The organism is Neolewinella lacunae (assembly GCF_014349155.1).
GTDB classification, from domain to species: Bacteria; Bacteroidota; Bacteroidia; order Chitinophagales; family Saprospiraceae; genus Neolewinella; species Neolewinella lacunae.
In genome coordinates this window covers 1-57,671 of record NZ_JACSIT010000100.1, presented here as the reverse complement: position 1 = coordinate 57,671, position 57,671 = coordinate 1, and the positions used below count along the sequence as shown (strand labels likewise).

Below are 57,671 nucleotides of genomic sequence, written 5' to 3'. Positions count from 1 at the left end.
CGTCAACGTGGAGATCAGTTGTATTGCGGCGGTAGGCTAGTGGGCCAACCAGTAAGTATCGTTACATTCAGTCGACCTCAGCGTGGTGCTGAACAAGCGGGCGGAAGTCGTTCATAGCCATAGCTATGGGCGGATTTCGATCGGGCCGTTCAGCGCCGCGCTGGCTAGACTTGGGTGTAACAGGACTTGCTGGTTGGCGCACCAGGCCTTAGCGTCCCTTGCGCTTTCCAAGGGCCCTGGCACCTGCGGCCGCGCCCAGCAAGTCAGTAAAGCTTCGGCACCGGCCTACTCGGCCAAAGTGATCTTGCTCACTACCGAGTTGAAGCCGGCAAAGAGACCGTAGCCCTGGCGAACGTTGGTATAAATGTTTACCGAAGGCTCGTTGATGCCGCCAAATACGGCCCCTTCGCCCTGGACGTTGCGCTGAAACTGGAAGTAGGGCTCGGAGACGGTGCGCAATTCGGCGATGAGATTGCCTGCTTTTTCGTGTTTGGGCTCGATCTGTGATTGCAGGGCGAGGGTCACTCCCCGGCTATTGGGTTTGTCTTTAACCAAAATACTGGCTTGGCCCGGCCGGCCGTTCGGGCTCAGAATCGGTCCGGGTGCCTGAACGCTTTTCGTGATGGCCTCGTAGAAGGTCGTATCGCCACTCGCATTGACCCGGAAAGGGATGATCTCCTGGCTGATGCGCAGGTCGTAGTAGTTCACCTCGTCTTCCGGATCATTGTAATCCACGTTGAGCTCGAAGTCGTACACTTTGAGGGTGCCAATGTCCCTGCTGTTGAGTTCCGAGAGGGTAAGAGAAGTGATGGGGATGGATGTAGGCACGTAACTCTCAGCGGAAACGGGCGTGAGGCTGCCGGCGCTGGCGTGCAGGGTATACCTCCGGCCAACCTGGGGTTCAAAACTGACGGTTTGGTAGTAACCGGGGGCATCTTCGGCTCCCGGCATGTAGATGAGGCTCTCCAGCAACTGCGGGCCTTCGTACAGGCGGACATCGGCATTGCGGATGTCCTGCAGCCGCACCTCACCGGTAATGGGCTGGGTAATGGAAAGGTAAACCCGCACTTTTTTCCCCGGGGAGAAAGTGGAAGACAGCACCAATTTGGGCTCAATGATTTCCACGGGGCTGTCAATGGGTTCTTCGCAGGCAGGCAGCACGAGGAGACCCACCAGCAGCAGGCAACACACGCGCGGTACAAAAAGGGGGTAAGGGGCCTTCATCTCAAGTAAAAGTAGGTAACCTTTACTTAACAACCAAATCTCTTGTTGTGCCAATGATGTAAAACGACTTTGGAGGCCCTACTCCAGGAAGTTTTCTCTGCTGCTTGCCCCGCCGAAAAAGAGATGGTAAGCCACCGTTGGCGTGATGGGCGCGATGTAAACCTGGACGAAATTCCGGTCGGCAATCAGCTCCGATTGGCGGGCGAAATAGGTCGTGTTGATGTCGTAATAAATGGGGTTATGGCGATTGTAGAGGTTGTAAATACCGAGGTCCAGCACGTGTTTTGGTCCTGGCCGGCCGGGGCGGGAAAGCTGAATGTGGGCATTTAGGTCCAGGCGATGGTTGGTGGGGAAGATGACGCCGTTTTTTTCGTTGACGAGGTTGATCGTCTCAATGGCATCCTCTTCGCCGAGGATGGCGGGGTCGGTGAGGAGAAACGATTCGAGGCTCAGGGAGTAGGCTGCACCCGAGCCCCAGCGCCAGTTGGCCGAAAGACTTACCTGGGGGCTGAGGTCGTAGATGGCGACAAACTTTACGCTGTGTTGCCGGCCGTAGCGGAAGGCGTAGGGGCGCCCCAGGTTGATGCGCTGGTCAAACTGCCGGCGGCTTTCCGCCAGCGTGTAGGTTAACCATCCTTTCAGCTTACCGCGGGTCCGGCTCAGGGTAAGTTCCATGCCTTTGGCGAAACCGCCGCCGGTGCTCAGGTTATCCAGCCAGGTGCCGTTGCGCCCTCCTTCCGAAAACGAGCTCAGGTGCTTCATATCCCGGTAATAGACGCCCAGTTCAAATTTCCAATTCGGCGGCAGTTGTTGGGTAAACTGGGTACTGATCTGGGAAGCAGTGGCGGGCGGCAGATTGCGGGTGGCCGGCACCCAGAGATCGGTCGGCAACCCAATGACGGTGCTGCTGACGAGGTGAACGGGCTGTACACTGCGGTCGTAAGTAATCCGCATGCTGCGGTTGGGGCCCAGGGGGGCGGCCAGCAGCAATCGGGGGGAAAAATCGTAGAAATTCACTCCGCTGCGCCACAACTGCGCCCGCAGGCCGGCCCGGTAATGCAACCAGCCCAGGCGGCCCGAGAGACTGGCGTAGGTGGCAATCTGGATGGGGTGCAAGACGTTGCCCGGGCCCAATTCTTCCAGCGGAGGCTGCCGGGAGAGCGGGACCTTGCCTGAACTGAGCTGAGGCAAAAAGCGGTGGAGACTGCCTTCCACCCCGAAGCGCAATTCCGCACGGCGGGGCAGCATGAGTTGCCCATCAAACGCCAGCCCGAACTGCCGGATATCGGAGGCGTACCGACCACTGAAAATATCGCCCCGGTTAACCCCGTTCGTCAGTTCATTTAAACTGTCCGAACGTTCGTAGACGGCGTTCAGTAAAAGATCGGAATAGGAAAGCCGGAAATTCCCGAAAAAATGGTCGTTAAAAATGTGGTTGTAGCGCAACGCTCCAACGGTGTTCCCCCAGCGCACTTCCTCTTGCCGGCGGCGTGGGGCGGCGTAGCGGAACAATGCACCCGAAGGGTTCAATACCGTTACGGTGTCTGTTTCGAAGGCGTTGTTGCCGTAATCGTCTAACCCACTGTACAGGCTGAAGTAAAGGCGGCCTTTGTCGCTGATGCGCTGGTTGAGCTTGAAGTTGACGTCGTGTACCTGGTAGTTCATCCGCCCCTGCCGGCCCAGACTCAACTTATAGGTTTCGCTGAAGCGGCGCAACACCTCACCGGCCCAGAAGTAGCGACCACTGACGAAAAAGGAACTTTCACCGGGTTTGAGGGGCCCTTCGCTGGTGAAGTGGGCCGCCAGCATGCTGCTCCCCACCGAACTCTGGTAGTCGTAGAAGTTGCCATCCTTGGTATGCACATCGAGCACGCCCCCAATGCGGCCTCCGAAGCGGGCCGGAATGCCCTCTTTGTAGAGGTCAACCCGCCGGATCGCCTGGTTGCTGAAAATACTGAACAAACCCGCTGCGTGGTTGAGGTTGTAAACGGGTACGCCATCGAGTAAGACCAGATTGTGCCCGGCTTCGCTGCCCCGGACGAAAATGCCCCCGAGGCCATCGGCCCCCGTTTCTACCCCGGGCAAGAGGCGGGCAATGCGCAAAGGATCGGCCTCCCCCCCGGGGCCACCCAGCCGACTGACCTCGTGGTGGCCAATGCTGGTGCGCGTTTCCGTCAGGTAAAAATTGCCCACCGAATCGGGCTGGGCCCGCACGACAACGGCTGGCAGCTCGGCGGATGGAGGAAGACTGACGTTGATCAGGGTATCCCGGCGCAGCAAAATTTCCAGCTCCACGGGGCGGTAACCGACGTAGGAAAAACGCAGCCGCCGCCGTCCCCCCTGGGTTTCGATGCTGAAATAACCGTATTCGTTGGTCAGCACCCCCTGTTCCTGATCGGGGATCTGCACGACGCTGCCGAGCAAAAGTTCCCCCGTGCTTTGGTCCTTCACCTGCCCGTAGACCTGGAAGTTTTGCCCCAGCAAGTCGGGATCGAGGAAAAGTACGTAGCCTGCCTCCCCGCGCTCGAAGGTGAGTTCAGTATTACGGAGCACCAGCGTGAGCCACCCCTCCAGGGTACGGCGCCCGCCGGGAACGTTGATGGCCAAAGGTGGAATTTGATCAGGCCGGTAAGTGAGTTCGGCCCCCGCCTCGGTGAGGTTAAGCAAAATTTTCGCCAAAGGCATCACGCGCCGGGGCAGGGTGTAGCGCTCGGGTGGCCCCGTCTGGCCGGGCAATAGTGCAGCCCAGCCCAGTAACAACAACAGCAAGAGGCTCGATGGGCGCATATTCGCGATTTGGCTTAACGCTTTTATAGGTACAACGTCAGCAACCGGGCTTTTGCCGCGCCCACCCGTAAAAATCCTTCCACCGCCGTGCCGCACGGGGCTCAGTCCTGGCAGTCCAGCGAAAGTTGGAAGGCATCGGTGCGCCCGCCCAGTGGGGTCACCTGGCCGCCCCCCAGGCGGGCAATGGCCGTAAGGACCGCCGCAGGATTATCGGCACGAAAAGTGCCGGCGACGGGAAAATCGCAGTCGTTCGATAATTCCACGGAAACCGCAAAGTTGTTGCGGATGGTCTGCAGCACTTCAGAAAGGGGCGTATCCACAAAGTGGAGTTTGCCCGTTCGCCAGGCGTGGCGGTTGAGGTTGGGGGCGGGCAAGACGGTAAACGCTTTGCCCACCTTGGCCAGGCCACACTCTCCGGCATTAACCGGCGTTGATAGTGCTCCGCGTTGGAGGGCAACGGAGCCTTCGGAAACTTCCACTTCCATTTCCTGGCCATCAATGCGCAGGTTAAAGGCCGTACCCGTCACACGCAATTCGGTACCCGCATTGGCCACGAGGAAGGGGCGGTCCAGGTCTGGTGTCACTTGAAAAAAGGCCTGCCCCTGCAGGCTGACCCGGCGTTCCGCCCGGTTGAAGGAACGATCGTAGCGCAGGGTGGCGCCTTGTTGCAGGAGTACTTCGGTTCCGTCGGGGAGTACCGTGGCCAGCGGTGCGCTGTCTTCGTTGGCGATGGCCACGTTGCCCGCCAGCAGGGTGAAGTAGCCCAGTGCCAACAAAACTGCCGCAGCGGCAGCCACAGCATACCAGCGGCGGGGCCGCAGCGGGCGGACGGGGGCGGCAGGGATTTCATTAGTGGCAATGCGCAACCGGACGGCGCGCAGGCCACCCGCTACGTCGGGCTGGAATGCGCCGTAGCCTCCGGCTAGTTGATCGATTTCTTTGTCGCTTGCTGCGTGCATGTTGGCAATTAAAGGCAATAAGGTTTTAGACGTCTACTCCGCCTTGGGACACCAAAATTAGCGAATGCCCCCTATTCCCCGGTGGGAAATTCACAGGAATTCGTCATTTGGCAGACTTCCCGACGCCGCCGCGCAGGCAAAGTGTCGGTCGTCTTGCGGCTCCCGGGCCCCGAAATTTTCCCCGGCCAGGTTGTGGTAAGCCAGGGGCGGTTGCCGTGGGCGCTGCCGCAGGTGCCGGGTAAGCAGCCCGCATCGGCAATGCCCGGCGCTTAACCCGGGGCGGCCCCCATGGAAGTCAGCAAAAGCACCAGCGCCAACCATTCCCGCAGGAAGCGGTAGGCGCGGGTCATTTGGTTTTCTACGGTTTTCGGAGAGATGTCTAAGGAAGCGGCAATTTCCTTGTGGCTCATCTCTTCAAAGCGGCTCATGACAAAAACCAGCCGGCAGCGTTCTGGCAGCAGGTCGATGGCCCGTTGGATGCGTTGTTCCAGCTCGCGGTGTTCGAGGCTCGTGGCGGGTTCGGCGGCGGGGAGGTGTTCGGGCAGTTCACCGTCGTCGAGCGGCAGCCGCTTGCGGTCGCGGAGGAAGTTCAGGCAGCGGTTGCGCGCCGCCCGGCGAAGGTAAGGCCCTACGGCGGAGAGGTCGGGCGGCAAGTTCTCCCGCTTTTCCCAGAGGGAGACGAAAAAATCCTGGATGAGGTCTTCCGACTCCTGCTCGTTGCGCAGCAGGCGGTTGGCCGTCTGGCAGAGGGAGACGTAGTGGCGGCGGAACAGTTCGTCCAGCGCATCGGCATCTCCGCCGCGGAGCCGCAGCATGAGTTGTTGATCCGTATCGATTGGCGATGGCCCCATAGTGAACTGCGCTCAAGGTAACAAAAGGTCGGTATTCCCCAAGCTATGGGGGTAACGAAAAAACACGGTGGGGGTTTGGACCACTGCCGGGCGGTCGCTCCCCTGCTCCCTCGTCCCCCACCCCGCACCTGCGGCCGCGCCCCAAAATGCCCCCTCCCAAAGGACTAATCTTACGGTGCATTGCCCCGGGCAGGTGCCGTTCGGAGCGGATGCATTATTTTGGCAGCGAAAAAAGATTGCTACCTTACGCGGCGGCACTAACCACACCCCCATTCATGTTCAAGAAACTTTCCCTTTTTCTACTCGCGCTGATCACCCCGCTGGTCGCTTCGGCCCAGGCTGCGCCCTCCGGAATCGACGCTCTTTTGCAACGGTATTTTGAGCCCGTCACGCGCTTCGTTGAATCCGTGGTTTTCTTCACCGTTCCCATCGGCGGCCAAGAGATTCCCTTTGTTTTACCCTGGCTCATCGTTGGTGCTACGGTGTTTACCATTTACATGGGTTTCATCAATATTACCGCCTTCCGGCACGCGCTGGACGTGGTAAGGGGCAAGTACGACGACCCCAATGATGCGGGCGAAGTAAGCCATTTTCAGGCCCTGACAGCAGCGCTTTCCGGCACCGTAGGGGTGGGCAACATCGCTGGCGTGGCCTACGCGGTGGCCCTGGGTGGGCCCGGCGCTACGTTCTGGATGATCGTAGCCGGCTTGCTGGGGATGACCTCTAAGTTTACCGAATGTACCCTGGGCCTGATGTACCGCAACGTCAATGCCGACGGCAGCGTTTCCGGCGGCCCGATGTATTACCTGGATAAAGGACTGGCCGAAAAGGGCGGCTTCTGGAAACCCCTGGGCAAGGTCCTGGCCGTCATGTTCGCCATTGCCTGTATCGGCGGCAGCTTCGGCGGCGGCAATATGGTCCAGATCAACCAGGCTACGCAGCAGCTGACCGACGTTACCGGCGGCGTGGACAGTATTTTCTACGGCCGCGGCTGGATCTTCGGCGTGGTGATGGCGGCCGTGGTAGGCGTCATCATCATCGGTGGCATCAAGAGCATCGCTAAAGTGACGGATAAGGTTGTCCCCTTCATGGTAGGCATTTACATCATTGCTGCGCTGGTGGTGTTGGGTTACCACGTCGCCGACATTCCGGCGGCATTCGGTCAGATCATCGGCGGAGCATTCAATGCGGATGCGCTTTACGGTGGCCTGGTGGGGGTACTCATCCAGGGCTTTCGGCGGGCGGCCTTCAGCAATGAGGCGGGCATCGGCTCGGCCTCCATCGCCCACTCGGCGGCCAAGACCGACGAGCCCGTCAGCGAAGGCGTTGTTTCCTTGCTGGAGCCCTTCATCGATACGGTCGTTATTTGTACCATGACGGCCCTGGTCATCGTCATCACCAACTACGGGGGCTACGGTGCCGTAGACGCCTTTGCCAATAAAACCAGTGGCGCAGTGGGCGACATCAGCCTCACGTCCTCTGCCTTCGCTTCGGTCATCAGCTGGTTCCCCGTCGTGCTGGGCATCGCCGTGATTCTTTTCGCCCTCTCTACCATGATCAGCTGGTCGTACTACGGCCTGAAGTGCTGGACTTACCTCTTCGGCGAAACGAAAACGAACGAAAACATCTACAAAGTCATTTTCTGCTTCTTCGTCGTAGTGGGCTCGGCTATTTCCGCCAAGGCCGTTTTTGACTTCGGAGACGCGATGATCTTCGCCATGTGTTTCCCCAACATTATGGGAATGTACGTGCTGATGCCCAACGTGCGACGGGCCCTGACGGACTACATGCGCCGGATCAAAACGGGCGAGATCGAGCGGTACCGCTAGCGGGCTGGCGGGGACTTGAGGGCATTGCGCCGCTCGGGTCCCCGCCAGTTTTCCCCGGGTCAATCTTCTACCTGACTATACTGGCCGTTACGGCAGCCAGGAACTCCTGCATTTCAGCGGGGGTGGTGTAGACGTTGGGAGAAACGCGCACGGCGTCGCCGCGGTAGCTTACCTGAAGATTGCGCCTTGACAGTTCCTGCGCGAGGCGTTCACCGGAGCAGTGCGCGGGCAGTCGCAGGCCCACCAGGTGTTGGGCGCGCTGGGCGGGGAGGCTTACGCCGAGGGCCAGCAGTTCCGTTTCTACCGTGGCCCAGAGGCCGGCGCAGTAAGTCTGGATGCGGGCGGGGTCCCAGGCCAGGACTTGTTCGAGCCCCGCGCGCTGCATCGGCGTCATGAGGAAATTGGAATGCTCACCGACCGAATAGCGATTGGCCAGTGGTCGGTACTCCTCGCGGTAGTGCAGCAGGTTGCGGAAATCCTCGCTGCCGGCGCGGTTGATCCAGTTTTCTTCCAGGGGCTTTCCGCCGTCGAGGCGCGGCCCGTACCAGGCGTAAGCGCAACCATAGGGACCCATCAGCCACTTGTAGCCCGCAGCGATAACGGCATCGGGGCGGATGGCGGAGAGGTCAAAAGGCAGGGCGCCGAGGGATTGGGTAGCGTCAACCACCAGCCAGGCCCCCACGGCGTCGGTCCGCTCACGCAGGCCGACGAGATCGAACAAGGAGCCATCCGCCCAGTGCACGTTGGCGATGGCCACGGTCGCCGTCCTGGCGTCGATGGCGGCCAAAACGCGCTCCTGCCAGCTAGCGGGCGAGCCAGCCGCCGGGCGGGGTACGGTGCGGAGTTCCGCCCCGGTTTTCTTGCATTTTTCCGCCCAGGCGTAGACGTTACTGGGGAACTGGTCTTCCACCACAATGATGTTCTGGCCACGGGCCAGCGGCAGGTTTTTGGCGACGGTGGCCACGCCGTAGCTGACCGAGGGAATCAGCGCCACCCGTTCCACCTCTGTGGCCCCCAACAGCTTTGCGAAGGTATTTTTCAACGCCTCCACCGGTTCAAAAAAGGCGGGAATGGGCATACCGGAATTTTCCTCCCGCCAGGCCAGGGCGGCGCGGCCGGCGGCGGCAACGGCGTGGAGTTGCGGTGCCCGCGAGGCCCCGTTGAGGTAGCCCGCCACGGCTTTTTCCGGGAACAAATGGCGCTGGCAGGTAAGTGGCTCGTTCATGCCGGAAAGGTACGGGGGAGCGGGCAAAAATTTGGCAGTGCCCCATACGCGGAGAAATGGGGCGCGGCCGCAGGTGCTCCCCCCCGGCCCCCCGAAGGGGGGAGTTAGGACAAGGAGCGGGGGAAGTCTGGGCCAGTGCGCTCACCCGAACCTATTGGAACCCCGTCGGGTTTGGCCTTTGTGGCCGATCTTTTCCGGCGTTTGGCCGCCTCACCCCTAATCGTTAGCACTTGACCACCCATATCCTCCTGTTGTTGCTCGCCGGGCTGGCCCTGTTGAGTACTTTCCTGTTGCCGGGGCTGCTCCGCGACCGGCTGCTTCCCCTGCCCATCCTCTACGTCGGGGCGGGCTATCTGCTCTTCAAGCTCCCCCTCGAACTGCCCCTGATGAACCCGGAGGATGCGCGGGTGGACCGGCAGGTAATGGAATACATCACGGAGTTCATCGTCATTATTTCGCTGGCGGGGACGGGCCTGAAAATGAAGCGGGCCCCGGGGTGGAAAAGCTGGTCTACCGGAATTTATCTGCTGGCCATTGCCATGCCACTGACGATTGGAGCCGTGGCTTTGCTGGGTTGGTGGTGGATCGGCCTGGCCCCCGCTTCAGCCATTTTGTTGGGGGCGGTGCTGGCCCCGACGGACCCCGTGCTGGCGGGTAATGTCCAGGTGGGCCCGCCCGATGACGACTCCTCCGAAGACGAGGTCCGCTTTGGCCTTACCCTGGAGGCCGGACTGAATGATGGCCTGGCCTTCCCCTTCGTGTACCTGGCGCTGGCCCTCGTTGCAACGACTAATCTCAGCGAGAGCCTGGTAACCTGGGCGTGGTGGGATTTTGGCTACCGCATTGCGGTGGGTACGCTGGCGGGCTGGGGGCTGGGCAAATCCCTGGGTTGGCTGTTCCGGGCCTACGAAAAGCGGGTAGCCGGCATGGATAAAAACGAGGTAAAAGAAGGCATCTTCATTCTGGCGGCCACGCTGATTACCTACGCGGTAACGGAAATGCTGGAGGGCTACGGGTTCTTGGCGGTTTTTGTAGCAGCGGTGGTCAGCGCTACCCGCACGCAGGCGAACACGGCCTCCCGGCAGCGCAGTTACGAGGCGATTGACCAGGTGGAACAGGCGGTGCTCGGCATTTTTCTGATTGCCTTCGGGGGGATCATTGCTACGGGCGGGTTGGCGGATCTTACCTGGCCGGGGACTTTGCTGGGGCTGGCCCTGCTCTTGCTGCTCCGGCCGCTGGCGGGCCTGATCTCCTTCCTGCCTTCCCGGCTGCCGCTGGTCGATAAGCTGGCCATCAGTTACTTCGGCATCCGGGGGGTGGGCTCGCTGTACTACCTCGCCTACGCCCACAACAGCAACCAGTTTCCGGAAATCGACGCGGTGTGGAGCATCGTGAATTTTACCATGCTGGCTTCCATCATCATCCACGGCTTCAGTGTGAAGCCGGTGCTCGACTGGGTAGACCGACGCATGGGCCGGGTAGAAGAGGGCGCTGCCGCAGGCGATAGTCCCGGAGGATTTCGGGATGCGAGGGAAGGAACAAAATAGCAAGGGAAAGACCTGATTAACTGAGGTTTAACCTTTGCATTAATCACTATTGGATGGTATTCCAGGGGTCTTGAGAGGTAGTTCGGTAGTTCGGTAGTTCGGTAGTTCGGTAGTTCGGTAGTGGACAATACTCTACTACCAAATTAAAAAACATTGCGCTCTAACGATTTGGAAACCGGCGAATATCCGGGTTGCATCCTCCCCAGCCTGACGTTAATAAAGACCGCCCCCGAAATTGTGGTATCGGCGGCGGTCCTACGAATACCCCTAAGGTATTGCTCTCGGGTGCTCTATGCAGCAGGTTAAGGAAACGTTACGGCCCCTTAGCAGTTTTTCCTTTGGCGGGCTTGGTTATCTTTGCGGGCCCGGAAAAACCCACCGAACTATGGCCAAACAATTTACGCCCAAGAAAAAGCCTTCCAAGTCCGACCTTGCCAGCAGCTTCGATAGCCTGAGCATCCGCGCCGGGGCCGGCCTGCAGGCGGTATTGCCCCAGCGGCTGGAAGAAGACCGGGAAGGCACCATTCAGGCCCTGAGCCGGCAGTTTGCCATGTTGCCCCTCAAGGACATCTTCCCCAACCCCGACCAGCCCCGCAAGGAATTCGAGAAAGAGGCCCTGGATGCCCTGGCGGAGTCCATTAAATTCCACGGCATCATCCAACCGATGACCGTGCGGCACATGGGGGATGGCACCTACCAGATCATTGGCGGGGAGCGGCGCTACCGGGCCAGCAAACTCGCCGGTCTCGAAGAAGTGCCGGCCTTTATCCGCACAGCCGACGACCAGACCCTCCTGGAAATGGCCCTGATTGAGAACATCCAGCGGCAGGACCTCAACCCGATGGAAATTGCCTACTCCTACTACCGGCTGAAGGAAGATTTTAATCTGACGCAAAACGACGTGGCCGACCGCGTAGGCAAACCCCGCACCACGGTAGCCAATTATCTCGGTATCCTGACCACTTCGCCGAAGGTGCAAGACGCCATCCGCGAGAAAAAAATCAGCATCGGGGTGGCCAAGACCTTCGTAGCCATCAAAGACGTAGGGCAGCAGGAGCTCCTCCTCAAAGAAATTCTGGCCAACGAGGGCTGGACCGTCCGCGACATCGAAAAGGTGGCCAAAGCCTACCAGAAAAAGAACAAACCCGGCAAGCCCCGCTCCCCCCGGGCGGATGAAATGGACGCCTTCCTGGAACGCTGCAAAGAATTTTTCGGCACCAATAAAGTTCGCATCACCCTCGACGGCAAACTCGCCAAATCCGGCACCCTCAGCATCAGTTTTGCCCACCAGGAAGAGTTGGAGGAATGGTACAAGGCCATGGAACCCCAACTGGAGTAACGCCCCCCTACCCTTCCTGCAACGAATGCGCGCCTTGCGGTGTCATTGTGCTGTATGCTGAATAACTATTGCCAAGGTGGGGTTTTCGTGCTGGGCCTGACCTGGCTCCTTGTCCTGTGCCCTGCACCTGCGTTGCGCGCCCAAATTGTGGATTCCACCGCCACGGAACAGCCGGAACGCGAACGGCCGCGGCGGCTGGGCATCCGAAAAATGAGCGATACCATTCCTGATGCGGAGGTGCTGGCGGATACCATCGTGGCCTTATCGACCATCCAGCGCCGGCCGCGCAATGCCCTCCTGTGGAGCATCATCCCCGGCGGCGGACAGGTCTACAACAAGCGCTTGTGGAAGGTTCCGCTGGTGTACGGTGGGTTGCTGGGTGCGGTAGCCTACGCCGATTTTAACCAGACGCGCTACACGCGCTTTACCAGGGCGCTGGAAAATCGCTGCCTGGGCGACGGCAACGTCATCATCCCCCCCAATCGGGAATGCATCCCTACACCGGATGAATTCCCCGTTGAACGCGTCAGCAACGACGCCCTGCTGCAGGCGCGCGCGAGTGCCGACCAAGCCCGGCAGGCCGCCTACATCGGTATTTTTGCCGTCTTTGTCCTCCAGGCCGTCGAAGCCTATACCGACGCGCACCTGCAGGAGTTCGACATTTCGGACGATCTCTCCATCCGGCTCGGGCCGGTCCTCCACTCCGACGGCAGCCTGGCGGCCGGGCTGAGCGTTCCGCTGGGCGCAGGACGGGGAAAACTGCGACAGGAAGCGCGGGTGAACGCGTTGCAGCGAGCGGCGCGGTAGCGAAAAGTCTTTTGCCTGGCCCGTAAACGACGAAGGTGCCGCCGAACTGGTTCAGCGGCACCTTCGTGCGTCTGGCGGGAATGCCTTACTTCATCTTCTTCTCGGTACCCCCGGATTACGGATGCGTTGCATCCTACATCCGGGGTTATTCAGGTTTAGCTGCGCTGCTACCTTCGGTGGTGACACCTACCGGGGTCAGGCGAAGTTCTTACTTCATTTTCTTCTCGGTAACGAGTTTGATGTTGAGGTCGAACTCGTCGTAGATGGTCTTATCACCGAGGTTATCGAAGAAAGAGCCGGAGCCGTAGCGGACGTCGAAGTCGCTGCGGTCGAGCTTGAGGTCGGCGGTAGCGACGTAGCTGCCGGCATTTTCGGTGACGTTGGCATTGAAGCGGACTTCTTTGGTCGTTTCCTTGATGGTGAGGTCTCCGGTGACGCGGTAATCGCCGGGGGTGCCGCGGCTGACGACCTTGGTGATCTTAAAGGTAGCGGCAGGGAATTTCTCCACACCGAAGAAATCGGCGCTCTTCAGGTGGCCCACCAGTTTATCGGCGGCTCCGCCCTGGAGGTCGGTGCAGGTGATGCTGTTCATGGCAATGGTGAAAGAGCCGCCGGTGAGCTGGCCATCGTTGAACTCGAACTGGCCGTCCTGTACCTTAATGGTGCCGGTGTGTTCGCCGGTGACTTTGTAGCCCTTCCAGGTGACTACGCTGGCGGCGGGGTCGACCTTGACGGCAACCGTGGTGACGGTAAAGAGGAAGGCGGTGAAAAGCAGTAGTGACTTAAACATGGTAGAAAAATTTACGGTGGGTAAATGAATGGATGAGAGGGAGCTTAGGCTATGGATGGTGCCCTGCTCGTCCGCAGGCGACTTTCGTGGCACCTGCGGCAGCGCTCCGGATGGAATTGTGCCCCCAACGAACGGACAAAGGGTGGGCAAAATTTGATGTATATACATTTATTTTGCCCACACGGTTGCGGGAAAAGTGAAAAAAAAGTGAACATCGGTCTAAAAAAGCGCGATATGGATCGGGTTGCGTACTAAACTGCCGCGTGGGCGACGTTAGGCGAGGGCGTGGCTGGCCCGCTTGCGGGTGTTGCGCGCACGGCGCTATTGTTAAATCTCCGGTATATTGCTGCCGGAAAAGCCCCGGAACCGGGTTCCTGCCTTCCTTTTTAAACTGACTACTCACTGATGATGCCACTGCCCCACCCCACCTTTCGAGCGACCATTATTACCGTCTGTTTTTTTCTCTTGAGTGCTGGCCTGGCGGGTCAGGCGACTACGGTGTACACTGACGCCTGGCGCATTTTCAAAAAAGCGGAAGCGGACCAAGCCGATAACCTGCTGGCCAAAGCCCAGCGGCAATACGCCGAGGTGCTTAAGATGCTCCTGCCCGTCCACCAGCCCGAAGCGGAGCTGCTGCGTACCAAAGCCGAACTGAACCAGGCCAAAATTGCCGTAAAACTGGGCAAGGTAGAGGGTGAGAAGTTGATCCTTGACTTCGTGCGCCGCTACCAGCCTGACCCCATTGCCAACGAGGCGTTGCTGGAGGTGGCCAATTTTTATTTCAACGAGAATGAGCTGGAAAAGGCCGTCGATTACTACAAGCGCGTGCCCTCCGAACTGCTCACCCCCGACCAGCGGGCGGAGATGAACTTTCGCCTGGGCTACGCCAACTTCGTGCAGAAAAAATTTGGCGATGCGAAGCGCTACTTCCAGCTGAGCAAAAGCACCCAGGGGGATTTTTACTACCCGACGAACTACTACCTTGGGATGATTTACTTCTTCGAGGGCAACTACGACGGCGCGGTGGGCCAGTTCAAGATCGCCGAAAAATCGCCGGAATACAGCCAGTACATCCCTTACTACCTGACGCAGATCTTCTTTGCGCAGCGGCGCTACGACGAATTGATTGCCTACGCGGCACCGCTGATTTCGGCGGGCCGGGGCGTGCGCAACACCAAGGAGATGAGCCAGCTGCTGGGCCAGGCCTACTTTGAGAAAGGCGACTACGCCCGGGCGCGTCCGCTCCTGGAAGAATACGCCCGCAACAACCGGCGGATGCAGGAAGAAGAGCTCTACCAACTCGGTTTCACGCAGTACAAGCTCAACGATTTTGCGGCGGCGGCCAAATCCTTCCAGGAGGTGGCTACGCAAAACAGCCTCGTTGGGCAATCCGCCAGTTACTACCTCGGCGACCTGGAGCTGCGCAAGGGCAACGGCGCGGCGGCCCGTACGGCCTTCGGAACGGCTTCGCGGCTCGACTTCGACCCCGCGCTCAAGGAAGACGCCCTGTTCAATTACGCCAAACTGAGCTACGAGCTCGACTACCCGGCCGACGCCATCACGGCCATCGAAAGCCTACCCCCCAGCAGCCGCTACTTCCTGCAGGGCCAGGAACTGCTCGGGGAAATTTTCAACAGCACGCGGGATTACCAGCGGGCGCTCGACATCCTGGAGCGCATGCCCAACCGCACCCCCAAGCTGGAAGAAGCCTACCAGCGGGCCGCTTTTGGCCGGGGCATGGAATTACTGCGGGCGGGCGACGACGCTGCCGCTAAGGTACTCCTCGACAAAAGCCTCCTCCGGCCCGTCGATGCGGTGCTTCGCGCCCAGTCCATTTACTGGCTGGCCGACCTGGCCAACCGGCAGGAAGACTACCCCACTTCTATCAACCTCACCAACCAGTTCCTGACCCTTGCGCGGTCGGTACAGGGCCTGCCCCCGCAGTCGAGCGTCTACACCGCCAACTACCTGCAGGGCTACAACTACCTTAAGCAAAACAACCACGCTGCTTCGCTGGACTACTTCACCGCCGCCGTGGAAGGCATTGAGCGCAATCTGCCGTACATCACCGATGCCGACGTACGCGAGCGCATCCTGGGTGACGCCGTACTGCGGGCGGGCGACGCCTACCTGAGCCGCAACCAGTACGACCAGGCCATCCGCTTTTACAACGACGCCATCAACCGCAAAACGACCGGCTACGTTTACGCCCTGTTCCAGAAAGCCATGATCGAGGGCCTGCGCAACCGCAACGCCGATAAAGTACTGGCCCTGGAGCAGCTCATCCAGAACTACCCCAAGAGCGAGTTTGCCGACGATGCCCTCTACCAACTCGCCCTTACCTACCAGCAGCTCAACCGCCCGCAGGAAGCCCTGCCGCCGTTGCGCAGGATTGTCAGCGAGTACAAGGTCAACTCCACGCTCGTCAACCAGAGCCTGCTGCAACTCGGCCTGATCAGCTACAACCTGGGCAACCGCGAAGCGGCCATCAACTACTACAAGCAGGTGTTCAGCAACAACCCTGACGCCGGGGAATCTGCCCGCGCCAAGGACGCCCTGCGGGAGATCTACGTGGACGACATGGGCCGTGCCGACCTCTTCTTCGACTTCTTCGAGACCCTGCCGGGGCAGGAAGTCAACGCCGACGGCCGCGAGGCGATCACCTTCGAGGCGGCAAAGGGGCAGTATGAAAACGGCAATTACGACCGAGCCATCCCGGCGCTGACCGACTACCTGCGGCAGTACCCCCGGGCCCCCAATGCGCTGGCCGCCACCTTCTACCGGGGCGACAGCTACGTGGCCACCCGCCGCTACAACGAAGCCCTGCCCGACTACGAAACGGTGGTCAACGCCGGCCCCAGCAGCTACTACCTGCCCGCGCTAAAAAAAGGCAGCCTGATTGCCTACAACAGCCTCCAGGACTTCCAGCGCGCCTTCCGCCTCTTTGCCCAACTGGAAACGGCGGCCGACACCGAAGAAACCCGCGTGGATGCCCAGGTGGGGGCCCTGCGCGCCGCCTACCGCCTCAAAGACACCCGCGCGACGGAAGAGTACGCCCGCAAGGTGGCCAACAACCCTGCGGCCCCCGCCGACCAGCAAACGACGGCCAGCTTCTACCTCGGTAAAATCGCCTACGACCGCAACGACTACCCGACGGCCCGCACCGCCTTTGAACGGGTAATGGCCAACTCCGACGACGAGCAAACCGCCGAAGCCCGCTACCTGCACGCCAACATCTTCTACGTGCAGCGCGACCTCGATAAGGCGCAGTCCCTCGCCCTCGAAGCCAACCGCGAAAGCTCCGGCTACCCCTACTGGGTGGCCAAGACGGTCATCCTGCTGGCCGATGTCTTGCGCGACAAAGGCGACATTTACAACGCCCGCGCCGCCCTGGAAGCCCTGTTGGAAAATTACGACGAAGACGCCACCGTGGTGGCCGAAGCCCGCCAGAAACTCGCCATCGTCCAGAACCAGATCGATGCCAACAGCCGCATCAACAACGGTTCCAATGTCCAGCCCGGTTACCTCGAACTCGACAACGGTGGTGGCGGAAACTAGTGCTGCAAACACCCTCCCCTTCTTTCATATTTTCTGACTTTCTACTTTACGCTACCGATGCTTCGTCCAATCCTCTTCGCGTTCTTCCTCGTCAGTTCCGCCAGCGCCCTCTTCGCCCAGGGCGGGATCGACAACAACAACGTCACGGTCATCACCAACTTCCAGGCCCGCCTGCTGGAGGCCAACCGCGTGCGGGTAAACCCCACCACCCCACCGGCGGATACCACCCGCCAGCGCCAGACTTACAACACCGTTGACCGGCCGCTCAACATCGATTACCCGGCACCGGTCATCCGCCCCAAAGGCGTCACCCGGGAAAAAGAAGCGCCCGCCAAAGACGGCTACCTCTCCATCGGCGCAGGTTTGCCAGGGGCCTTCTACGGCGACCTGAGCTACGACCTCAATGGCGTGGACAATGCCGAACTCGGCGTCTACGCCCGCCACCACAGTTTCAACAACGATAAGAAGGTGGAGAACCAGAAATCCAGCGACACCGAGTTTGGGGTGGAGGGGACTTACCTCTTCGACCAGGGCTTTGCCGTCAGTGCCGGCGCGGGCTACGATACGCGCAGCCGTTACTTCTACGGCTACAACTTCCCCGATACCGAGGTGGATTCCTCCGGTACCCCCAGCTTCACCGAAGACCAGGTGCGGCAGCGCTACAACATCTTCAGCCTCCACGGCGAAATTTTCAACGGCACACGTACGGCGGCCGACATCGACTACAAAGCCGGCCTGGCCGTCTACCTCATGGACGGCAACCCCGCCGTGCGTGAAAACGGCATCGACCTGACAGTACAGGGCACCAAGTGGATTTCCGACGAGCAGCCGCTGGATTTCAAGCTCCGCGCCGACTTCACCAACTACAAAGACACCAGCAGCCAGACGCTGAACAACATCTACTTCAGCCCCAGCTACACCACCTCCATCGCCGGTCGCTACCGCCTCAAAGTGGGGGTTAACCTGACGAGCAGCGACGATGATTTCAGCTTCTTCCCCGACGTGAGCCTTTCGGCCCCCATCATCGAGGGCTTGCTTTCGGCCTTCCTCGGGGCGGAGGGCAGCCTGCAGAAAAACAACCTGCGCAGCCTGGCCGATTACAACCCCTGGATCAAGCCCCGCCTGATCATCCGCAACTCCGAATACACCCGGCTCTACGGCGGCGTGGATGGCACCATTTCCGGCATCGCCTACCGGGCGGAGGCCAGCTACAAGATCGTCGATAACCTCGCCCTTTTCTTGCTGGACCGCAGCCTGGAAATCCCGCAGTTCAACGTGCTGTACGACAATGCCGACATCATCACCCTCCAGGGTTCCGTCACGGCTACGCTGCTGCAAGACATCCTGCTCAAAGGCACCATCGCCCAGCGTTTTTACAGCCTGGAGACCGAAGAAAAAGCCTGGCACTTGCCCAGCTTCAGCGTCAACGTCGGGGCGGCCTACAACCTCAAAAACCAGAGTGCTACGGTGGGTGCTGACCTCTACTTCGAAAATGGCCTGCCCTACCGCGATTCCGAAGGCATGGCCCGCAACCTCAACCCCCTGGCCGACCTGAGCCTCCACGGACGCTACGATATTTCGGACAACATCAGCGCCTGGGTCCGCGTCAACAACCTCCTGAACAACCGCCGCGAGCGCTTCGCGCAGTACCCCACCATCGGGACCAACTTGCTGGTGGGTGTGGCGGCGAAGTTTTAAGGGATTAAAGGGCGAAGGGATTAAAGGGGGAAAGGATTAAAGGGGCGCGGCCGCAGGTGCCGGGGAATTCCTTTGGAGCGGGGGGAGGGATTAGGCTTTCTTAGGTGCCTAAAGAATCTTTGGCGAGCCTCATCACTGCTCAGGTGGCAACGCTTAGCTGCGTATGCGTTCGATTCTTCAGCAATACTTTTAATTTCGGGCATGTCAATGAATAAATAAGACATACCTTTACTAAACATTTTCACTGACCTCCTACCTTACTTAACTCTATCTTCACGGGATACCGAGGAGGATAATGGCCTTGAGATGAACCCATAGAATCCGTATTAATTCGATAAACTCCATGAGAACAAAGTTAACTTCATTTTTAGGCCCCATTGCATCAGTCCTAATTGTACTTGGGTCAACTGGTTGTGATGACTGCCCCAAAGAAGTAAAAGTTAGCCCAGATCTCGACTTCAACCCTTCTGCTTTGCAGATTCTGGATATTTTCGAGCCTAGTGAACTCGTCTTTTCAGACGTTGATGGAAACACCATCTCATTCAACGAAATAGAGTCCTTCGAAGGATTTGAAAAATTGGACCAGGGTAGGAACAGATACCAGTGTGATAATGGGAAACAAGCTACTGGAATTTATTATCGTCAGCGGCAAGCTAAAAGTTACCTATCTTCTCAAGGTGACAAGATTAATTTAAACATGTATAGTTGGAACCCTTTATTTGTACCCTCATCGGGCATAATTCCTCCCGATACCGCCACTGGAATGGATGTCCTTGACGTAGAATTGATATTTATCGGGTGCGATACCTTAAGAGAATCCAGGTACCTACAGTTCACTGATGGAACCCCAAACGTGTACGAAAGCGGCTTTTCAATCACGAAATTTGGGCATGCCCATTCCAACCTGTTCTCCGTTGGAACTTTACCATATCCCTACGGTATTTATTTAGGGCACAATAAGGGCATAGTCGCTTTTGACTATTGCGGGAAGAATTGGGTACAAATACCATAGTTGCAGAACAATTTTAGCAATAGAATGCCCATTTTGTAGTCGTAAATCCGTCAAGATTTTCGTGCATTGAGGAAATCCTTCGTTCAGATGCCCGCCCCAATGACTCTCCCACAAGCTGAACCGCCCCTTCAGCCGATCCCCTCGCCAACCCCTATCTTCGCCCCCATGAAAAACCAACTCCACCAGCTATACGCCCAGGAGCCACTTTCCCGGGATGCGGCCTATGAAACGCTCTCGCGCATCGGCAATGGGCGGGCGACGGACATCGAAATTGCCGCCGTGGTTTCGGCGGTCAACATGCGGCCGGCGGTGCTTTCGGAGATCCAGGGCTTTCGCGATGCGATGCTCGAACTGGCCCACCCCATTGACCTCGGCGGCCGGGAGACGATCGACATTGTCGGCACCGGCGGCGATGGCAAAAACACCTTCAACATCAGCACCCTGGCCAGCGTCGTCGTGGCCGGCGCAGGCTACCCCGTGACGAAACACGGCAGCTACGGCGTGAGCAGCAACGTGGGCAGCAGCGACGTCCTGCAAGCCCTGGGCTACACCTTCACCAACGACCAGGATACCCTACTGCGCACCCTCGACCGGACCGGCATTTGCTTCTTCCACGCGCCGCTGTTTCACCCGGCGATGAAAAATGTGGTGCCCATCCGCAAGTCGCTCGGCGTGCGGACCTTCTTCAACCTCCTGGGCCCGCTGCTCAACCCGGCCCGGCCGAAGTACCAGGTTTTTGGCACTTACGACCGGCAGGTGGCGCGCATCTACGACTACCTCTTGCAAGACGAAACGGGGCGGGAGTTCAGCATCGTTCACGCCCTCGATGGCTACGACGAGATCAGCCTGACGGGCGCGGCAAGTGTGCGGAGTCGCGAGCGGCAGCGCCTGCTCCATCCCCAGGACTTCGGCTTACCCGCGCTGACGACGGAGGATCTGCACGGCGGAGAAACGGCCGAAGACGGCAAAGCCATCTTTTTGGCGGTGTTGAACAACGCGGCTACCCCGGCGCAGCGCGACGTCGTTTGCGCCAACGCTGGCCTCGCCATCCACACCATCCACCCCGATCGCAGCTTGCCCGACTGCGTAGCGGAGGCGGCCGAGAGCCTCAGCAGTGGCCGGGCCCTGGGGGTACTCAATCGACTAATTAACTAACCTTGCTCTTCTCCCCCTCTGGGGGTTGGGGGGGCCTTGCTCTCCCCCTCTGGGGGTTGGGGGGGCCTTGCTCTCCCCCTTTGGGGGTTGGGGGGCCAACCAACTCCCCCCTTCGGGGGTCGGGGGGGAGCACCTGCGGCCGCGCCCGCATCCGCCACCAAAATTGCTTACTTATGGAAACCATTCTCGACCGCATCAACGCCCACAAAATGGCCGAGGTGGCCCTGCGCCGCGAGCAGACGCCCCTGAGTGCGCTGCGCGATAGTGCCGACTACGCCGCGCCCCGCCGGAGCCTGGTGGCCGCCCTGCGCGACAGCACGGACTACGGCATCATTGCCGAGTTTAAGCGCAAATCGCCCAGCCAAAACGACATCAACCTGGCCGCCGACCCCGCCGCCATCGCCCAAGGTTACGCTGGGGCGGGCGCGGCCGGCATCAGTTGCCTAACCGACGGCGCATTTTTCGGCGCCCTCCCCACTGATTTTGCCGCCGTGCGCCGGAGTGTGGACCTCCCCCTGATCCGCAAAGATTTCGTCGTGGACCCCTACCAACTCCACGAAGCCCGCGCGATGGGCGGAGACGTGGTCTTGCTCATCGCCGCCTCCCTTTCGGCCGCGCAGATTGCCGATTACACCGCCGAGGCCCACAGCCTGGGCCTGGAAGTGCTCTGCGAAGTACACAACGAAGAAGAGGTCGGCCGCCTGAGCCCCGAGGTCGATATCGTCGGCGTCAACAACCGCAACCTGAAAGATTTCAGCGTCAGCATCCACAACAGCATCCGCCTGGCCGAACTGCTGCCGCCCGGCATCCCCCGCATCAGCGAAAGCGGCATCGAAGACCCCCAGGCCATCGCCCGCCTGCGCCGCGCCGGGTACCGCGGCTTCCTCATCGGCACCTACTTCATGCGCGAAGCCGACGCGGGCCGGGCCCTGGCCGATTTTGTCGGGCAAGTCCGCACGATCGAAGACCTTTACGACGGGGCGATTGCCTGAGGAAAAGGCAGGCGGGGTGTAGGGCGCGGCCGCAGGTGCTCCCCCCCGGCCCCCCGAAGGGGGGAGTCAGGACGAGGAGCGAGGAAGGGGCTGCGCAGCGGCGGGGAAAGACCCAACGATTCCGCAACGCCATCGGGCTTAAACCCCTACCTTTATCCCAACGACCCAAAAACTACACAGCATGAAAATCAAGGTATGTGGCCTGCGCCAACCGGAGAACATCACCGAAGTGCTGGGCCTCGGCATCGATTTTGCGGGCTTCATCTTCCACAAGCGCTCGCCCCGGCACGCCGCCTCGGCCGAGTTGATGCGGTGGATGGAAAACAACCCTCAGCCCTTCGAGAGCACGGCAAAGGTCGGGGTGTTCGTCAATGCCGAACTTGATTATATCCTCAACGTCGTCCACGATTACCAGCTCGATTACGTACAACTCCACGGCAACGAAAGTCCGGGCTACTGCCGGGAATTGAAACTGCTCTGGTCCGTCAGCACCCTGCGCAAAGCCAAGATCATCAAGGCCTTTTCCGTCGCGGCCGACTTCAACTTCCGGGACACGGGGGAGTACGTCGATTCCTGTCCGCTCTTCGTTTTTGACACGGGAGGCCACCCCGAAGCCGGCGGGACGGGGCAGAAGTGGGATTGGGAACGGCTGGCCGCCTACCAACACCCGGTGCCCTTCCTGCTCAGCGGAGGAATTGGCCCGGAGGACGCCGCCGCCGTGCGGGCCCTCCAGCATCCCCAGCTGGCGGGGGTGGATGTGAACAGCCGTTTTGAATCCGCTCCCGGGGTGAAAGACGTGAGCCAGTTGGCGGCGTTTGTGGAAGCGTTGCGGTAAGGCTCTTTAGCCCATGGAGTTGCATGGAGTATTGCGTGGAGTTTTTTCGCTGAACTGGGCCGTAGTTTTTCAAGACTCTAGCATTTCAGTGTTCGGTAAAGCGCAAAACTTAACCCTGTTTGATGCTGCGTTTTAAGCAACGCGTTTACGACGTCGTTGCGGTTGCTAGGACCGAAAAGCGAAGCCAAAAATCAGCCCATAGCAGCAAAGAAGGCGCCGAGTTTCTGGGGGTCGAGCCTTCCGTCGGTCCTGACGCTGCTGCAGAGGTCGAGGCCGAAGGGTTCTACCGTTTCGATGGCCTGCCGGACGTTGTCTTTATTGAGTCCGCCAGCTAGGAAGAGCGGGATGGCGATGGCTTTGCGGATTTCCTTGCTTAATGCCCAATTGTGGGTCCGGCCCGTCCCGCCCAGTTCTTTTATCGCCAGGTTCGGGTTGCCGCTGTCCAGTAAAATTGCGTCGACGAAGCGGGAAACTTCTACGGCTTCCCGTACGGAGCCTTCGTCGATGACGTGGATGACTTGCACCAATTTTACGTGGGGCAGTTCGTCGCGCAGCATTTGGTATTCGCGTTGTTCGAGGGCATCGACGATTTGGATGGTGGTGGTTTGCACTTTCTGGTAGTGTGCGATAATGTCCTGGGGCTTGGTCTCGCTGGTCAGCAAAAAGGTAGCGATGGGCGGCGGGACGGTCTGGGCAATCTGGTAAATCAGCTCATCCCCGATCACGCCGGGTCCGCTGGGCATGTGGCCCACCAGGCCCAATGCGGCAGCGCCGTGGTCAATGGCTATCTTGGCCTCTTCCACACTGCTGATGCAGCAAATTTTTACTCTGGGACGTGTCATAGATACTGAGAAGTTGGCGATCCGTTAAGCGGTGCGCAAAATCTTGTCCATTTTGCGGCCTTTGGCCAACTCATCCACCAGCTTATCGAGGTAGCGCACCTGCTGGGTCAGGGGGTCTTCGATTTCTTCCACGCGGTAGCCGCAAATAACGCCGGTGATGAGGTGGGCGTTGGCATTGAGCGTGGCCTGGGCAAAGAAAGTGGCAAAAGTGGACTTTTCCGCAAGGTGTTTCTCCAGCTCCGGGTCGGTAAATCCGGTGAGCCATTCAATTACCTGGAGCAATTCGGCTTTGGTGCGGCCCTTGCGTTCTACCTTGGTCACGTAATGCGGAAAGACGGAGGCGACGGTGAGCCTGGCAATCTTGGCCTGGTGTTCAGGAGATGGTTGCATGGTTAGTGACTTTCCGTGTAATTCTTGTAATTGTTCAGGATGGCTTGCCAGCCTTCTCGTTGCATATCGACGGGATTTTCGGTTTCAGCGTCGAAGGCAACGGTGACTTCCGTTTGCTGGCCTTGGCCCCGGAAATCGACATCCACCATTCTATCCTCGCCCAGGACGTAGCGGAAGTGTTTGCCCGGTTCTACTTCCAGGTAGGTGGCCTCGAAGTCGAAAGCGAAGCTGCCGTCTTTGGCTTCCATTCTGGCGCGGTAGGTTCCGCCCGGGCGCAGGTCGTTGGAGGCGCTGGGGCATTGCCAGTCGTCGGAGGCAAAGTTCCACTGCGTGATGTGTTCCGGCTCGGTATAGTAAGCCCAGGCTTTCTGGGGATCGGCAGAAACGGTGGTTTGGATGGTGATTTTGGTAGCTTGCATGGTAGCTTGGTGGTAAAACTTTGGGCCAAAAATTGCTTTGCTGTGGGCGTCAAATCTTCAAGTTTACGCCCATGATGATTTGCCGGAACCCACCGCCGAACAGGCCGGAAGTGGCGCGGTTGAGGCGAGAGGCGCGGTAGATCTCGTTCGTGACGTTTTTGCCGTTGAGGAAAGCGGTCATTTTTACGTTGTTCCCGAGGGTAAAGTTATAGTTTGCAAAGGCATCTACGGAGTAAAAGGCCGGTAATTTACCTATGGCTCCATCGGCTGATTCACTGTTGAAATTATGGAATTCGGTGAATTGCGCACTTACGAAGTGCCCACTGAAACCGACGGAAAGTTGTTGGTAATCATAGTTCAGGCCAACACTTGCGTTCAATTTCGGCGTGTAAGGAGCTTCTGCATCCCTGATACCATCAGGACCGAATGTAAGGACGCTTTTGGTGATCCGGGGGAAGTCTGCGGCATCAATGGTTTCCTCAGTGAAAAGGGTTTCCCCTCCAAAACCGTCATCTACGAATACGTCTATGGCGCTGCGGTTGGCGTTTACTTTAGCGAGGTATTCATTGCGGGTCGCGGTGCTGTGGATCACCTGCGAGAACAGGTCATTATCCACCAACCTACCTTCCAAAACTTTCGACCGCATCAGATTGATCGTCCCCATAAGGCTGACGGTATGGTCCTTTTTGTGAAATAGCTCGGCCCCAAAAGCAGCTTCCAATCCTTGCACGTTGATGCGGCCAAGTTCTTGAAATACTTCGTTGCGTCCGCCGAGGTAAAAATTTCGGGTGGTATTGTTGAAGTAGGTGAATTGTCCGTCAATTCGGTTGTCCCATAGGTTTCCCCGCCAGCCAATTTCCCTATTCCAACTCAGTTCTGGGTCGATGTTGATGCTTTGTCCGGCCAGCGGATTGGTAATTACTCCGTCTTGCTCTACCAAAAATCCAAAGACTTTCGAAGGTGCGATCATGCCCTGATAATAGCTGCCGAAAATCTCGCCATTTTTGGTGCGGTAGTCTACCGTAATCCCAGGCAGCAGCTGGGCATAAGTATTGGGCTCCCGCCCTTCTTTGCTGCTGTTGATGTTGGGGTTTGCAGCCACCGCCAGCAAATCCTGCCGGTACATATCAACGTACTCCATTCGGATAATGGGGGTAATGCCCCATTTCCCGAGCTTAAATTCATTTCTGATGAACCCGTTCGAGGACCAAAGACGGTACCATAAATCAGTAGTTGTTCGCCCGTGCCTTGCCCAACGGCTACTGTCCGCCGTTAAAATGTAGTCTTTGTAGGTTTCTTGGTGGAGATTGAGGCCTACTTCTAGGTGTTGTTGCGCGCCAAAGGCGTCCCAGTCATATTCCATGGTCTCCTTTAAGCCCGAAACGGTGTAAGTCCAACGGCTATCGGTGGTACTCTCCCGCCCGTTTCTTAATCTGCCGACAATCACGTAGTCCTCATCACCAAAAGACCTACCCTCCAGGTAGCGGTAGCGGTCATTAAAAATGGCTTCGCCCAAGTAGTCTCTCACCTCCGAGGCCTTCACTTTCGCGGTGACCTGTCGCCACCAATCACGTTCGAAATCGGAAGCATATACCTTGGAGGTGAAACTCAAATTCTTTTTGGCCAGCCACCGGTGGATGATATCTACACCGTAGCGTCGCATGGCGAACTGATCAGCATCCAGTGGGTTTTGGGTGGGGTCCGTATCAAAAGTATAAGGGGTTTGCGAACTTAAAGAGGCTTGATTGTCCTCGAATTGGCCACTGACCTTGAAGTAGAGGGATTGGTTTTCGGATAGCTTTGCGAATATTTTGGCGTTTAGGTTGAGCACCTCCACGGAGGAGTTTTCGGTAAATCCGTCAAACTTTTTATATACTCCTTCCACCAAGGCTCCGAGATTGTTCCAGGTCCCTCCGTAGGAAAGCAGCCCCGTTTGGTAGTTGCGTTGGCCACCGACCATTTTTACCCTTAGTTCTGGTTTCTGCGGGGGCAGGGCGGTAATGTAGTTGATTGCTCCGTACATGTTATTGGGCCCGAAGCGCAACATATCGGCCCCTTTGTACACCTCGATGGCCGTGATGCGGTCACTTACCGGATTGTAGTATACCCCTGGCGCGATGTAAGGTGCCGGGGCCAGCGGAGAACCATCCTCCATGAGCAAAACCTTTTCGGACCGCCGCCCCCAGGAACCTCTAATGCTGATGTTGGGGCGGTTGGATAGCCCCATATCTCCCACAATATTTACTCCCGGAACCGTGCGGAGCACTTCCTCAGTGCTCAAGGGATTAATATCTTTGAGGGTAACCGGATTAATTCTGAAATTGCTGCCCTTGAAATTCCCTTTGAAACTGTTCGGGGATGCACTCACGATGATCTCGTCCAGGGTAGTGTTGGCGCGTTCCATTTCAATAACGCCGAGGGTGGAGGACTGCCCAGTGAACGGTATGCGCCTTTCTTCATAGCCCAGGTATCGGATGATGAGTACGTCTTCCTCCTTTTCCGATTCGATGGAAAAGAAACCCTTTTCATTCGTAACGGCAACATTTTCGCCCGCCTGGAATTGCACCAAGGCCCCTACCAACGGTTGTCCGTCCGATGTTTCCAGCACACTTCCTGAAATGATCCTTTGCGCGTTACCGAAGCTTGAAATGGCTAATAAAAGGAAGAGTAGTATTTTGGCTTTGGAGAACATTGTGCATTTTTTATTCTTGGCCGAAGCCCATTCACAAAAATGCAGGCTCCCCAGGTGGGGTAGCCCGCATTCAAAAGTTCGTTGGGACTTTGGTCTTCCGGCCGTAAAGAGAACTTCCGGACAAATTTACCAAAGTCCCAACGAGGTCTACAGCGCTGTTGTGTGCTTGGCTACGCAGTAAAACACCGCTCAATCCGCTCCATCATTACGCGCCACCTCAATGGTATATCCAGCCACGTCAATTCCCTGGGCGGTGCCGACAGTGGCGTCAAAGGTCCAGTGAATGCCGCCGTAAACCCGCGAGATGGCGGCCTCCTCGGCCCAGCCCCGTACCAATTGGGCTTCCGATGGGAAAATGTAGGCCAGGACTTCCGCGCCAGCGGCGGAAAAAACGCTGTGCCCGGAGGTATAAGCCGGGAAGTTGGGCGTCCCTGCGATGGTCGTAAAACCATCAATTACCTGAATGGGCCGGGGGTAGTGGTAGTAGTATTTCGCATCCCAGCAACTGATGCCGCCGTCCATCATTGCCATATTGAGGTAGGCAAAAGTGCGGGCCGACCGCAGCGGATTGAGCCGGTACTTCACAATGAATTCTTTGGCAAACTCATTCCAGTGCCCCGGTGGGGTGTAAGTACCTAAACCGTCTTGCCAAAAATTGGCAATTCTCCTTCTTTCCTGGGTCACGTTGGCGGCGAAATCCTTGAGGATGGCCACGTCCGCCAGGTATTCCGGTGATCCGATGGCCGGGGGAGGAATGGGGCGGGTTTGCTCCACATTGTCTACGCTCCACATCCTGACCTTGCCGTAAAGCGGGGTCAGGCCAACGGGGCGCTGCGGCAACTCCCGGTTGATCCATTCCCAACCGAAACGATCTAAAGCCGCCTGTGCGATAGAATCTGACACAGGCTTTGGTGCTTGTGCATTTCTCATGCCGTCGCTGGCAGCACGGGCCAGGGCGATGCCGGAGATGGCTTGGCCGATGGTCCGACCCGCGTCAATATCGCTTTGGACGTTGGCCCCCGAAAGCAACAGGCAGCGCAGGTGCTCCGCTTCTCTTTCCGCCAGATATTCAGCTTCGAGGGGGAACATCTGCGTCAGGATTTGCCGGGAGACCGAGGCGACCACCGCTCCATCCGACGGGTAGGAAGGGATGATATTGCCAACGTAAGTCGCCTTAATGCTGGGGTCCTGTACAAAGGGCGCGTCGCGGTTGAACGCAAACTTATGGTGCCACGCGGAGATCAAGCCATCGAACTGCGCCACCGATAAGTACGCCAGTGCCCGCACCGCGTACGGTGGGTGGGCAAAGGGGAAGGCGGGCGGACCGTTGGGGTTGGCCGGATTAGGCAGGGTGTAGGAGCCATCCGGGTTAGGCCCGGGAATCAGGTTGTATTTGGCCACCAGTTCCAGGGCAATTTCATTCCAGCGGATGATGGGGTTCTGCGTCCAGTACGTAACGGCCTTAGTTTCAACTTCGGTCATCCGGGCGACCTGCTCTTTTAAGTCCTCAATCTCCTGCAAGTACGCCGGAGAGCCGGGAGCACTCGGCGTGGGGAGGCTGATGTCGGCACCACTGTTGATTAAGATGGGCTTCCAATTCCCACCGGTGGGATCGACGGAAGCGAATTCATAGCCCTGAAATTCGTAATAGGTTGGCAGGTCTTTTTCACAAGAGAAAAAGGCGAACGCAACCATTACGCTGAGGATAATTTTATTTTTAAAACCCTTCACACTTGGATTATTTTCGGTAGTTAAAGAAATAGGTCAACCCCAGGCCGGTAGTAATCATCTCAGGAGCATTGCGCCCGTCGACGATGCGATTGTGGTACGCCACTACGCCAAGGCCCTTTACCTGGGGGAAATAATACTGCGCCATCAGGCCAACCCGCCCAAAGTTCACCCGGTTGGTGGGCTGGGGGGCGTTGTAAGATCGGATGTCGTCTCCGCTCAAGGAGCGGGAAGCGATGTAACTCAACTGAACTCTCAGCGCATCGGCCAGGAACCACTTTCCCGCCACTGCCTCCAAAGTGAAGGCACTGGGAACATCCATCCATGGGGTATAATAACTCCCGTCATTGTAGTAGTATTCCCTCTCCGCCTCGGCGTAGCCCCGCCACAGGTAGGCACCAGCGCCCCGGACAAACCACTTGCTGCTGTGCTGGTATTCCAGGATAGCGCGATAAGACAGTTCGGGCGCACCGATCCCAATGCTGTACGGTTGGTAGTCGGGCAGATAGTTGGAAATCGGCGTGGAAAAGCCAAGTGTGGCAAGCCCCACCAATTCTCCCTTGTTGAGGGTTTTGTTCAGCCAGCGGTACTTCGCCGCCAGGGTCAGGTCTTGCAGGCCACTCGCTCCGGCAAAGTTGCCCCCGTTGGGCTCCGTCGACCAGGTCTTTACGTACGGGACCCCAGCGTAGATGTTCAGGTTGTCCCACAGGCCAATGGCCACCATAGGCATGGCGCTCCGGCGGTGGACCGTTTCGATGGTCTGGTTGTTGCGCTTCACCTCACCTTCCCAGTAATGATCGAAGCTCGCAAAAGAGTATTCCAGTAAGACGCAGGCCTGGTTGCCTTTCATCAGTATGGCGTCGCTGGGCGTCTGGGCAGACAGATAGGAAGTAGCCCCCGCAGCCAGGAGAAGTAGGTAGTAGATTTTCCTCATTTTGGACATTTGGTGAACAAATGTAGCAAAGATTACCTACAGGTGTAGATAAGTTTTTCGCTCGGCATTGAAATTGGCCACCCATGAGGATGGATGGGAAGCGTGCTGTTCCAATGGTCGGTACCACGCCAAACACCTGCTTTTAACGCGGTTTGTGTTCCCCAAAAAAAGTGGATCTGGACGCCCTGGTCAGTAAAGCGCCCCGAAAGACCCGCTTACATTCGAACCACCCCAAAACAACACTGCACCTCCCTCCGGCCATGGGCTGGAGAAAAGTGCAGTGTATATAAAGTCCTGGGTAGTAAACGAGCGGCTGCCGGATCAGACGTCCATGGCCTTGTACACATCGAGGACTTCGCGGACGGCGTCGGCGGAGTCATTGAGCAGCGCCATTTCCTCGTCGTTGAGTTGAAGTTCGAGGAGTTGTTCGATGCCGTTGGTACCGAGTTTGACGGGAACGCCGAGGAAGAGCCCGTCCTGGCCGTACTCGCCTTCGAGGAGGGCGCAGCAGGGGAAGATGCGGCGCTCATCGCGGAGAATGGAGGCCACCATCTGGGCGGCCGCCGCACCGGGGGCATACCAGGCGGAGGTACCCATGAGGGCCACCAACTCACCGCCGCCTTTCTTGGTGCGGTCAACGATGGCTTCGAGCTTATCGGCGTCGATGAGTTCCGTTACGGGAATGCCCGAGACGCTCGTGTAGCGGGGCAGGGGCACCATCGTATCGCCGTGGCCACCGAGGAGCATCGCCTGGATGTCTTTGGGGCTGACGTCGAGTGCCTCGGCTAGGAAGGACCGGAAGCGGGCCGTATCCAGAATACCCGCCATGCCAAACACGCGGCTCTTGGGCAAGCCGCTGGCCTTGTAGGCGGCGTAGGTCATCACGTCGAGTGGATTGGACACGACAATGATGATGGGGTTTTTACTGTGCTCCATGATGGAGCGGGTCACCATCGTGACGATCTTGGCATTGGTGCTGATCAAGTCGTCGCGGCTCATCCCCGGCTTGCGGGGGATACCGGCGGTGATGACCACGATGTCGCTATCGGCCGTGGCCGCGTAGTCATCGGAACCCACCAGGCGGGTGCTGAAATTATCAACGCCAGCTTGCTGGTAGGTATCCAGGGCTTTGCCCTTGGCCAGATCGCCCTTTATGTCAAGAATGACAATTTCCCGGACCAGGTCATTGTGGGCCAACACATTGGCAACGGTGGCACCTACGTTTCCGGCACCAACTACGGTTACTTTACTCATGTTACAGGTTAACTTTTTCCGCCGTACGGTTTCGGCTGTTCGCTAAAAGTGGCACGAAAGTAGATAAAATTGCGCGTACTGACGCAAATGCCGTGGCCAAGACGGTAAGGCCCTGACAGAATACTTACTTTTGTGGCAAATCATGACCGTAATCTAATGACCATACTCCGTCTTTGCCTCGCGCTTACCCTGCTGACGACCTTCCACAGCGCCCTCTCCGCCCAGCGCTTTACCGGCGACCGTGAATGTGCCACCGTCGGAAAATCCGAGTGGCTCAAGCGCTACCAGGCTGGAGAAATCGCCCCCGTGCCCAAATCTGCCAACACCCAGTACGTGCCCATGACGGTTTTTCTGGTGGGCGACGACAACGGCGTGGGATACATCGATCCCGTCCGCTTCCTCAACTCAATGATCCTGCTGAACAACGATTTCCGGGACATGAACATCCAGTTCTTCATCAAGGGAGACTTCCGCTACATCAACAATACCCGCTACAATAACCACGACTTTGCCACTGGCCGTCAGATGATGTCCCAGAACAACGTCTTCAACACCTTCAATACCTACGTCGTAGAAAACCCCGCCGGTGCCTGTGGTTACTACAGCCCTTCGCGGGACGCCATCGCACTAGGTAAAAACTGCCTCGGAGCCGGGGACCGCACCTGGAGCCACGAAGTAGGTCACTACCTCAGCCTTCCCCACACTTTTTATGGCTGGGAAAGCATTGAACGAATTGCCGACATCGAGCTGACCGAACGCGCGCCCACTACTCTCTTTTTCAACAACGCTAATGTGGAGGTAGAAAAAGTGGACGGCAGCAACTGCGCAACGGCCGCCGACGGTTTTTGCGATACGCCCCCCGATTTTCTGATGGAGCGTTGGGGTTGCAACGGCCTCGGCTTTTACCGGGACAGCCTCACCGACCCCGATTCCGTTCGCTTTGCCGTTCCGGCCAGCAACATCATGTCTTACGCGCTGGATAACTGCGTAGAGAGCTTTACCGAAGACCAAAAGGCAGCCATGCTGACCAACCTGGATGGCCGCATCGGTCTGGTCAGCAACGCCGGTGCCTCCACCGTAGGAGCCAACGTGGAAGACCTCACCCTCCTGCTGCCCGAAGACAACGCCACCCTGCCCTTCTCCGATTCCGTCGTCCTCACCTGGAGCAGCGTGCCGAACGCCGATTTCTACATCGTCCAGATGAACCGCACGACCAATTTCAACGGTGCAATTCTCAATTCTTTCATCACCAGCGATACCAGTGCCCTGATTACCGAAGGACTTATTTCCCGCGCCCGCTACTTCTGGCGCGTCCGCCCCGTCAACCGCTACGTTGTGGACGGCGATTTCGGTGAGGTTTTCCGCTTCCGCAACGGCGAATTTACCGTGGCCAGCATTGACCCCGCCCTCGATGCCACCATCACCGTTTCCCCCAACCCCGTATCCGGTGGACAGCAGCTCCGCATTCAGGGCCGCGACCTGGGCCTTAGCGGTACCCTCAGCTACGAACTCATCAGCGCCACCGGCCAGGTTTTACACGCCCGCCGTGGACTGAGCCTGAGCGCCAGCGGATTCAACGAACGCCTCGAAACCGGAGCGCTTCCCGCCGGCATCTACTTCCTGCGGCTTCAACTCAACGACCGGCTGGTTACCCGCCGGATCATCGTGACGCCCTAGACCAATTTATGCCAGGAGCTTCGCTCCTCTGTTTTCACCACTAATGACACGAAGTACACTAAGGGCACTAAGAGTTTGTGACAAAATTCTTAGTGCCTCTTCGTGTCCTTAGTGGTTCAAAAATGGTAGAGCCGTTGCACGGCGACTGCTTCCTTTTGGCCTTAGTCCCTCTTCATGTTCTTAGTGGTTCAAAAAAAGGGAGCGCAGCTCCCCAAATCTAAGTAGTTCAAAAAAATGAAAAGCTTCGCCCCGATTCCCTAGCTTAGCGGGCATGAAAATCCTCCCGCTCCTCCTTCTCCTTTGCTCCTTTGTCCCTACTCCCCCCTTCGGGGGGTTGGGGGGGAGCACCTGCGTCCGCGCCCAAACTTCCGGTTCGAGTGCTTACCGAACCCTCTACGACCTGCCCTACCGTCCGGAAAGTGCCGACCCCTACGCACGCGAGCGCTGTAAGCTCGACCTATACTACCCCACCGACAGCAGCGGCTTTGCCACCATTGTTTTCTTCCATGGCGGCGGACTCGAAGCGGGCGAAAAACACTTTCTGAACGCCTGGGAGAACGCCGGCGTGGCCGTGGTGAGCGCCAATTACCGCCTATCCCCCCGGGTAAAAAACCCCGTGTACACCGAAGACGCCGCTGCCGCCATCGCCTGGACGCTGCAGCACATCGGCGATTACGGCGGAGACCCGGCGCGGATTTACATTACCGGCCACAGCGCGGGGGGCTACCTGGCCAGCATGGTTGCGCTTGACACTACCTACCTGGCCGCCCACGGCGAACATCCCGATAGCCTGGCCGGGCTCCTCTCCTTCAGCGGACACACCATTTCCCACTTTACCGCCCGCAAGGAAAACGGCCTGGCCTGGAACGATGTCCGCGTCGACCAGTATGCCCCCCTATCCCACCTCCGCATCAGTCCACTGCCCATCGTCCTGATTACCGGCGACCGCGAAAAGGAGCTCTTCGGCCGCTACGAAGAGACGGCCTACTTCTGGCGCATGCTCGTAGCCAGTGGCCACCCCGATGCCACCCTGCACGAACTGGCGGGCTTTAACCACGGCAATATGGTCGTCCCCGCCGCCCAACTGACCCTGAACTGGATCCGCGAACGCGAAGCGCAGCAACGCAAAAAGAAGCCCTGAAAATGCAAATCCCCCCGGCACCAAAGCACCGGGGGGATTTTGCAAAATAGTTTTTACGACAAACGAAAGCCTATTCTTCTTCGAGCTTGCTCAAGTCGATGGAGTAATCCGGCTTTTCAACGGGTGCTGCACCTTCTTTCTTCTTGGGTGCTTCGCCCTTCTTGCGTTTCTTAGGAGCAATCATGACGTTCATGCGCCGCTTTTCCATTTTTGGCATGGCTTCGGCACTACCTACGTCTTCGAGCTCTTTCATGAAGCGCAGCAGGAGGAGTTCCCCCCGGTCTTTAAAGACGATACTGCGACCGCGAAACTGGACGTAGGCTTTCACCTTGGCTCCGTCTTCGAGGAAGGCGCGGGCGTGGCGCAGTTTGAATTCAAAGTCGTGCTCGCCCATGTTGGGGCCGAAGCGAACCTCTTTGACCACGGTTTTCACCGTCTTGGCCTTCATTTCTTTGTCCCGCTGCTTTTGTTGGTACAGGAACTTACGGTAGTCAATGATTTTGACTACGGGTGGTTCCGCATTGGGGCTGATTTCGACCAGGTCCAGGTCTGCTTCGCGGGCCCACTGCTTAACGCGGCGGGTATCGTAAACGTCACCGGCTTTGATAGGCGCATTCAGCTCGGCGGCCAGGTCCTCAACGTCGTCGCCCACCAGGCGAACTTCCGGGACCCGGATCATATCGTTAATGCGGTGCTTGGGAGCGGTGTCCTCCCTAGTAAAAGTGCGTTTGCGGCCGCCGCCTCCTCTTCTTCTACCCAAGTAAAATGGTCATTTAGTTTAAAGATAATTGGCGCTCACCGGGGTGGTGCAGGCGCAATGGAATACAATATTAAGGCTTTAGGGCCGGATAATGTTCCACCTCAGATCGTTTTTGCCGGGTAAAGGGTCCAAAACGACGCGAGCCAGGGGAAAATCCCCCGGCTCGCCTCAAAGGTAGGCATTATTTACTACCGGACCTTAGAGAAAAATCCTCTCCGGTCCGTTGCTATCGCCCGGTGACTTACTCCTTGGAGTCTTCCACTACGGCTTCGCTTTGCAGAATGGTCAGGCCGTCTTTTTCCTCGTTCATCTGGGCGATCAGCTTGGCACCACCGCCCGGGTTGTTGTTAAGGATGAATTCGGCCAGTGGGTACTCGATGTACTTCTGGATGGCGCGGTGCAGGGGCCGGGCACCGAACTGCGGGTCGAACCCTTTCTCGGCGACAAACTTCTTGGCTTCCTCGTCCAGCTCGAGGCTGAATTCCAGGCCGGTGAGGCGCTTGTAGAGGTCGTCCAGGGCAATGTCGATGATGCGGAAAATCTCGTCCTGGCCCAGGGCATTGAAGATCACCACGTCGTCAATCCGGTTCAGGAACTCGGGAGAGAAGGTGCGCTTCAGGGCATTATTGATCACCGCCTTGCTGTTCTCTTCAGCGTTGGCTTCCCGCGCCTTGGTGGCGAAGCCGACGCCCTGACCGAAGTCTTTGAGCTGGCGTACACCAATGTTGGAGGTCATGATGATCATCGTGTTCTTGAAGTCGACCTTGCGTCCCATGCCGTCGGTCAGCTGACCGTCGTCGAGCACCTGCAGCATGATGTTGTAGACGTCGGGGTGGGCCTTTTCGATCTCGTCGAGCAGGATGACGCTGTAGGGCTTGCGCCGGACTTTCTCCGTCAGCTGGCCACCTTCCTCGTAGCCTACGTAACCGGGAGGGGCCCCGATGAGGCGGCTGACGCTGAATTTTTCCATGTACTCCGACATATCGATGCGGATCAGGCTGTCTTCACTATCGAAGATGTACTTCGCCAGGGCTTTGGCCAGCTCCGTCTTACCTACGCCGGTGGGGCCCAGGAAGATGAAAGTACCGATGGGCTTCTTGGGGTTCTTGAGGCCCACGCGGTTGCGCTGGATGGCCTTCGTCACCTTGGTAATGGCATCGTCCTGGCCAATGATGGCCTGCTGGAGATCTTTCTCCATATTGACGAGCTTCTTGCTCTCGTTCTGGGCGACGCGCCGGACGGGAATGCCGGTCATCATCGAAACGACCTCGGCGATGTCTTCCTCGTTGACGGGGTAACGTCGGGTCTTGGAATCCTCCTCCCACTTCAGCTTGGCCTCTTCGAGCGAGCGCTGGAGCTTGCTTTCCTGATCGCGCAGGTCCGCCGCTTTTTCGTACTGCTGCCCTTTGACGGCGGCGTTTTTCTGCTCGCGGACTTCCTCGATTTTGGCTTCCACCTCCTCGATGTGCTTCGGCACGCTGATGTTTTTGAGGTGGGTGCGGGCACCTACCTCGTCGAGCACGTCAATGGCCTTATCGGGCAGGAAACGGTCGGTAATGTAGCGGTCGCTGAGCTTCACACAGGCCTCGATGGCATCTTCGGAGTAGTTCACGTTGTGGAACTCCTCGTACTTGGGTTTGATGTTGTTGAGGATGTGTACGGCTTCTTCGGCGCTGGGGGGATTGACGAGCACTTTCTGGAAGCGACGGTCGAGGGCACCATCTTTTTCGATGTGCTGGCGGTATTCATCCAGGGTGGAAGCACCGATGCACTGCAGTTCGCCCCGCGCCAGGGCGGGTTTGAAGATGTTGCTGGCGTCGAGCGAACCGGTAGCACCGCCGGCCCCCACGATGGTGTGGATCTCGTCGATGAACAGGATCACGTCGCGGCTCTTTTCGAGCTCCGTCATGATGGCCTTCATCCGCTCTTCAAACTGCCCGCGGTACTTCGTGCCGGCCACCAGGGCGGCCAGGTCGAGCATCACGATGCGCTTATCGAAGAGGGTACGGCTGACGCGCTTTTCCTTGATCCGCAGGGCCAGACCTTCCACGATGGCGGTCTTGCCCACCCCGGGTTCGCCGATGAGGATCGGGTTGTTTTTCTTGCGGCGGCTGAGGATCTGGCTGACGCGCTCAATCTCGGTCTCGCGGCCGATGATGGGGTCCAGCTTGTTTTCGTCGGCCAGGGAGGTGATGTCGCGGCCGAAATTATCCAGCACGGGGGTGCGGCTTTTGGCGTTACCGGCTTTGCGCTGGCCGCCCTGGAAACCCCGGCCCTGGTCGCCGTCCTCGTCGTAGGAATCTCCTTCGTCGGGGGCTTGGTTCAGGGGCAGGTCGAGGTCTTCGGTAAAATCTTTTTCGTCTTTCACGTAATCGAGTTCTGCTTTGTAAATGTCGTATTCCACTTCAAACTGGCGGAGGATTTTGGCCGCCGGCAGTTCCTTGTTGCGCAGAATAGACAGGATGAGATGTTCGGAGCTGACCACGGAGGTTTTCAGGGCTTTGGCTTCCAGAAAGGTCACCTTGAGCACGCGGTCGGCTTTGTCGTTTAAGGGCAGTTGAGAAATAGTGTGGCCACTGGTTTGCCCGCCGATGCGGTTGACGTTTTCCCGGACGGCTTCTTTGAGCGCATCCAGGTCGACGGACAGGTTGCGGAGCACCCGGTTGGCCAGGGAATCGGGCAGGCTCAGTACGCCCAGCAGCAGGTGCTCGGGGCCCACGTAGGCGTGTCCCATCTTCTCGGCTTCCATTTTGCCCCGGGCCATGGCTTTCTTTATTTCGGGGTTAAATTCCCGCTGACTAGGATTCATTTGGTAAATTTTTGTCGGTGCTAAATGGAGAGTGTCGGGCGCTGACGCAGGTGCCGGGTAAGGAACCAGGGAGCAATGCAGTTGGCCAGACTTCAGTTAGGGCGGAAATATAAGGTTCCGCCGTGTTGAAAGTATAACCTTCCGTGGAATAACCGTGCCATGCACCGCCGCCTGACAAAAGAACCTGACAGATCGCCGGTTGGGGGTACAGCCAAGTTCTCGGGTCGTCCAACTGGGAATCAAAACAAAGAATTGCCCGATTTGGTTGGGGAATGACCCTACCCGGAGCTGCCTTTCGCGACAATTCTCCCCTCGCGGGAGTCTTCTCCTCCCCCGGCACCACCGTTTTCAATGGCGGGCCTGCTCCCCCTGGAAAAGTAAAAGCAAGCAGGGTCATCACGGCTTCGCAGAAAAAGCTACCTTTGCGCGAAATAAGATTTAGCACGGTATGAAATTCAGCATCGATAAGCAGGAGCGTTACAGCATCATCAAGCCCGAGGAGGAGAACCTCAACTCTGGCGTAGCACCGCAACTGAAATCGGAGTTCGTAATCCTCGCCAATGAAGGCATTACCAACCTCATTCTCGACCTCAGCTCGGTCAAGTACGTCGATAGCTCTGGCCTGAGCGCCATCCTCACCGCCCGCCGTCTGTGGACCAACCTCGGTACCTTCGTCGTTACCGGCGTAGACCATCCGGCCGTGAAGCGCCTCGTCGAAATCTCTAAAGTAGATTCCGTCCTCACCATCCTCCCTACCCTGTCGGAATCCACCGACTTCGTCCTGATGGAAGAACTCCAGCGCGACCTGCAGGCCGAAGCCGAAGGCGACCTGGAAAGCGACGAACTCTAAGCCAGCTGCAAGTCCCGGCGTTGATTCCCCGGTAGGGGTTGGTGCAACTATCCTGGCGACGGGGCGGTTAGCGGAAGCCTATAGTTGAACCACCAATGCCCCCTTGGCCATGTCTGCTTCCGCCTCCCTGCCATTTTCCCTCACCGTCTTGGGCACCAGCGGCTCCGTACCCGCCCACGGCCGCAACTGCTCCGGCGTTTTCCTGCAAACGCCGCTGACTGACGTCTTGATCGACTGCGGCGAAGGGACCCAAATGCAGTTGCAGCGGGCAGGGCTCAGCCTGGGGCGTTGCAGTACCATCCTCATCTCCCACTTACACGGAGACCACTACTTTGGGCTGCCGGGCTTGCTCAGCAGCTTGTCGCTCAGCGGGCGTACGGCACCATTGCTCATTGTCTCTCCCCAGCACCTGCGGCCGCGCCTGAGTCCCTTATTTGAGTTGGACCGCTTCCCGATGCCCTACCCTCTGGAATTCCGGACTTACTCCGCCACCGCCCCGGAGCCCCTTCTTTCGCTCCCTGGCCTGGAAGTGCTCTCTTTCCCCCTGCAACACCGGGTGCCAACCAACGGCTACCTGCTGCGCGAAACGCCCCGCGCGGGAAATATCCGCTCGGATAAAATCGCGGAATACGCCATTCCCTGGCCCGCCATCCCTGCCATTAAGTCCGGTGGCGACTACCACACGCCCGATGGCCAGGTGATTCCCCACGCTGAATTGGTGAGCCCCGCCCCGCCACCACGCAGCTTTGCCTACTGCTCGGATACCCAGTACTTCCCGGAGCTGGCCAGCCACGTCCGGGGCGTTGACCTGCTCTACCACGAAGCCAGCTTCCTGGATGATCTGCGCGACGAAGCCCAGCAACGCGGCCACTCCACCGCCCGCCAGGCCGCTACCGTAGCCCACGACGCCGGGGCTGGCGAACTAGTAATGGGCCACTTCAGCAGCCGCTACGCCAGCCTGACCGACCACGAAGAAGAAGCCCGCACCATCTTCCCCAACAGCCACGCTGGGCGGGAACTGGGCCAGTATGCGGTGCCTTTCGTGGGCAGGGAGGACAGGGGAAAGGAATAAAGGGGGAAAGGAATAAAGGGGGAAAGGAATAAAGGGGAAAGGAGGAAAGGAATAAAGGAGGAAGGGAGTTTTCGGTACGTTTCGAATTGCTTAGTGCCCCTTAGTGACCCTTACTTGCTTAGTGGTGAAAAAAGAAGCTGCGCTGCAGTTTCCTGATGTGGCTACCCCTAGAGTACTGAAACTGCGCGGCGGGAGGTGGGCATCCCCGGATTATGGATGCTGCGCGGCGCTTTCAGTCCCAGTCACAAGATGCTCCACTAAGCAACCGCCAACGCCGTAAGCGGAAAAAAGACCAGGAGTCCCAAGCGGCAATGGTAGCCGAAAGTGCGGGATCATCCTAGCCTCACCGCAAAATTAAAAAAGTCGGCAAAAGCTTGTTTGTTGTCAGTATAACTGCGCTGCTGCGTAGGGCTGTCACGCATTAGCTAGGCTGCTGCCTACGGCGGGCACGCATTAATTCACTCATTCACTCATTCACTCATCGACTCCCGCAGGTACTTCGGTGCCCGGAAGCGCTGCCCGTAGCGTTCCATCAGTTCGCCGCAGCGCACCAGGAAGGCCTCCCGTCCGTAGCTTTCGACGTAGCGTAAGACGCCGCCAGTGTAGGCGGGGAAGCCCCAGCCGTAGCAGCTGCAGAGGTTGGCCGCCGCCCGTTCGGTGACGACGCCTTCCTGCAGGCACCAGCCCGACTCGATGACCTGGCTGAACAGGAAGCGGTCTTTCATGCGCCGGCGGTCGTAATCGGTCTTTGTAACGGGAAAGTGGGTTTCCAGGTCCGTCCACAGCAGGGCCGAGCCATCTGCCTCGTATTCGTAAAAGCCCGCGCGTTTCTGACGGCCGGCGCGGCCCAGGTCGTCAAGCATTTTGTGCAGGGTGGGCACGGCGGGGTGCTGCTGGTACTGGTCGCCGTAGTGCCGGGCCGCCTGCTGCTCGTAGCGCAGGATCAGGGCCAGGCCCAGTTCGTCGGCCAGCGCCAGCGGCCCGCTCTTCATGCCCGCCTGCCGGCCCATGTTCTCGATGAGCGCCGCAGGGTAACCTTCGTTGAGCATCGTGACGCCTTCGAGAATGTAAGTATTGAGCACGCGCGCGGCGAAGAAGCCCCAACTGTCTTTGACCACCACCGGCAACTTCCGGATGGCGGTGGCAAAGTCGAAAGCCCGCGCGATGGTCTCCTCACTCGTCTTTTCCCCTTTAACGATCTCCACCACGCTGGTTTGCTCCGCTGGCGGGAAAAAGTGAATCCCCACGTAGTTCTCCGGCCGCAGGCTCTCCGCCCCCAGCTCGGTGATGGGAATGGAGATCGTGTTGGTGGCAAAAATGGCAAACTCGTCGAGCTGCTCTTCGGCTTCGCGGGTGACTTTCTGCTTGATCGATTTGTTCTCGAAAACGGCCTCTACGACCAGGTCGCACCCCACAAAGTCGGTGGATTTGTCGGTAGTGGTGATGCGCCGCAGCAAATCCTGCCGCTCCTGGGGCTGGAAGGTTCCCCGCTCAATGTATTGGTCAATGCGCTCCACGACGTACTCCCGGCCGCGGTCGGCAATGGGCTGGGAAACGTCTTTAAGGACCACCTCCAGTCCATTGCGCAAACACAGAAAAGCGATCCCGGAGCCCATCTGCCCCGCCCCGATGATGCCTACGCGGCGGGGGCGGAATTTGCCGTAGCCTTTGGGGCGCCCGAGGCCGCGGCGGACTTCCTGCTTCTCAAACCAGAAGGTGGAAATCATGCTTTTGCTCACTTCGCCCGTAACCACCTTGGCGTAGTAGCGGCTGTCGAGGCGGTAGGCCGTGGTGAAGTCGAGCTTCGATGCCTCGGCCAGCAGGTCAATGAGCGCGCGGGAGGCCGGGTAGAGGTCGTTGCTATCGGCCGAGAGGCGGGCGGTGAGCAGGCGGATGCGGTGGCCAAGGTTGGGGTCGGCGGCCGTACCGCCGGGGATGGTGCCGGCGGGATCGTCCCAGGGCCGCCGCGTGGGTGGGTCGGAGAGCAACCAGGCTTTGGCCTTGCGGATGAGGTCGGCGGGGTCCTGGGCCAGGGCATCGACGATACCTACTTTGAGGGCTTCCTGCGGGCTGTAGCGCCGGCCCTCCAGCAGCAGCGGGAAGGCCCGCTCGATGCCCAGCAACCACATCAGGCGAATGACCGCCCCGCCGCTGGGGATGAGGCCGATCTTTATTTCCGGATGACCGAGGCGGATTTTCGGGTCGGCCAGCGCAATCCGGTGGTGGCAAGCCAGGGCCAGCTCGAAGCCCGTGCCGAGGGCATCGCCGTTGATGGCCGCCACCACGGGCACGCCCGGCATCTCCAGGTCGCGCAAGAAAGCCTTGAGCGTCTGGGCCGAGGCGAAGGCGGCGGCAGGGTCCGTCAGCTGCCGCAGGTAGGCCAGGTCGCCGCCCTGCAAAAAATCGCTCTTCGCCGAAGCAATGATGACGCCGCGCAGGCGCTGGGCTTCTTTCTCCTTTTGCAAATGGGCAATGACGGGCTGGAAGGCAGTGACCAGCTGGTGGTTGAGCAGGTTGCTGGTGCGGCCGGACATATCCAGTACCAGCGTCACGATATCGTCGGTGTCTTTGCGGTAGTTGATCATGGTTGGACTGGGGTTTAGGCGATCCTTTCTACTACGGTGGAAACGGCCAGGCCCGCCCCGGCGTCGATGGTGAGGCTGCCCAGGGTCAGGTCGCGCCGCTCCAGCTCGTCGAGCAAGTGGCAAAGCATCATCCCCCCCACGGCCCCGAGGGGTTCGCCCAGGGCAATGGCGCCGCCCAGGACGTTGAAGCGGTCGTCGGGGATGCCCAGCTGCTGCTGAAAACGGATGGTCGGGGCAGCAAAGGACTCGTTGAATTCCCAGAGGTCGATGTCCTGCCGCTGCAAGCCCGCCTGCTCCAGGGCCAGGTCGCAGGCGTTCACGCCGCCGGAAAGGAGGGTGGCGTCAACGGCACTGAGGGCCACGGCGCGGATTTTAGCGCGGGGTTCAAGCCCGAGATTGCGACCCGATTCCAGGTCGCCCAAAAGACAGAGTGCGCAGCCGTCGGCGGCCTTGCTGGTATTGCCCGTGGTGTGAAGGTGGGCGATGTGGTCTACGAGCGGAAAACGGTGCAGCGCCATTTCGTTGAAGCCCGCCAGCCCCATTTCGGCGAAGCGGGGCGGAAGTTCCCCTAGAAACTCAGTGGTAAGGTCTTGGCGCGGGATGCGGTCTTCGGCCAGGATGACCAGCCCGTTGGCATCGGTGATGGTCTCCAGGCTGGCGGCGAAGTGCCCGGCCTGGGCCGCAGCGATGGCCTTGGCGTGGCTGGCCAGCGCGTAGGCATCGAGGTCGGCACGGGAAATCCGGTGGGTACTCGCTACCAGGTCGGCAGCCACACCCTGCGGAATGTAGTGGCTGTTGATCACCGTTGATGGATCATTCATCATCGGCCCGCTGTTCAGGTAGGTCGGCACGCGGCTCATACACTCCAATCCGCCGGCAATCATCACTTTGCCGTAACCAGCCGTAATGCGCGCAGCGGCGAGGTTGATCGCCTCCAGCCCCGAAGTGTTGAAGCGGTTGATTTGCAAGCCCCCGCGCGCCTGTGCCCAGCCCGCGTTGAGCAGCGCCGCCCGGGCAATGTTGTAGCCCTGGTCGCCCGCCGGCGTATTGCAGCCAATGATCAGGTCGTCAATGCCCGCCGGCAAGTCCTCCCGGCCACTGCGCCGCTGAAAGGCCCGCAAACACTGGCTGAGCAGATCAATGGGTTTCACCTCGTACAAGTCGTCCGTACCATCGGCCCGCCCCCGGGGGCTGCGCAAAACATCGTAGATAAAGGCTTGGGTTGGCATGGGGCGGAAAGGACTAAAACTTCAAAAGGCAGCGGGACCCTAAAGGTTCGCGGTTTGGGCGCGGCCGCAGGTGCAAGGCAAGGATACCCCCCAACCCCCAAAGGGGGAGAGCAAGGCCCCCCAACCCCAGAGGGGAGAACACCCGCCAGCGCTTCTCGCAAAGTTATACTCCCCCAACTAAAACCCGACCGAAAAGACGCACTTCCACAAGACTAATTTCTGGCTCCAGCGCACTGATTCGCCTCTTCCGCCAAATGTTAAATTGTAAATTGTAAATTGTAAATCCCTCAACTAAGCCAAGCAATAGCCCGCTTCCGCTCAGTAGTAGAAAACGCGGCCAGTTCCAGTCCCGGCGTCAGCAGGTCGCCCAATTTGACGGTGGTCTTCAGCCAGGCCTGGTCGCCAATGATGGCCATCCGCTCCACGTTTTTGTAGTTCTTGATGCCCGCTTTGATGTCTTCCAGCAAAGCCTGTCCCGAAAAGCCGGTGTTGACGACTTCCAGCATAATGCGGGCCTGCCCGAATTTCGCGGCCTGCTCTTCAATGAGGGTATTAATGCGGTCGTAATCGGCCACCTGCATTTTCCCAACGATGGCCAGGCCCAGCAGGCGGGTGTCCCCCAGGTCAATTTCCGTCAGCGCTTCCGAGCTTTGGGGGGTGGGGTCTATTTTCAGCCAGGCGTGGGCCAATTCCCCTTCGTTCAGGGCAAAAGTCTTGATCTCCATGCGCGGTGTGAGCCAGTCGATGCTGCCCGTCAAAGTCGTCAGCCAGGCGTGGTCCGTCAGGATGGCGTACTTCTCAATTTTATCCCACAGCTCTTTCTTGGTCCGCAGGGTGTTCCAAAAGGTTTGAAAACTCTGGAAACCGCCCACGCTTTTGATGTTGCCGAGGAGGCGGAGTTTGCCGTGGGTGAGCACCTTGGCCTCAACGGCCATCATCAACTTGCGGATGCCTTCTTCGTCAACCTCCCCGTCGAGGGTGAATCCGAGCAGGTTAGACTGGGACAGTGGAAATACCGAGATCATGCGGACTAATTTTGAAGTAAAACACAAGCTACGCCGAATGGATGTTTACCCTCACCAAATTTTCGACCAACGCCCCTCCCTCGGCGACCAGCTTAGCCAAAGGTATTGTCGCAGCTTTAGCCCGACCCCTCCACCCAAGGTATTGTCGCGGCTTTAGCCCGACCCCTCCGCCCCAGGTACTGTCGCGGCTTTAGCCCGACCCCTCCGCCCCAGGTATCGTCGCAGCTTTAGCCCGACCCCTCCACCCCAGGTATTGTCGCGGCTTTAGCCCGACCCCTCCGCCCCAGGTACTGTCGCGGCTTTAGCCCGACCCCTCCGCCCAAGGTATTGTCGCGGCTTTAGCCCGACCCATTCTTATCCCATGGAGTTCCTTGGAGTTGGGCATTGAGTACCACGGAGTATTCAGCAACTCCCCATTAACTACGCTGCTCCCTACGGCGGTAGCCCATTCGCTCATTAGCTAGCGCTGCGGCCTACGGCGGTCGTTCATTCGCCCATTCAATCATTCACGCATTCGCTCATTAACAAGTCCGTACCTTACCCCCCACCAGAACAACCCACATGTTACCCTTATCCTCCGACTTAGTCTTTTTCGACCTCGAAGCCACCGGCCTCAACATCGTCCAGGACCGCATCGTCCAGATCGCCATGATCAAGCTCCACGCCGACGGCCAGCCCGCCACGGAGTTGGAAATGAAGATCAACCCCACCGTCCCTGTCTCCCCGGAAGCCCTCGCCATCCACGGGCTATCGAACGAACTGCTGGCCACCGCGCCCACCTTCGCCGACGTCGCCCAGCAGCTCTACGACTTCATCGGCACGGCAGACCTGGCCGGCTACAACTCCAACCGCTACGACGTTCCCCTGCTCCAGGAAGAATTCTACCGCGCCGGCCTCTACCTCGATACCAGCCAGCGCCGGCTGATCGACGCCCAGCAGATTTTCTACCGCATGGAGCCCCGCACCCTCAGCGCCGCCCTGCGCTTCTACGCCGGTAAGGAAATGGAAAACGCCCACGATGCGCTAGCCGACGTCCGCGCCACCGTCGATATCTTCCGCGGCCAACTTACCCGCTACGCCGACGCCGAGTACACCGACGAAAACGGCCAAACCTCCCGCCCCTTCACGTCCATGGACACCGTTGCCGCCTTCTGCCAGGACGATCGTTTCCTCGACGCCACCCAGCGCCTGAAACGCGGCCCCGACGGCGTGCCCCACTTCAACTTCGGCAAATATGCCGGCCAAGCCGTCGCCGAGGTCTTCGCCAAAGACCCCAGCTACCTGAAATGGATCCTCAGCAAAGACTTCAGCACCGAAGTCAAAGCCCTCGTCCAGGCCATCGACAATGCCCGCCGGGGAAAATGATCCGCCGTACCGTACTTGGTTGACGGTCTCCCCACCCCTCCCCGGAAAAAACCCCGGTGGAGGGTGTCCGTAAGCCCCCCTCAACCGGAAATATCCGGGGAACGGGGACCACCAACCCCATCACTCCCCTTCCGGAAAGTAGGCCGGATGATCAGCCGCAAACTCTGGTTGTAATTGATGTAGTTCGCCACCCAGTTCACAAAAACGAACAGCTTATTGCGGGTGCCGAGGATGGCAAAGAGGTGCACCAGCAGCCACACCAACCAGGCCATAATGCCCCCGAAGTGAAATTCCGGCCTGAGCAGGTCCACCACCGCACGGGCGCGGCCGACCGTAGCCATGCTGCCTTTATCGCGGTAGTGGAAAGGCTCCCAGTCTTTTCCATCCAGGCTGCGGGCGAAGTTGCGCGCCAGGCGGTCGCCCATCTGGATGGCCACCTGCGCCACCTGCGGATGCCCCTTCGGGAAGGCCGCTTCTTCCAGGTAGGCCACGTCGCCAATCGCGTAAATGTTGTCCACCCCCGCCAGGCGCAGGTAAGGATCTACGGCCAGACGGTTACCGAAGGTGAGGGCCGTTTCGGGTAATCCGGGGATGGGCGCGCCCTTAATGCCCGCCGCCCAAATGACTTTCTGGGTGGGGATTTTTCGCCCATCCTGCAAGGAAACGATGTGCCCGTCAAAATCCGTCACCCGGCTATCAAGCAAGACTTTCACGCCCATATCCGTCAGGTAGCGCAGGGCCTTCGCACTGCTCCCGGCGCTGAAGCCTTTGAGGAGTTCCCCGCCCGACTGGATCAGGTAGATGTCCACCTCCGCTGCGATGTTCAGCTCGGGGTAGTCTTTGGGCAAGACGTGTTTTTTCATCTCCGCCAACGACCCGGCCAGCTCTACGCCCGTGGGCCCGCCACCGACGATCACGATGTCCACCAGCTCCTGCCGGGAGTCGTAACCGGGCGTGGTCAGGGCGTCTTCGTAGTCGTCCAGGATGTTGTTGCGCAGGTACAAGGCCTCCGAGACCGACTTCATCGGGATGGCAAACTCCGCGATGTTGGCGTTGCCAAAAAAGTTGGTATCTGCGCCCGTGGCCACAATCAGGTGATCGTAGTTGCAGTGCCCGAAAGGCGTGTGGATTCGTTTGGCGGCGGGGTCCACCCTCGTCACCTCCGTCACGCGGATGTAGACGTTTTTCTTGCCCTGGAAGAGCTTCCGGAAAGGAAAAACGATGCTGCTAGGCTCCAGTCCCGCCATCGCCACCTGGTAGAAAAGCGGCTGAAACTGGTGGTAGTTGTTCTTATCGATCAGCACCACCTGGTAGGCACTGCGGCTCAGTTTGCGGGCCAGCTTCAGCCCACCAAACCCTCCCCCCACGATGACGATGCGCGGCAGGTCGCTTTCGGGGATATTTATCTTGGTGGTGGCGTCCATAGGCTTATTCTTCGGCTTTGCGGCAGATCAGGGGCAAGACCGAGTCGTACCAATCGATCAGGCTGATTGACCGGGCCAGTTGCAGGTCTTCGCAGGCTCCCGCCAGCAGGTTGTTGTCCATGCGGGTCTGTCCGCGCACGATGCGGAAGCGCCCGTCGCGGGGGAAGTAGCTCACGGCCTGGTCCATTTTCAGGAGGCCTTCGGCGAGGGTGGTGCTGTCCTGGGCCAGCGCCTGCCCTTCGTTGATGAGGGTGACCGCATCGTTGTAGTAATCGATGATCTGCTGGCAGCCCGGATTTTCGGGCGCGAAGGTGAAGCTGACCTCGTAGGCCGCCGTCACTTTGCGGCCATTATACTCCGCCGGGCGCCATTTGCCGTACGACTTGGTAGCGACGTTGATGGCCTCGAAGGTAAAGTCGGTGCCCAGGTCGTTGTAGTCCGTCACGTCCAGTACGTCCACCGAGCCGTTGGGCCGGACGAGCAGCTGGATGTCGAGCTGCCCGATGCGGCAACTGTCTTCGCCGGAGGCCGGGTACTTGATGTTTTCGGTGAAGTAGGCCGCCAGGTCACCGTCCTGTCCAATAAAGGCCAGGGGCGTGGTCGGCTCGGTATAGATCGTATCTCCCTCCACCAGTACGTAGGGTTTGGGTTCTTCGAGGCGGAAGCGGATGGGCAAGACGAAGTTGAAACGCACCGGTTGGCCGTTCTTGTAGGCGGGCCGGAAGCGCACCTCATTGGCCATCCCGATGACGCTGCGCAGCGCCGCCAGGCCCAGTTGTCCACCCGGGTCGCGCATGATCCGCGCCGAAGAGATCAGGCCCGTTTTTTCCACCACAAAGCCGATGACCGCCATGCCGCTGATGTTTTGGTCACGCGCCTCCGCCGGGTACAGTACCCGCCGATTGACGTAATCCAGCAGGCTGGCCTGTGAACACTCGGCCTTGGCAGCAGCCGTAGTATCCAGCCGCTCGCAAGGCGTAGGGAAACGCGCCACCTCATCGACAATATCGTAAATCGTCGTATCGCCCAGGGCAAGGGCAGCAGTGTCGGTTTGGGCAAACAGCGCCAGGGGTAGGCAGCAGATCAAGGAAAGGAAAAATTTCATCGGCAGAAATACTTGTGTTTAGGGATGTGGGCAGGCGTTTTTCTTCAATTCAGGCTGCAAAGATATCATTTCTGCCCATGGAGTGACAGGGAGTTAGAGCATGGAGTTGCATGGAGATTTTTTGCGGAGGTGCTGACGTTTCACGTCGCAGCACTATTTGAGCCGTTTCACGGCTCCACCCTTATTGAACCACTAAGGACACTAAGAGCACTAAGTACACTAAGGTTGGGGCTGCGCAGTGGCAGGTGAGGTGAAGACGTTTTACGTCGCAGCTGTGGTCAAGATCGGTTCCGGACCTCTGGTCCGGCCGTCACTTCTGCCCATGGAGTTACATGGAGTTGGAGCATGGAGTTGCATGGAGTTTTTCGACACCTCTGGAACGATTTATTCTCCGAGGCATCTTTTGCCGTATGAAATAGACAAATGTTCCTCGGTGGCGTAAATCGTTGGGCAGTCGGGCTAAAGCCGCGACAATACCTTGAGCAACCTTCGGAGGCAGGAATCGCTGGGCGCTGCCGCAGGATGCAATGATTGTCTTTTAAGAGCAAAGCGGGGTCGACGCAGAGTATCTCGACCAGGGGTTTGATTTTAGCTCACTTCATCTTGAACTACGCGCAATACGGAAGCCAATGTCCCTGTCCCTTCTCGTCGGAGGGGCATCATAATTGCGATCGGCCGCTCGGCATCCTTCAGGATCGCTGAGCCAACTACCACCTCGAGTGGTACGATTGGAGCCTTGATTACCTCCTTTCGGATTATTTTGCGTATTTTTAGGATAAGCATCGTACCTGTCCCAAGTCCATTCACCTACGTTGCCGCTCATCTCGTGCAACCCAAACGCGTTGGGACTATTCAAACTACCAACGGCAACTGTTTTTTCTCGGTACCACCCCCCATCAAAATAGGGGGGATGGACGATTTTCTCATTGAACATTGCTCTATCAGCTAAGTTAATTTCTTCGGTGGTAGCAAGGTTCTTACCATTACCAAACCGTACCTGCTTCCCACCCTCTCGTGCTGCATATTCCCACTCCGCTTCTGTTGACAAGCGGTACCCATTGACAGACCAATTAGCGATTACTTCGTCTCCATCTATCTGATAAAAAGGTACATATCCATGCTGCTCACTCAGCCAGTTACAGTATTCCACCGCGTCGTACCAACTCACGTTGATGACGGGATACTGGCCCCTACCCCACCCTTCATCATCAGGCTTTTCCCGCCCGGTACTTTCACAGTACAAGTCGTACTCGGTGAAGGTGACTTCGTAGCGGCCAAGGCTAAAGGGAGATAACGTCACAGTATGCACTGGCAGCTCGTCATTGTACCCCTCCCCGAAAGTGTCGCCCATCTGGAAGGTGCCACCAGGCACCGCCACCATATCCGGCGCAGGCGGGCGGGGGGTAGTCTGCTCGGGCACCACGCTGGGCGGGGTAAAAGTGATAAAATTCCCAATCACCAATTGGTGGGTGTTTTTGGCGGTGGCATCCAGGAAACTTTGGATTTCGGCGTTGGAAATGCCCAGTGATTCCTCCTCCCTGAAATTGGCGTCGCGGCCCAGGAAGTAGTCCCCCGCCAGCAGGCCACTCAGGTAGACGAAGCCCTGCTCCGTACCCAGGCGCGGGCGGGCCACGTACTCCCGCAGCGCGACCTGCATTTCCGCTTTCGTGGGGTCCAGGATGGTGCGCACGTTGAAGCCAGCGGCGCGGAGTTGCTCCGTCATTTCCGCCGTTTTCTCCGCCATGCCCGCGATGTCCGGGAAGCCGGGGTCGTCGTACTGGGTGACGGCAATGACCAGGGCCGTGTTGCCGCCGCGCAGGGCCTGGATTTCCCGGGCGAAGGCGGGCGGCGAAGGCTTTTGGCCGAGGAAGAAGAAGTTTTCAACGGTAATACGTACTGGCGAAAATTCTACTTTGGGATAGCGCGCCTTGAGGCCTTCCGCCATGTCGCGGGCGGAATACAGAACTTCGCCAGCTCCGTTCCCGCGCCAGAAACCCGTCAGATAGTCTTGCAACTGACCTGCTTCAGTAGCATTACCCCGCTGGTACAGAAAGTAATTCCCCTGGCTGTTGCCCCACTGCGCCAGGCGCTGGGAGACGATATCGTTGTCGGTATTGGTGGTGAGCGGATCCTTGGCCAGCTCCCAGCGGTAGTCGCCCAGGTTGCCCCGGCGGCGCTCCTCGTACTGGTAGCTCAGCGTTTGTTGGTCGCCGGCCGCTGAGGCCAGGTCCAGGCGGTAGGTCAGCGCGGGCTGGAGGTCCCGAAAGGCGAAGCGGCCAGTGGCGTTGGTCGTCACGGCGGTGCCCCCGGGTGAAAGGGTCACGGTGATGGCGGGCTGGGGCTGGCCGTTGGCATCCACCACCCGGCCCTGGAGGGTGTAGCTGGCGGGCAGGACCGGGCCGGGGTCGGGAATATCCCCACCGCCCTCCTGGTTGATGACGGCCCGTACCCGTTCGAGCATGGTGCGCAGGTTGACGGGGGCAATGAGGGTCAGGGAGTCGAAGTAGCTGCCCGCCGTGAGGCTATCGATTTGCCAGTAAATGCCTTCCGCGCGGGTCAGTTGTGCGGCGGCGGGGTGGTTCGGCGTGCCGTAGTATTTCAAGTAGGCTTCGTAGCGCCCCAGCTCCGCAATCCCCAGCAGGTGGGCAAAGTGGTGGCGGTAATTGCCTTGGGTGTTGTCCACCTGCAGCTCTAGGGCGCGCTTAAGGTAGGCGTGCAGCGAGTCCACTGCGGCCAGTTCCATCCCTTCAAGAGCGTCGCCCAGGTTGTCGAAGAAGTTGTCCTCACTTTGCTGTTGTTGTTCCGGACCCTGCACCTGCGGCCGCGCCCCGGGACTCACCTCGTCCACCATCCGGTAAAATTGTAAGAGGGTCAGGGCGGAGACGTCGTAGGCGAGGGCCAGGCGGTTGCTGTCGGCCAGGGGATAGACGCCGCCGCGCAGTTCGATGGCTTCGGCGAGTTTTCCGACGGCGATGACCAGGGAGTCGGTGCGGCCGGTGCGGGCCGTATCGCTGGGCAGGGCGGCGGTGCGGTCCCAGATGCCAACGGCTTCGTTGTTGCGTTGCAGGGCCGGGTCGTCGAGCACTTTCGCCTGTTGCCACCAGGTGGGATCCGCGCCGGGCGGCAGCACGTTGGCCTGGCGCTGGAAGCGGTACATGGGGTAAAAAAGCAGGAGGCAGAGGACGATGATGCCCAGGCGGCCGGCCAGTTGCTGGCGGCGGTCGCGGGCATTTTCTTTGCTGCTTTGCTGGAGCCAGCGCGTCAGGTTGGGCGCGGCGTCCTGCTCGGTTTCCGTCAGTTGGCTGCCCTGCGCGCGGCTCGCCACCCTGTCAAGTTCGGCCAGCTGCCCGCCGGAGAGGAATCCCACGCGGCGCAATTCCTCCACCGCCCGGCGCTGCTGCGGGTCCTGGGGGTCAAGGGCGAAGGCATGGACGGCCGACTGCGCCGACCAATCCGCCGCCGCAAAGCTGTTTTCCACCTGGCTTTTTACGGCCGTGAGTTCTTCCAGGACCGCTTCCCGGGCCAGCTTTTCGTCGGCCAGCGGCAGCTCCGCCAGGAAGGCCAAACGCAGCTCGGTCGGCGGTCGGTTTTCCGCCAGCCAGGGGATGCGGCTCAGGCGCAGCAGGCGGTTGTGGGTGACCTCCAGGCCCAGGGCGCGGCCGATGGCGATGGTGAGGTTCCAGTCCGTTTGGGCGTTGACGGCCAGCGCGGTGAGCCAGCGGAACAGCTCGGGATCGTCGGCCAGGTAGTCGCGGTGCTCGGCCACGGTTTCCCACTGCCGGTAGCGGCAGCTGGGCTCGGGGTGGCGGTGGGCCTGTTGTTTTTCCCAGCGGGCGTAAGGCCCCGGCTGGTACTCTTCGGTGTCGTTGAGGGCTTCGAGTCCCTCCTGGATGCCCGCCGTGGTGAGGGGATGGAGGTGGGCCTGGCGGTGGAGCAAGACTTCCTGGTACGACCAGTCGGCCACGGGCTCGGTGGTCAGCACCAGGCGGCGCGTCCAGTTCAGCAGCCAGCGTTCTTTGGCGGGGTCGAGGCGGGGCTGGCGGCTTTCGTAGGCATCGACCAGACCGTGGGCCGACCCAATGAGCAGCAGCCGGTGCTCGGGGTAGCGGCTGCGGAGTTGGGCGGGACTCCACCCGTTGGGGTGTTCGTCGTTCCAGAAGTGCTCGAAGTTGCCCTGGTGGTAGTAGACGGTCAGGGCGGCTTCGCGGGCGACGAGGAAGTCGGTCAGCCGCCGCAACAGGAGGTCCTGCTGGTGGAATTCGTCGGTGCTTTTCACCAATGCCAGGTAGCTGGCCGGTTGCTTGCTGGCGCGGTCGCGCCAGCGGGGGAAGCCGCCTTCACGGATGGTGGCCTCCACGGTGGCCGGTGCGTCAAACACCCGGCGCAGGCCCTCTTCGCGCACCCGCAGCAGCCCGGCGATGCGGAAGAAGTCGGCCGGCACACTGATCTGCCCCGCCTGGCTGCGGTAGGGAATCTGGTACGGACCTTTATCGTGGATGGGATAGGCGGCCGCCAGGGCTTCGTCGCTCCGCGCCGCACCCGCTTTTCTCCGGTCTTTCCAGTACTGCTCGTGGTAGGCGAAGAGGTAGATGCCCAGAAAAAGGAGGAAGAGCGGCAGCCAGTTTTTGATGCCCAGCACCAGGCGGGGCACGTCGGCCCGCAGGCTAAGCGATGGCAAAACCGGCAGGTTTTCCCCGACGCTCAGGTTTTCCGTGCGGGTGGTGAAGCAGAAGTCGGCGTTGCCCCGGCGCACGGCCGTCAGCTGGGCCACGTAAATCCCCTGCTCCGCAAAGCGGTACCTGACCTGCGCCAGCCCCGCCGCGCCAGTCGGAAAAGTCAGCGTGTCTGTACCGATGATCAGGCGGTAGTCGGTGTCCGCTTCCCGCTGCACCCCGAAGCGGTAGGTCGTGGCTTCCAGCAGCGGACCGGTGGGAAACTGGGCGCCGGCCAAACCCGGCAGGTCGGCGCAAAAGACATCCACGGTGCTGGAGGCCCGGGCCACGGAATCCGCCGAAGCGACGTGGCTGCCGTCCAGGCTCACGCGCAGGGTCGTGCCCTCTGCGGGCCCCGTTACGGCGTAATCGAAGTCGTAGCCCGTGGTTTCGTAGACCAATGAATCGCGCACCAGGTCTTCCACCGTCCAGCGGAAAGCCGCCGAATCCTCGGCACTGCCCGCGGGCGTCAGGTTGAGGAAGCGCAGGCGTTCGCCGACCTGCTGCCGGGGGTCAGTATCCTCCGGCAGACGGGGGGCGGCGGCGAACCTGACTTCCGTAGCGGGTGCCCCCGTTGCCGGGTAGAAATATGCGTAGATGCTTTTCCCGAAAAACGCCGCCACCAAGGCCAGCACAAGCAGCGGCAGCCAGCGGAGCCAGCGGTTGGTGCTTTGCCGGGCGCTTTCCGCCTCCGCTGCGTCACTTGGGGCAGCGACGGCCAGCTCGAGCTCGGCCAGGTAATCGTCCCACAGCACGTAAAACTGCCGTTGTTCGGCGGGGTTGCGCACCACGTAGGGCGCCAGCAGGTATTTCAGGTCGGCGAAGCGCCCCAGGTATTCGCTGCCCCGTTCGTGCAAGACCCGCCGCAACTGAAACTCCCGCCCGGCATCCACCGGGAAACCGGCGGCGCGCAACCTCCGTACGAAGGTCGCCAACGGCAAGGGCAGATGAGGGGGCAGTTCGGGCACGGCAGCGGGTGGGATCAGAGGAGTTTACGGACGGCCTCGAGGTCTTCCTGGGTCTTGACGAGGAAGGAGAGGTTGTACTCCTGGAGTTGCTTGCGCTCGGCGGCGTTTTTGGCGGCAAAGTTTTGCATCTCCAGCAGCTCCAGCCAGCCCAGCAGCTCGGCCGTAGCGGGTTTTTTGCGCGGACTGGCGGCTCGGGCGTCGTAGAAAAAGCCGATCAGCTCTTCGCGGGCCTGGGCGGTAGCACCGGTGGCGGCCCCGAGGTGCTTGCTGACGATGGTGCGGAGCAGCGGATCATCCTGGGCCGGAAATTCGATGTGGAAAAAGGCGCAGCGGCGCAGGAAGGCGTCGGGCAGGTTTTTCTCGGAGTTGGAGGTCATGATGACGACCACGGGCACGTCTTTGCCGCGTTCGAGCTCGGTGTTGGTCTCGCGGAGGAGGAAGCGCTGCCGATCGATTTCGTCGAGGACGTCGTTGGTAAAATCCCGGGGCGCTTTGTCGATTTCATCGATCAAGACGACGCAGCCCTGGGCTTGGTCGTGCCAGTCGTCGCCCACCATTTTCTGGTAGGCGGGGTTGGGTTGGCTCAGGGCGATGGCGCGGCCCAGGGCCTGTAGTTCGAGGTAGTCGCCGATCTGCACCCCGCCGTCGCGTTTCAGGTTGGCGGCCTGGAAGTGGGAGAGCGCGTCGTAGGTGTAGAAGAGGTCGCGGGCCTGGCTGCTCGTCTTGGTGGAAAAGCGCAGGGGCTCGGGCCGGAAGTGGAAGGGTGCGCCCTGGTACTTTTGGTGGAGGTACTGGGCGGCCCAGTCGGCCAGGGTGGTTTTTCCTGTCCCGGGTTCGCCGGTCAGCAGCAGGGGCCGGCGGAGGTGGATGGCGCCTTCGAGTGCCTGGAGGAGGCCGGCGGGCAGTACGTAATCAGCGGCTTGGTAGGCCATGGGCATCAGTTTTTTTGGCGGAGGCTTTCTCCTTTATTGTAAGCATCAATCAGGCGTTGGAGCGTGGTGATGACGTCTTTCATGTCGTGGGTAGCCAGAGCGGCGGGAAAGTGCCGGGCCACCATTTCTTCGGCTTCCAGGCCCTCGGCCAACAGGGGCGGGTGGCGCGTAAACCACTCGGCAATCTCGGCGGCGGAGACGGGCTGTAGTTCTTCCATCGCCTGCCCGTACTGCCGGGCGGCAATGGCTTCGGCCACCTCCTGGCGCACGGCTGGTTTGTCTTTGGGGTATTCGAGGCCGAAGAAAAAGTAAAATTTGGGGGCCGTTGACGGTAAGGTGCAGTTGCAGAAAGTCTCGTAGAGGTTCCGCAACACGGGCGGTACCACGGCCTTGTTCCAGTTGTAGTGGTCGAGCCGTACGGTAATGCAGACCGCATCGTCGGCCGTCAGATTGCTGAGGCGCGGACTGCTCATCAGGTCCGCCAGCGTCTTGTTTTTCAGGTCCTGGAGATTGTTGACGGGGCCGACGAACTTTTCGACCAGGCTTTTGAGCAGCAGGATCTGGAACAACTGGGCGTTGCCGCGCGGCTCGGGCTTGGTGTCGATCATAATCGGCTGCCGGCCGTGGAAGGTCTCCGTCAGGGCGGCGGCTTCGAGGCGGCGACCACTTAGTTCCAGGCCGAGGCGTTGCACCAAGGCAGGGCCTTCCTGCCGCAAATCGCCGTGGAGGTAGTAGAAAAATACCCGGCAGTCGGGGTCGGGACTGAAAAAGCGGTCCATCTCGAACTGCTCCACCTGCGGGGTGCGATTGACGCCCAGGGCGTGGAAATCGGGCACCTGCCGGGCCTGTTCGGTGAGGTCGCGGACGGCCGCGTGGAGGTCCGCCGGCACCAGGCGGTCGATGATTTGCAGCAGCGCGTAGTTGATCTGGTTGCGCTTCAGGCGGATGTCCTTGTCTTCCAGAATGCCGTTGATGATGCCCTCCTGGAGCTCGCCGAAGCTGGCTTTCTGGGTCATCGCCTGGTTAAAAGCCTCGCCGCTGCCGGGCAGCACTTCGCCCAGCAGGCGGTCCAAAACCTCCTCCGTCCGGCCATCGCCGATCAGGTCTTTGAGTTCACGTTGGAGGGCGGCTAGCATATGGGTTTCCCTGGTCCGGCAAGCGTTTTACTGCGCCAATTTACGATTTTATCCATAGGTGCTCTCGTAAATTGAGAAGCAGGAAATGGCGCGGCCGCAGGTGCTCCCCCCCGCGGGGCCGTCTAAAAAGTCAGCCCCAAAGCTGTGGGGTGCGCCACGGTGGCTGTGCTGGTTGCGTTCTGACACATTTAAGAAAAAATATGTGTTCCTTTTTTGGGCCTCCCCACATGCTGGGTGGGCCTTCAGGGAGTTAAAAATGCCGTCTAGACGGATTTTTGGGCCGTTTTAGGTCATTTGGGCCCTTTGTACGACCGGAGTAAGCAGACTACGCCCTTGCTCAATCGATAATTTATGTAATCGACGAAGATTTGTGGCTATCGAAAGGAGGCCCATCTCAATGTTAACCCCCGTAAGTCCCTTTAGTGTAAACCGACGTCTTCCCAGATTGGCCTTCAAGTTGCCAAAGAAGCCCTCGACTTCTGCGTTACGGCGCAGGCACTTTGCTCTACCCTCTTTCGTGCTCAGACGAGCTCGGGCTTGCTGGCGATAGCTTTGACCTTTGTGGCTAATGGTTACCACTCGGTTGCCGTCTTGTTTATGACACATCCCGCGCAAGGGGCAGCCTATGCAATTGACGGCTTTGTACTTACTTGTTTCACGGATATACCCACTTGCTGTTTTCTCCTCTCCCTCTCCACAATACGTCATATGCTGACCCATGGGGCATATCAGCACATTTTGCTCTTCGTTATAGTATAACTGGCTTGGCGCAAATGGCGCTTTAAGTACTCCTTGCTCTTCCTTGTAATAGCCCGGGTATTTGAGGTAGGCTTCTATCTCCTTGCCCTCACAATAGCGATAGGCCTCTTCGTTGCCATACCCCGCATCGGCTGTAATGGCCTTGGGCAAGTTCAATCCGATTTGGCTTAAGATCGATTCGGTGTCTTCAAGATGAGGAATGAGGCAGGCCGCATCAGAAGGCGTCTGGTGCATTGTCCAGTTTACAACAAAGTGGTTTTCCGTTCCCACTTGAGCATTGTAGCCGGGTTTTAGCTCCCCGTTGCCCAAGTGGTCGTCTTTGGGCCTCATGAACGTAGCACCATGATCCGTTTTAGAGTAAGACGACCGATCTCCCAGTAATTCTTGCTGGCGCTCATATTCCTGGAGTTTGGGCAAGGACTTGCTCTCCAGGTTTTTCAGTTTTGTCTTTGCCTTTTTGACCTCTTTGGCTTCCTCCTTGGTGCTGGGGGACTGACTTTCTAAGGCTTTGTTGAGTCGATCAATCGTTTCTTGGACTGCTGCACTGTCGCTGAGTTTGTCCCCTTGATCATCCCCATCGGCAGCTTGCTCATCCTCTTTATCCGCTTTTTCACATAAAGCGTCAATCTGAGAAACGATCATCCCTATCTGGTCTAGCACCGACTTCTTGTAACGCTCAACGTTTGACTTCCAAACGAAGGTGTACCGGCCAGCTACTGACTCCAGTATAGTGCCATCTAAAAAGTAATCATCCAGCTTGACATAGCCTTGTTCATGTAAAGTCAACAAAACGTGGGCAAACACTTCCTTTACCCGGCCACCCATGCGGTGCTTGCGAAAGTTATTGATCGTATTGTGATCGGGAGTGGACATCCCACTTAGCCACATGTAGCACACGTTCTCATAGCAAGCCTTCTCAATCGAACGAGATGAGTACACCCGATCAGAATAGGCATAAACCAACACCTTAAGCAGCATCCGAGGAGAGTACGCGCTACTGCCACCTCCTAAATAGGTGCTTAGGATCGAATCAATGTTCATCCCATCTATAATCTGGCTGATCAGCCGCGCCTTATGATGAGGCGGTACCATGTCGGCAAGATGTGGAGGGAATAGCAAGCCTTGGTTCTGGAGGTCAGGCTTGAAAACTGCTCTTTTTGTGCTCATCGGCTACGGGGATGGGAACAGCCTCAAAATACTACTTTTTCGTATTTTGTACCAGAATGCCCCCCTAGTAGACTTTTTAGACGGCCCC

At 59.0% G+C, this 57,671-nt stretch carries 40 protein-coding genes (1 of these 40 running past the window's edge); 16 read left to right on the top strand and 24 right to left on the bottom strand.

The window, feature by feature from the left end; translation table 11 throughout:
• Window positions 1-40 carry the 3' portion of a Rid family detoxifying hydrolase gene (locus H9S92_RS10000; protein WP_187466571.1) on the top strand. It extends 347 nt beyond the left edge of the window, so the window shows 40 of its 387 coding nt (coding positions 348-387); its start codon lies beyond the left edge, outside the window; its stop codon occupies window positions 38-40.
• A gap of 245 nt (window positions 41-285) precedes the next feature.
• Here the strand turns inward: H9S92_RS10000 and H9S92_RS09995 are convergent, their stop codons facing one another.
• From H9S92_RS09995 to H9S92_RS09980, 4 genes are all read right to left on the bottom strand, one after another.
• Window positions 286-1,224, bottom strand: a complete 939-nt coding sequence (locus H9S92_RS09995; protein WP_187466570.1) for a DUF4249 domain-containing protein — start codon at window positions 1,222-1,224, stop codon at window positions 286-288.
• Window positions 1,225-1,302: 78 nt separating this feature from the next.
• The gene (locus tag H9S92_RS09990) at window positions 1,303-4,011 is read right to left on the bottom strand and encodes a TonB-dependent receptor (protein WP_187466569.1); all 2,709 of its coding nucleotides are present in this window, start codon (window positions 4,009-4,011) and stop codon (window positions 1,303-1,305) included.
• Between the two features lie 101 nt (window positions 4,012-4,112).
• Complete coding sequence (locus tag H9S92_RS09985) at window positions 4,113-4,970, bottom strand: FecR family protein (RefSeq protein WP_187466568.1); 858 nt, start codon at window positions 4,968-4,970, stop codon at window positions 4,113-4,115.
• A gap of 269 nt (window positions 4,971-5,239) precedes the next feature.
• Entirely contained in the window at window positions 5,240-5,821 is a 582-nt protein-coding gene (locus H9S92_RS09980; RefSeq protein WP_187466567.1) for an RNA polymerase sigma-70 factor, read from the bottom strand.
• 275 nt (window positions 5,822-6,096) lie between these two features.
• Here H9S92_RS09980 and H9S92_RS09975 point away from each other — a divergent pair, with 275 nt between their 5' ends.
• Window positions 6,097-7,650, top strand: coding sequence for an alanine/glycine:cation symporter family protein (locus H9S92_RS09975; RefSeq protein ID WP_187466566.1), 1,554 nt, complete (start codon window positions 6,097-6,099; stop codon window positions 7,648-7,650).
• Between the two features lie 67 nt (window positions 7,651-7,717).
• Here H9S92_RS09975 and H9S92_RS09970 read toward each other — a convergent pair whose 3' ends face one another.
• A complete protein-coding gene (locus H9S92_RS09970; RefSeq protein WP_187466565.1) occupies window positions 7,718-8,875 on the bottom strand; it encodes an aminotransferase class V-fold PLP-dependent enzyme in 1,158 nt (385 codons plus the stop codon).
• A 230-nt stretch (window positions 8,876-9,105) separates the two neighbouring features.
• Between H9S92_RS09970 and H9S92_RS09965 the strand changes: the two genes are divergently transcribed.
• From H9S92_RS09965 to H9S92_RS09955, 3 genes are all read left to right on the top strand, one after another.
• Window positions 9,106-10,422, top strand: a complete 1,317-nt coding sequence (locus H9S92_RS09965) for a cation:proton antiporter (RefSeq protein WP_187466564.1) — start codon at window positions 9,106-9,108, stop codon at window positions 10,420-10,422.
• Between the two features lie 385 nt (window positions 10,423-10,807).
• The gene (locus H9S92_RS09960; RefSeq protein WP_187466563.1) at window positions 10,808-11,761 is read left to right on the top strand and encodes a ParB/RepB/Spo0J family partition protein; all 954 of its coding nucleotides are present in this window, start codon (window positions 10,808-10,810) and stop codon (window positions 11,759-11,761) included.
• A gap of 54 nt (window positions 11,762-11,815) precedes the next feature.
• Window positions 11,816-12,568: a DUF5683 domain-containing protein gene (locus H9S92_RS09955; RefSeq protein ID WP_187466562.1), complete on the top strand. Its 753-nt coding sequence runs from the start codon at window positions 11,816-11,818 to the stop codon at window positions 12,566-12,568.
• 208 nt (window positions 12,569-12,776) lie between these two features.
• Here H9S92_RS09955 and H9S92_RS09950 read toward each other — a convergent pair whose 3' ends face one another.
• Window positions 12,777-13,358 carry a YceI family protein gene (locus H9S92_RS09950; protein ID WP_187466561.1) on the bottom strand — a complete coding sequence of 194 codons (582 nt, stop codon included), beginning with the start codon at window positions 13,356-13,358 and terminating at the stop codon, window positions 12,777-12,779.
• A 405-nt stretch (window positions 13,359-13,763) separates the two neighbouring features.
• Here H9S92_RS09950 and H9S92_RS09945 point away from each other — a divergent pair, with 405 nt between their 5' ends.
• The 6 genes from H9S92_RS09945 (at window position 13,764) to H9S92_RS09920 (ending at window position 22,608) form a co-directional block, all read left to right on the top strand.
• Entirely contained in the window at window positions 13,764-16,916 is a 3,153-nt protein-coding gene (locus H9S92_RS09945) for a tetratricopeptide repeat protein (protein ID WP_187466560.1), read from the top strand.
• A gap of 57 nt (window positions 16,917-16,973) precedes the next feature.
• Window positions 16,974-18,614, top strand: a complete 1,641-nt coding sequence (locus H9S92_RS09940) for a hypothetical protein (RefSeq protein ID WP_187466559.1) — start codon at window positions 16,974-16,976, stop codon at window positions 18,612-18,614.
• Window positions 18,615-18,957: 343 nt separating this feature from the next.
• Window positions 18,958-19,626: a hypothetical protein gene (locus tag H9S92_RS09935; protein WP_187466558.1), complete on the top strand. Its 669-nt coding sequence runs from the start codon at window positions 18,958-18,960 to the stop codon at window positions 19,624-19,626.
• A gap of 165 nt (window positions 19,627-19,791) precedes the next feature.
• The gene (gene trpD, locus H9S92_RS09930) at window positions 19,792-20,781 is read left to right on the top strand and encodes an anthranilate phosphoribosyltransferase (RefSeq protein ID WP_187466557.1); all 990 of its coding nucleotides are present in this window, start codon (window positions 19,792-19,794) and stop codon (window positions 20,779-20,781) included.
• Window positions 20,782-20,954: 173 nt separating this feature from the next.
• Window positions 20,955-21,773, top strand: coding sequence for an indole-3-glycerol phosphate synthase TrpC (locus tag H9S92_RS09925; RefSeq protein WP_187466556.1), 819 nt, complete (start codon window positions 20,955-20,957; stop codon window positions 21,771-21,773).
• Between the two features lie 181 nt (window positions 21,774-21,954).
• Window positions 21,955-22,608: a phosphoribosylanthranilate isomerase gene (locus tag H9S92_RS09920; RefSeq protein WP_187466555.1), complete on the top strand. Its 654-nt coding sequence runs from the start codon at window positions 21,955-21,957 to the stop codon at window positions 22,606-22,608.
• A 191-nt stretch (window positions 22,609-22,799) separates the two neighbouring features.
• Here H9S92_RS09920 and H9S92_RS09915 read toward each other — a convergent pair whose 3' ends face one another.
• The 7 genes from H9S92_RS09915 to mdh form a co-directional block, all read right to left on the bottom strand.
• Entirely contained in the window at window positions 22,800-23,450 is a 651-nt protein-coding gene (locus H9S92_RS09915) for a phosphoribosylanthranilate isomerase (protein WP_187466554.1), read from the bottom strand.
• A 24-nt stretch (window positions 23,451-23,474) separates the two neighbouring features.
• Window positions 23,475-23,840 (bottom strand): DUF2200 domain-containing protein, encoded by a 366-nt coding sequence (locus H9S92_RS09910; protein ID WP_187466553.1) that lies wholly within the window; start codon window positions 23,838-23,840, stop codon window positions 23,475-23,477.
• Window positions 23,841-23,842: 2 nt separating this feature from the next.
• Entirely contained in the window at window positions 23,843-24,259 is a 417-nt protein-coding gene (locus H9S92_RS09905; RefSeq protein WP_187466552.1) for an SRPBCC family protein, read from the bottom strand.
• Window positions 24,260-24,308: 49 nt separating this feature from the next.
• A complete protein-coding gene (locus H9S92_RS09900; protein WP_187466551.1) occupies window positions 24,309-26,867 on the bottom strand; it encodes a carboxypeptidase-like regulatory domain-containing protein in 2,559 nt (852 codons plus the stop codon).
• Between the two features lie 273 nt (window positions 26,868-27,140).
• Complete coding sequence (locus tag H9S92_RS09895; RefSeq protein ID WP_290283018.1) at window positions 27,141-28,682, bottom strand: phosphatase PAP2 family protein; 1,542 nt, start codon at window positions 28,680-28,682, stop codon at window positions 27,141-27,143.
• Window positions 28,683-28,689: 7 nt separating this feature from the next.
• The gene (locus H9S92_RS09890) at window positions 28,690-29,613 is read right to left on the bottom strand and encodes a transporter (RefSeq protein WP_222936049.1); all 924 of its coding nucleotides are present in this window, start codon (window positions 29,611-29,613) and stop codon (window positions 28,690-28,692) included.
• Window positions 29,614-29,934: 321 nt separating this feature from the next.
• The gene (mdh, locus tag H9S92_RS09885) at window positions 29,935-30,867 is read right to left on the bottom strand and encodes a malate dehydrogenase (RefSeq protein ID WP_187466549.1); all 933 of its coding nucleotides are present in this window, start codon (window positions 30,865-30,867) and stop codon (window positions 29,935-29,937) included.
• A gap of 156 nt (window positions 30,868-31,023) precedes the next feature.
• On the opposite strand from mdh, the gene H9S92_RS09880 reads away from it, so the two are divergent.
• Both H9S92_RS09880 and H9S92_RS09875 read left to right on the top strand, forming a co-directional pair.
• On the top strand, window positions 31,024-32,544 hold the full coding sequence (locus H9S92_RS09880; RefSeq protein ID WP_187466548.1) for a T9SS type A sorting domain-containing protein: 1,521 nt from the start codon (window positions 31,024-31,026) through the stop codon (window positions 32,542-32,544).
• 271 nt (window positions 32,545-32,815) lie between these two features.
• Window positions 32,816-33,685, top strand: coding sequence for an alpha/beta hydrolase (locus H9S92_RS09875; protein ID WP_187466547.1), 870 nt, complete (start codon window positions 32,816-32,818; stop codon window positions 33,683-33,685).
• A gap of 70 nt (window positions 33,686-33,755) precedes the next feature.
• On the opposite strand, the gene infC is transcribed toward H9S92_RS09875, so the two are convergent.
• A complete protein-coding gene (gene infC / locus H9S92_RS09870) occupies window positions 33,756-34,373 on the bottom strand; it encodes a translation initiation factor IF-3 (RefSeq protein WP_406612145.1) in 618 nt (205 codons plus the stop codon).
• 313 nt (window positions 34,374-34,686) lie between these two features.
• A complete protein-coding gene (locus H9S92_RS09865; RefSeq protein ID WP_246463786.1) occupies window positions 34,687-37,254 on the bottom strand; it encodes an ATP-dependent Clp protease ATP-binding subunit in 2,568 nt (855 codons plus the stop codon).
• A gap of 448 nt (window positions 37,255-37,702) precedes the next feature.
• Between H9S92_RS09865 and H9S92_RS09860 the strand changes: the two genes are divergently transcribed.
• On the top strand, window positions 37,703-38,104 hold the full coding sequence (locus H9S92_RS09860; protein ID WP_187466546.1) for an STAS domain-containing protein: 402 nt from the start codon (window positions 37,703-37,705) through the stop codon (window positions 38,102-38,104).
• A 109-nt stretch (window positions 38,105-38,213) separates the two neighbouring features.
• On the top strand, window positions 38,214-39,176 hold the full coding sequence (locus H9S92_RS09855) for a ribonuclease Z (RefSeq protein ID WP_187466545.1): 963 nt from the start codon (window positions 38,214-38,216) through the stop codon (window positions 39,174-39,176).
• A gap of 470 nt (window positions 39,177-39,646) precedes the next feature.
• Here H9S92_RS09855 and H9S92_RS09850 read toward each other — a convergent pair whose 3' ends face one another.
• The 3 genes from H9S92_RS09850 to H9S92_RS09840 all read right to left on the bottom strand — a co-directional run bounded on the left by H9S92_RS09850 (window position 39,647) and on the right by H9S92_RS09840 (window position 44,015).
• A complete protein-coding gene (locus H9S92_RS09850) occupies window positions 39,647-41,761 on the bottom strand; it encodes a 3-hydroxyacyl-CoA dehydrogenase NAD-binding domain-containing protein (RefSeq protein ID WP_187466544.1) in 2,115 nt (704 codons plus the stop codon).
• Window positions 41,762-41,775: 14 nt separating this feature from the next.
• Complete coding sequence (locus H9S92_RS09845) at window positions 41,776-42,990, bottom strand: acetyl-CoA C-acyltransferase (protein ID WP_187466543.1); 1,215 nt, start codon at window positions 42,988-42,990, stop codon at window positions 41,776-41,778.
• A gap of 287 nt (window positions 42,991-43,277) precedes the next feature.
• On the bottom strand, window positions 43,278-44,015 hold the full coding sequence (locus H9S92_RS09840; RefSeq protein WP_187466542.1) for a SpoIIAA family protein: 738 nt from the start codon (window positions 44,013-44,015) through the stop codon (window positions 43,278-43,280).
• 561 nt (window positions 44,016-44,576) lie between these two features.
• Here H9S92_RS09840 and H9S92_RS09835 point away from each other — a divergent pair.
• Complete coding sequence (locus H9S92_RS09835) at window positions 44,577-45,380, top strand: 3'-5' exonuclease (protein ID WP_187466541.1); 804 nt, start codon at window positions 44,577-44,579, stop codon at window positions 45,378-45,380.
• Window positions 45,381-45,460: 80 nt separating this feature from the next.
• Here H9S92_RS09835 and H9S92_RS09830 read toward each other — a convergent pair whose 3' ends face one another.
• From H9S92_RS09830 to H9S92_RS09805, 6 genes are all read right to left on the bottom strand, one after another.
• Complete coding sequence (locus H9S92_RS09830; protein ID WP_187466540.1) at window positions 45,461-46,804, bottom strand: NAD(P)/FAD-dependent oxidoreductase; 1,344 nt, start codon at window positions 46,802-46,804, stop codon at window positions 45,461-45,463.
• A 4-nt stretch (window positions 46,805-46,808) separates the two neighbouring features.
• Window positions 46,809-47,909, bottom strand: a complete 1,101-nt coding sequence (locus H9S92_RS09825) for an energy transducer TonB (RefSeq protein ID WP_187466539.1) — start codon at window positions 47,907-47,909, stop codon at window positions 46,809-46,811.
• A gap of 598 nt (window positions 47,910-48,507) precedes the next feature.
• Window positions 48,508-53,589, bottom strand: coding sequence for an SUMF1/EgtB/PvdO family nonheme iron enzyme (locus tag H9S92_RS09820; protein WP_187466538.1), 5,082 nt, complete (start codon window positions 53,587-53,589; stop codon window positions 48,508-48,510).
• Window positions 53,590-53,603: 14 nt separating this feature from the next.
• Complete coding sequence (locus H9S92_RS09815; protein WP_246463784.1) at window positions 53,604-54,521, bottom strand: AAA family ATPase; 918 nt, start codon at window positions 54,519-54,521, stop codon at window positions 53,604-53,606.
• A 5-nt stretch (window positions 54,522-54,526) separates the two neighbouring features.
• Complete coding sequence (locus H9S92_RS09810; protein ID WP_187466536.1) at window positions 54,527-55,657, bottom strand: hypothetical protein; 1,131 nt, start codon at window positions 55,655-55,657, stop codon at window positions 54,527-54,529.
• A 285-nt stretch (window positions 55,658-55,942) separates the two neighbouring features.
• Window positions 55,943-57,583, bottom strand: a complete 1,641-nt coding sequence (locus H9S92_RS09805; RefSeq protein ID WP_187464761.1) for an IS1182 family transposase — start codon at window positions 57,581-57,583, stop codon at window positions 55,943-55,945.
• Window positions 57,584-57,671 lie beyond the last annotated feature (88 nt).

Bases quoted from the DNA above. Each gene is read 5' to 3' on its own strand.
- H9S92_RS09990 (WP_187466569.1), bottom strand. From the start codon at position 4,011: ATGCGCCCATCGAGCCTCTTGCTGTTGTTGTTACTGGGCTGGGCTGCA.
- H9S92_RS09890 (WP_222936049.1), bottom strand. From the start codon at position 29,613: ATGAGGAAAATCTACTACCTACTTCTCCTGGCTGCGGGGGCTACTTCC.
- trpD (WP_187466557.1), top strand. From the start codon at position 19,792: ATGAAAAACCAACTCCACCAGCTATACGCCCAGGAGCCACTTTCCCGG.
- H9S92_RS09985 (WP_187466568.1), bottom strand. From the start codon at position 4,970: ATGCACGCAGCAAGCGACAAAGAAATCGATCAACTAGCCGGAGGCTAC.
- H9S92_RS09850 (WP_187466544.1), bottom strand. From the start codon at position 41,761: ATGATCAACTACCGCAAAGACACCGACGATATCGTGACGCTGGTACTG.
- H9S92_RS09955 (WP_187466562.1), top strand. From the start codon at position 11,816: ATGCTGAATAACTATTGCCAAGGTGGGGTTTTCGTGCTGGGCCTGACC.
- H9S92_RS09845 (WP_187466543.1), bottom strand. From the start codon at position 42,990: ATGCCAACCCAAGCCTTTATCTACGATGTTTTGCGCAGCCCCCGGGGG.
- H9S92_RS09810 (WP_187466536.1), bottom strand. From the start codon at position 55,657: ATGCTAGCCGCCCTCCAACGTGAACTCAAAGACCTGATCGGCGATGGC.
- H9S92_RS09995 (WP_187466570.1), bottom strand. From the start codon at position 1,224: ATGAAGGCCCCTTACCCCCTTTTTGTACCGCGCGTGTGTTGCCTGCTG.
- H9S92_RS09935 (WP_187466558.1), top strand. From the start codon at position 18,958: ATGAGAACAAAGTTAACTTCATTTTTAGGCCCCATTGCATCAGTCCTA.
- H9S92_RS09815 (WP_246463784.1), bottom strand. From the start codon at position 54,521: ATGGCCTACCAAGCCGCTGATTACGTACTGCCCGCCGGCCTCCTCCAG.
- H9S92_RS09970 (WP_187466565.1), bottom strand. From the start codon at position 8,875: ATGAACGAGCCACTTACCTGCCAGCGCCATTTGTTCCCGGAAAAAGCC.
- H9S92_RS09905 (WP_187466552.1), bottom strand. From the start codon at position 24,259: ATGCAAGCTACCAAAATCACCATCCAAACCACCGTTTCTGCCGATCCC.
- H9S92_RS09830 (WP_187466540.1), bottom strand. From the start codon at position 46,804: ATGGACGCCACCACCAAGATAAATATCCCCGAAAGCGACCTGCCGCGC.
- H9S92_RS09915 (WP_187466554.1), bottom strand. From the start codon at position 23,450: ATGACACGTCCCAGAGTAAAAATTTGCTGCATCAGCAGTGTGGAAGAG.
- H9S92_RS09825 (WP_187466539.1), bottom strand. From the start codon at position 47,909: ATGAAATTTTTCCTTTCCTTGATCTGCTGCCTACCCCTGGCGCTGTTT.
- H9S92_RS09980 (WP_187466567.1), bottom strand. From the start codon at position 5,821: ATGGGGCCATCGCCAATCGATACGGATCAACAACTCATGCTGCGGCTC.
- H9S92_RS09960 (WP_187466563.1), top strand. From the start codon at position 10,808: ATGGCCAAACAATTTACGCCCAAGAAAAAGCCTTCCAAGTCCGACCTT.
- H9S92_RS09840 (WP_187466542.1), bottom strand. From the start codon at position 44,015: ATGATCTCGGTATTTCCACTGTCCCAGTCTAACCTGCTCGGATTCACC.
- H9S92_RS09945 (WP_187466560.1), top strand. From the start codon at position 13,764: ATGATGCCACTGCCCCACCCCACCTTTCGAGCGACCATTATTACCGTC.
- H9S92_RS09910 (WP_187466553.1), bottom strand. From the start codon at position 23,840: ATGCAACCATCTCCTGAACACCAGGCCAAGATTGCCAGGCTCACCGTC.
- H9S92_RS09925 (WP_187466556.1), top strand. From the start codon at position 20,955: ATGGAAACCATTCTCGACCGCATCAACGCCCACAAAATGGCCGAGGTG.
- H9S92_RS09835 (WP_187466541.1), top strand. From the start codon at position 44,577: ATGTTACCCTTATCCTCCGACTTAGTCTTTTTCGACCTCGAAGCCACC.
- H9S92_RS09805 (WP_187464761.1), bottom strand. From the start codon at position 57,583: ATGAGCACAAAAAGAGCAGTTTTCAAGCCTGACCTCCAGAACCAAGGC.
- H9S92_RS09860 (WP_187466546.1), top strand. From the start codon at position 37,703: ATGAAATTCAGCATCGATAAGCAGGAGCGTTACAGCATCATCAAGCCC.
- H9S92_RS09920 (WP_187466555.1), top strand. From the start codon at position 21,955: ATGAAAATCAAGGTATGTGGCCTGCGCCAACCGGAGAACATCACCGAA.
- H9S92_RS09875 (WP_187466547.1), top strand. From the start codon at position 32,816: ATGAAAATCCTCCCGCTCCTCCTTCTCCTTTGCTCCTTTGTCCCTACT.
- H9S92_RS09950 (WP_187466561.1), bottom strand. From the start codon at position 13,358: ATGTTTAAGTCACTACTGCTTTTCACCGCCTTCCTCTTTACCGTCACC.
- H9S92_RS09880 (WP_187466548.1), top strand. From the start codon at position 31,024: ATGACCATACTCCGTCTTTGCCTCGCGCTTACCCTGCTGACGACCTTC.
- H9S92_RS09865 (WP_246463786.1), bottom strand. From the start codon at position 37,254: ATGAATCCTAGTCAGCGGGAATTTAACCCCGAAATAAAGAAAGCCATG.
- H9S92_RS09855 (WP_187466545.1), top strand. From the start codon at position 38,214: ATGTCTGCTTCCGCCTCCCTGCCATTTTCCCTCACCGTCTTGGGCACC.
- H9S92_RS09975 (WP_187466566.1), top strand. From the start codon at position 6,097: ATGTTCAAGAAACTTTCCCTTTTTCTACTCGCGCTGATCACCCCGCTG.
- H9S92_RS09940 (WP_187466559.1), top strand. From the start codon at position 16,974: ATGCTTCGTCCAATCCTCTTCGCGTTCTTCCTCGTCAGTTCCGCCAGC.
- mdh (WP_187466549.1), bottom strand. From the start codon at position 30,867: ATGAGTAAAGTAACCGTAGTTGGTGCCGGAAACGTAGGTGCCACCGTT.